Source organism: Sutcliffiella horikoshii, from assembly GCF_020524325.1.
Classification (GTDB): domain Bacteria; phylum Bacillota; class Bacilli; order Bacillales; family Bacillaceae_I; genus Sutcliffiella_A; species Sutcliffiella_A horikoshii_D.
Genome location: NZ_JAIVKY010000001.1, coordinates 172,432 through 220,234, shown reverse-complemented (window position 1 = coordinate 220,234; position 47,803 = coordinate 172,432). Strand labels below are relative to the sequence as shown.

At 39.7% G+C, this 47,803-nt stretch carries 56 protein-coding genes and 1 pseudogene (1 of these 57 cut by a window edge); 44 read left to right on the top strand and 13 right to left on the bottom strand.

Annotated elements, in window-relative coordinates; all coding sequences use genetic code 11:
- Window positions 1-308: 308 nt before the first annotated feature.
- The 4 genes from LC091_RS01215 (at window position 309) to LC091_RS01200 (ending at window position 5,450) form a co-directional block, all read left to right on the top strand.
- Window positions 309-1,826 (top strand): glycosyl hydrolase family 18 protein, encoded by a 1,518-nt coding sequence (locus tag LC091_RS01215; RefSeq protein WP_226679896.1) that lies wholly within the window; start codon window positions 309-311, stop codon window positions 1,824-1,826.
- Window positions 1,827-2,032: 206 nt separating this feature from the next.
- Entirely contained in the window at window positions 2,033-2,725 is a 693-nt protein-coding gene (locus LC091_RS01210) for a response regulator transcription factor (RefSeq protein WP_226679895.1), read from the top strand.
- Window positions 2,703-4,943 carry a sensor histidine kinase gene (locus LC091_RS01205; RefSeq protein ID WP_226679894.1) on the top strand — a complete coding sequence of 747 codons (2,241 nt, stop codon included), beginning with the start codon at window positions 2,703-2,705 and terminating at the stop codon, window positions 4,941-4,943. Before LC091_RS01210 ends, LC091_RS01205 begins: the two co-directional genes overlap by 23 nt.
- Entirely contained in the window at window positions 4,944-5,450 is a 507-nt protein-coding gene (locus tag LC091_RS01200; protein WP_226679893.1) for an RNA polymerase sigma factor, read from the top strand.
- A 135-nt stretch (window positions 5,451-5,585) separates the two neighbouring features.
- On the opposite strand, the gene LC091_RS01195 is transcribed toward LC091_RS01200, so the two are convergent.
- Window positions 5,586-6,182 (bottom strand): hypothetical protein, encoded by a 597-nt coding sequence (locus tag LC091_RS01195; RefSeq protein ID WP_226679892.1) that lies wholly within the window; start codon window positions 6,180-6,182, stop codon window positions 5,586-5,588.
- A gap of 269 nt (window positions 6,183-6,451) precedes the next feature.
- On the opposite strand from LC091_RS01195, the gene LC091_RS01190 reads away from it, so the two are divergent.
- The 9 genes and pseudogenes from LC091_RS01190 (at window position 6,452) to LC091_RS01150 (ending at window position 14,307) form a co-directional block, all read left to right on the top strand.
- Window positions 6,452-7,243, top strand: a complete 792-nt coding sequence (locus LC091_RS01190; protein ID WP_226679891.1) for a transporter substrate-binding domain-containing protein — start codon at window positions 6,452-6,454, stop codon at window positions 7,241-7,243.
- Window positions 7,244-7,362: 119 nt separating this feature from the next.
- The gene (locus LC091_RS01185; protein WP_226679913.1) at window positions 7,363-7,989 is read left to right on the top strand and encodes an amino acid ABC transporter permease; all 627 of its coding nucleotides are present in this window, start codon (window positions 7,363-7,365) and stop codon (window positions 7,987-7,989) included.
- Complete coding sequence (locus tag LC091_RS01180) at window positions 7,982-8,704, top strand: amino acid ABC transporter ATP-binding protein (RefSeq protein ID WP_226679890.1); 723 nt, start codon at window positions 7,982-7,984, stop codon at window positions 8,702-8,704. The genes LC091_RS01185 and LC091_RS01180 overlap by 8 nt, the downstream gene beginning before the upstream one ends.
- A 180-nt stretch (window positions 8,705-8,884) precedes the next feature.
- Window positions 8,885-9,454: pseudogene (locus LC091_RS01175) on the top strand (peptide-methionine (S)-S-oxide reductase MsrA); the annotation flags it as partial.
- 333 nt (window positions 9,455-9,787) lie between these two features.
- Entirely contained in the window at window positions 9,788-11,659 is a 1,872-nt protein-coding gene (pepF, locus tag LC091_RS01170) for an oligoendopeptidase F (protein ID WP_226679888.1), read from the top strand.
- A 95-nt stretch (window positions 11,660-11,754) separates the two neighbouring features.
- On the top strand, window positions 11,755-12,720 hold the full coding sequence (locus tag LC091_RS01165; RefSeq protein WP_226679887.1) for an aromatic acid exporter family protein: 966 nt from the start codon (window positions 11,755-11,757) through the stop codon (window positions 12,718-12,720).
- A 63-nt stretch (window positions 12,721-12,783) separates the two neighbouring features.
- Complete coding sequence (locus tag LC091_RS01160; protein WP_226679912.1) at window positions 12,784-13,284, top strand: L,D-transpeptidase; 501 nt, start codon at window positions 12,784-12,786, stop codon at window positions 13,282-13,284.
- A gap of 108 nt (window positions 13,285-13,392) precedes the next feature.
- Window positions 13,393-13,926, top strand: a complete 534-nt coding sequence (locus LC091_RS01155; protein ID WP_226679886.1) for a hypothetical protein — start codon at window positions 13,393-13,395, stop codon at window positions 13,924-13,926.
- A gap of 15 nt (window positions 13,927-13,941) precedes the next feature.
- Entirely contained in the window at window positions 13,942-14,307 is a 366-nt protein-coding gene (locus tag LC091_RS01150; RefSeq protein ID WP_226679885.1) for a DUF4181 domain-containing protein, read from the top strand.
- Window positions 14,308-14,358: 51 nt separating this feature from the next.
- On the opposite strand, the gene prli42 is transcribed toward LC091_RS01150, so the two are convergent.
- On the bottom strand, window positions 14,359-14,454 hold the full coding sequence (prli42, locus tag LC091_RS01145; RefSeq protein WP_010194162.1) for a stressosome-associated protein Prli42: 96 nt from the start codon (window positions 14,452-14,454) through the stop codon (window positions 14,359-14,361).
- A 160-nt stretch (window positions 14,455-14,614) separates the two neighbouring features.
- On the opposite strand from prli42, the gene mce reads away from it, so the two are divergent.
- The 4 genes from mce to LC091_RS01125 all read left to right on the top strand — a co-directional run bounded on the left by mce (window position 14,615) and on the right by LC091_RS01125 (window position 18,377).
- Window positions 14,615-15,034 carry a methylmalonyl-CoA epimerase gene (gene mce / locus LC091_RS01140; protein ID WP_226679884.1) on the top strand — a complete coding sequence of 140 codons (420 nt, stop codon included), beginning with the start codon at window positions 14,615-14,617 and terminating at the stop codon, window positions 15,032-15,034.
- Window positions 15,030-16,577 carry an acyl-CoA carboxylase subunit beta gene (locus tag LC091_RS01135; protein ID WP_148988468.1) on the top strand — a complete coding sequence of 516 codons (1,548 nt, stop codon included), beginning with the start codon at window positions 15,030-15,032 and terminating at the stop codon, window positions 16,575-16,577. The genes mce and LC091_RS01135 overlap by 5 nt, the downstream gene beginning before the upstream one ends.
- Window positions 16,578-16,707: 130 nt before the next feature.
- The gene (locus tag LC091_RS01130) at window positions 16,708-17,826 is read left to right on the top strand and encodes a tripeptidase T (RefSeq protein ID WP_226679883.1); all 1,119 of its coding nucleotides are present in this window, start codon (window positions 16,708-16,710) and stop codon (window positions 17,824-17,826) included.
- Window positions 17,827-17,909: 83 nt separating this feature from the next.
- Window positions 17,910-18,377, top strand: a complete 468-nt coding sequence (locus LC091_RS01125; RefSeq protein WP_226679882.1) for a chemotaxis protein CheW — start codon at window positions 17,910-17,912, stop codon at window positions 18,375-18,377.
- 59 nt (window positions 18,378-18,436) lie between these two features.
- Here the strand turns inward: LC091_RS01125 and LC091_RS01120 are convergent, their stop codons facing one another.
- A complete protein-coding gene (locus LC091_RS01120; protein ID WP_226679881.1) occupies window positions 18,437-18,859 on the bottom strand; it encodes an organic hydroperoxide resistance protein in 423 nt (140 codons plus the stop codon).
- A gap of 171 nt (window positions 18,860-19,030) precedes the next feature.
- On the opposite strand from LC091_RS01120, the gene LC091_RS01115 reads away from it, so the two are divergent.
- The 3 genes from LC091_RS01115 (at window position 19,031) to yunB (ending at window position 21,818) form a co-directional block, all read left to right on the top strand.
- Window positions 19,031-19,450 (top strand): MarR family winged helix-turn-helix transcriptional regulator, encoded by a 420-nt coding sequence (locus LC091_RS01115; RefSeq protein ID WP_226679880.1) that lies wholly within the window; start codon window positions 19,031-19,033, stop codon window positions 19,448-19,450.
- 24 nt (window positions 19,451-19,474) lie between these two features.
- Entirely contained in the window at window positions 19,475-20,728 is a 1,254-nt protein-coding gene (locus tag LC091_RS01110; RefSeq protein WP_226679879.1) for a DNA polymerase IV, read from the top strand.
- A gap of 292 nt (window positions 20,729-21,020) precedes the next feature.
- Window positions 21,021-21,818: a sporulation protein YunB gene (gene yunB / locus LC091_RS01105; protein WP_168864628.1), complete on the top strand. Its 798-nt coding sequence runs from the start codon at window positions 21,021-21,023 to the stop codon at window positions 21,816-21,818.
- On the opposite strand, the gene LC091_RS01100 is transcribed toward yunB, so the two are convergent.
- The 3 genes from LC091_RS01100 to LC091_RS01090 all read right to left on the bottom strand — a co-directional run bounded on the left by LC091_RS01100 (window position 21,819) and on the right by LC091_RS01090 (window position 23,156).
- Window positions 21,819-22,016 carry a hypothetical protein gene (locus LC091_RS01100; protein WP_226679878.1) on the bottom strand — a complete coding sequence of 66 codons (198 nt, stop codon included), beginning with the start codon at window positions 22,014-22,016 and terminating at the stop codon, window positions 21,819-21,821.
- Window positions 22,006-22,212, bottom strand: a complete 207-nt coding sequence (locus LC091_RS01095) for a hypothetical protein (protein ID WP_010194176.1) — start codon at window positions 22,210-22,212, stop codon at window positions 22,006-22,008. The genes LC091_RS01100 and LC091_RS01095 overlap by 11 nt, the downstream gene beginning before the upstream one ends.
- Before the next feature lie 107 nt (window positions 22,213-22,319).
- Window positions 22,320-23,156 carry an HAD family hydrolase gene (locus LC091_RS01090; RefSeq protein ID WP_226679877.1) on the bottom strand — a complete coding sequence of 279 codons (837 nt, stop codon included), beginning with the start codon at window positions 23,154-23,156 and terminating at the stop codon, window positions 22,320-22,322.
- Between the two features lie 107 nt (window positions 23,157-23,263).
- On the opposite strand from LC091_RS01090, the gene rnz reads away from it, so the two are divergent.
- From rnz to LC091_RS01065, 5 genes are all read left to right on the top strand, one after another.
- A complete protein-coding gene (gene rnz / locus LC091_RS01085) occupies window positions 23,264-24,184 on the top strand; it encodes a ribonuclease Z (RefSeq protein ID WP_226679876.1) in 921 nt (306 codons plus the stop codon).
- 345 nt (window positions 24,185-24,529) lie between these two features.
- Window positions 24,530-25,228, top strand: coding sequence for a class I SAM-dependent methyltransferase (locus LC091_RS01080; RefSeq protein WP_226679875.1), 699 nt, complete (start codon window positions 24,530-24,532; stop codon window positions 25,226-25,228).
- Between the two features lie 79 nt (window positions 25,229-25,307).
- Window positions 25,308-26,249: a hypothetical protein gene (locus LC091_RS01075; protein WP_226679874.1), complete on the top strand. Its 942-nt coding sequence runs from the start codon at window positions 25,308-25,310 to the stop codon at window positions 26,247-26,249.
- Between the two features lie 324 nt (window positions 26,250-26,573).
- Window positions 26,574-27,104, top strand: coding sequence for a hypothetical protein (locus LC091_RS01070; RefSeq protein ID WP_226679873.1), 531 nt, complete (start codon window positions 26,574-26,576; stop codon window positions 27,102-27,104).
- A 133-nt stretch (window positions 27,105-27,237) separates the two neighbouring features.
- Entirely contained in the window at window positions 27,238-27,690 is a 453-nt protein-coding gene (locus tag LC091_RS01065) for a hypothetical protein (RefSeq protein WP_226679872.1), read from the top strand.
- A gap of 450 nt (window positions 27,691-28,140) precedes the next feature.
- Here the strand turns inward: LC091_RS01065 and namA are convergent, their stop codons facing one another.
- Entirely contained in the window at window positions 28,141-29,157 is a 1,017-nt protein-coding gene (namA, locus tag LC091_RS01060) for an NADPH dehydrogenase NamA (RefSeq protein ID WP_226679871.1), read from the bottom strand.
- Window positions 29,158-29,295: 138 nt separating this feature from the next.
- On the opposite strand from namA, the gene LC091_RS01055 reads away from it, so the two are divergent.
- The 3 genes from LC091_RS01055 (at window position 29,296) to LC091_RS01045 (ending at window position 32,501) form a co-directional block, all read left to right on the top strand.
- Window positions 29,296-30,897, top strand: coding sequence for a M20/M25/M40 family metallo-hydrolase (locus LC091_RS01055; protein WP_226679870.1), 1,602 nt, complete (start codon window positions 29,296-29,298; stop codon window positions 30,895-30,897).
- A gap of 470 nt (window positions 30,898-31,367) precedes the next feature.
- The gene (locus LC091_RS01050) at window positions 31,368-31,880 is read left to right on the top strand and encodes an NUDIX hydrolase (RefSeq protein ID WP_226679869.1); all 513 of its coding nucleotides are present in this window, start codon (window positions 31,368-31,370) and stop codon (window positions 31,878-31,880) included.
- 45 nt (window positions 31,881-31,925) lie between these two features.
- Window positions 31,926-32,501, top strand: coding sequence for a hypothetical protein (locus LC091_RS01045; protein WP_226679868.1), 576 nt, complete (start codon window positions 31,926-31,928; stop codon window positions 32,499-32,501).
- 73 nt (window positions 32,502-32,574) lie between these two features.
- On the opposite strand, the gene proC is transcribed toward LC091_RS01045, so the two are convergent.
- Entirely contained in the window at window positions 32,575-33,414 is an 840-nt protein-coding gene (gene proC / locus LC091_RS01040) for a pyrroline-5-carboxylate reductase (protein ID WP_226679867.1), read from the bottom strand.
- Between the two features lie 558 nt (window positions 33,415-33,972).
- Here proC and LC091_RS01035 point away from each other — a divergent pair.
- From LC091_RS01035 to LC091_RS01020, 4 genes are all read left to right on the top strand, one after another.
- Window positions 33,973-34,950: an MBL fold metallo-hydrolase gene (locus tag LC091_RS01035; RefSeq protein WP_226679866.1), complete on the top strand. Its 978-nt coding sequence runs from the start codon at window positions 33,973-33,975 to the stop codon at window positions 34,948-34,950.
- Window positions 34,951-34,953: 3 nt separating this feature from the next.
- Window positions 34,954-35,745 (top strand): SDR family NAD(P)-dependent oxidoreductase, encoded by a 792-nt coding sequence (locus LC091_RS01030; protein WP_226679865.1) that lies wholly within the window; start codon window positions 34,954-34,956, stop codon window positions 35,743-35,745.
- A gap of 51 nt (window positions 35,746-35,796) precedes the next feature.
- On the top strand, window positions 35,797-36,405 hold the full coding sequence (locus LC091_RS01025) for a DUF3221 domain-containing protein (protein WP_226679864.1): 609 nt from the start codon (window positions 35,797-35,799) through the stop codon (window positions 36,403-36,405).
- A gap of 277 nt (window positions 36,406-36,682) precedes the next feature.
- Window positions 36,683-37,441 carry an ankyrin repeat domain-containing protein gene (locus LC091_RS01020; RefSeq protein WP_226679863.1) on the top strand — a complete coding sequence of 253 codons (759 nt, stop codon included), beginning with the start codon at window positions 36,683-36,685 and terminating at the stop codon, window positions 37,439-37,441.
- Here LC091_RS01020 and LC091_RS01015 read toward each other — a convergent pair.
- A complete protein-coding gene (locus tag LC091_RS01015; RefSeq protein WP_226679862.1) occupies window positions 37,417-37,932 on the bottom strand; it encodes a hypothetical protein in 516 nt (171 codons plus the stop codon). The two genes, LC091_RS01020 and LC091_RS01015, sit on opposite strands and share 25 nt — an antisense overlap.
- 81 nt (window positions 37,933-38,013) lie before the next feature.
- Window positions 38,014-38,211 carry a YqzH family protein gene (locus tag LC091_RS01010; RefSeq protein ID WP_226679861.1) on the bottom strand — a complete coding sequence of 66 codons (198 nt, stop codon included), beginning with the start codon at window positions 38,209-38,211 and terminating at the stop codon, window positions 38,014-38,016.
- A gap of 184 nt (window positions 38,212-38,395) precedes the next feature.
- Here LC091_RS01010 and LC091_RS01005 point away from each other — a divergent pair, with 184 nt between their 5' ends.
- A complete protein-coding gene (locus LC091_RS01005; protein ID WP_226679911.1) occupies window positions 38,396-39,652 on the top strand; it encodes a Y-family DNA polymerase in 1,257 nt (418 codons plus the stop codon).
- 42 nt (window positions 39,653-39,694) lie between these two features.
- On the top strand, window positions 39,695-40,018 hold the full coding sequence (locus LC091_RS01000) for a YolD-like family protein (protein ID WP_226679860.1): 324 nt from the start codon (window positions 39,695-39,697) through the stop codon (window positions 40,016-40,018).
- 272 nt (window positions 40,019-40,290) lie between these two features.
- On the opposite strand, the gene LC091_RS00995 is transcribed toward LC091_RS01000, so the two are convergent.
- Window positions 40,291-40,530 carry an HPr family phosphocarrier protein gene (locus LC091_RS00995; RefSeq protein ID WP_226679859.1) on the bottom strand — a complete coding sequence of 80 codons (240 nt, stop codon included), beginning with the start codon at window positions 40,528-40,530 and terminating at the stop codon, window positions 40,291-40,293.
- A gap of 98 nt (window positions 40,531-40,628) precedes the next feature.
- Here LC091_RS00995 and LC091_RS00990 point away from each other — a divergent pair, with 98 nt between their 5' ends.
- Window positions 40,629-41,456 (top strand): SPL family radical SAM protein, encoded by an 828-nt coding sequence (locus LC091_RS00990; protein WP_226679858.1) that lies wholly within the window; start codon window positions 40,629-40,631, stop codon window positions 41,454-41,456.
- Window positions 41,457-41,558: 102 nt separating this feature from the next.
- Here LC091_RS00990 and LC091_RS00985 read toward each other — a convergent pair whose 3' ends face one another.
- Window positions 41,559-42,074 carry a hypothetical protein gene (locus LC091_RS00985; RefSeq protein ID WP_226679857.1) on the bottom strand — a complete coding sequence of 172 codons (516 nt, stop codon included), beginning with the start codon at window positions 42,072-42,074 and terminating at the stop codon, window positions 41,559-41,561.
- A gap of 121 nt (window positions 42,075-42,195) precedes the next feature.
- Between LC091_RS00985 and LC091_RS00980 the strand changes: the two genes are divergently transcribed.
- Window positions 42,196-42,813, top strand: a complete 618-nt coding sequence (locus LC091_RS00980) for an HAD family hydrolase (protein ID WP_226679856.1) — start codon at window positions 42,196-42,198, stop codon at window positions 42,811-42,813.
- A gap of 71 nt (window positions 42,814-42,884) precedes the next feature.
- Here the strand turns inward: LC091_RS00980 and LC091_RS00975 are convergent, their stop codons facing one another.
- A complete protein-coding gene (locus LC091_RS00975; protein WP_063560517.1) occupies window positions 42,885-43,097 on the bottom strand; it encodes a CDGSH iron-sulfur domain-containing protein in 213 nt (70 codons plus the stop codon).
- Window positions 43,098-43,263: 166 nt separating this feature from the next.
- Here LC091_RS00975 and LC091_RS00970 point away from each other — a divergent pair, with 166 nt between their 5' ends.
- From LC091_RS00970 to LC091_RS00935, 8 genes are all read left to right on the top strand, one after another.
- Window positions 43,264-43,599, top strand: coding sequence for an iron-sulfur cluster biosynthesis family protein (locus LC091_RS00970; protein WP_226679855.1), 336 nt, complete (start codon window positions 43,264-43,266; stop codon window positions 43,597-43,599).
- Window positions 43,596-43,844, top strand: a complete 249-nt coding sequence (locus tag LC091_RS00965) for a DUF2552 family protein (protein WP_010194233.1) — start codon at window positions 43,596-43,598, stop codon at window positions 43,842-43,844. Before LC091_RS00970 ends, LC091_RS00965 begins: the two co-directional genes overlap by 4 nt.
- Before the next feature lie 483 nt (window positions 43,845-44,327).
- Window positions 44,328-44,990 carry an HAD family hydrolase gene (locus tag LC091_RS00960; protein WP_226679854.1) on the top strand — a complete coding sequence of 221 codons (663 nt, stop codon included), beginning with the start codon at window positions 44,328-44,330 and terminating at the stop codon, window positions 44,988-44,990.
- An 87-nt stretch (window positions 44,991-45,077) separates the two neighbouring features.
- Window positions 45,078-45,698 (top strand): signal peptidase I, encoded by a 621-nt coding sequence (gene lepB, locus LC091_RS00955; protein WP_226679853.1) that lies wholly within the window; start codon window positions 45,078-45,080, stop codon window positions 45,696-45,698.
- Window position 45,699: 1 nt separating this feature from the next.
- A complete protein-coding gene (locus tag LC091_RS00950) occupies window positions 45,700-46,479 on the top strand; it encodes an aminoglycoside adenylyltransferase domain-containing protein (protein ID WP_226679852.1) in 780 nt (259 codons plus the stop codon).
- Window positions 46,476-46,976, top strand: a complete 501-nt coding sequence (locus LC091_RS00945) for a GNAT family N-acetyltransferase (RefSeq protein WP_226679851.1) — start codon at window positions 46,476-46,478, stop codon at window positions 46,974-46,976. Before LC091_RS00950 ends, LC091_RS00945 begins: the two co-directional genes overlap by 4 nt.
- Window positions 46,954-47,403 (top strand): hypothetical protein, encoded by a 450-nt coding sequence (locus LC091_RS00940; protein ID WP_226679850.1) that lies wholly within the window; start codon window positions 46,954-46,956, stop codon window positions 47,401-47,403. The genes LC091_RS00945 and LC091_RS00940 overlap by 23 nt, the downstream gene beginning before the upstream one ends.
- A 1-nt stretch (window position 47,404) precedes the next feature.
- Window positions 47,405-47,803, top strand: the 5' portion of a protein-coding gene (locus LC091_RS00935; RefSeq protein WP_226679849.1) for an NUDIX hydrolase. 66 nt of this gene lie beyond the right edge of the window; 399 of the gene's 465 nt are visible here — the first part of the coding sequence; its start codon is at window positions 47,405-47,407; the stop codon falls past the right edge of the window.

Here is a 47,803-nt window from a genome sequence, read left to right as displayed (position 1 = left end):
AAAGAGAAGAGCCGTCCTCATAGACGTGATGAAGACTTCAGTGACGAGGAAAAAGGAGAAGAGCCGTCCTCATAGACGTGATGAAGAGCTTTTTGACAATGAATTATATTGGAACAGTCAAGAATGAAGCGTAAGGGCAAGATTCGGCCACTATTGCAAAGCATCTGAGAACTTGATTCCATTTTGGCGGTTACCAGAGGATAAGTGTTTTTTTTGTAGAATCTAAAGCTAATATTTACCGCTACATCCTCTCCCTATAGAATATTACAATAATAGTTAGGCAGTTTAATAGGAGGAAGTAACAGAATATGCAACTTAGACGGAAACTTACGTTTTTTCTTTTGGCTCTGCTAGTTATAGGGAGTGCCATAACTATATATTTATTCAATTCAACAAAGCCAGTATCTACTGATTCGAGCTCAGAAAAGAAACCAAAAGTCGTGGAGGAAGTAACTGACAACCCACCTGAGATTATTAATTTCACCCATACTTCTTCTTCAGATGAAAAGGAAGATTCTGTAGTAAGTGGTGATGTAAAACTCCAGTTAGAAGCAAAAGATGACTACTCAATTAATAAGGTTGAATTTTATTCAAGTAATGGCGACTACTTAATTGGTGAAAAGACTGAAGCACCATACACGATCAATTGGTCCACCGATCCCTGGGTGGAAAATGGTGAGCAGATTCTGAAAATCGTTGTCTATGATAGCGCCGGACAAAAGGCGGTAGCAACGAAAAAGGTTACGGTAGAGAATAAAGAAGAGGAAGCGGACTACAAAATGGTCGGTTATTATGCTGGTTGGTCCAGTTATTCGGGATTTAACGTGGCCAACATTGATGCTAGTAAACTGACACATATAAACTATGCGTTTGCTAATATATCAAACGATGGAGAAATAGTTGTGGGAGACCCAGCAATTGACCATGATAATTTCAAGGACTTGCAACAGCTAAAGAAGCAGCATCCTCAACTGAAAACAATGATTTCTGTGGGAGGTTGGACTTGGTCGAAAAACTTTTCCAACGCAGCGGCTTCTGAAGATTCTAGAACCAAATTTGCAGAAAGTGTTCGACGATTTATTTTAGAAAATGGCTTTGATGGGGTGGATTTGGATTGGGAGTACCCGGTGAGTGGGGGACATCCTGATAATGTAAACCGCCCGGAGGATAAGCGAAATTATACCCTTTTACTTAAAAAGATCAGGGAAACCTTGAACGACCAAGAAAAAAAGGATGGCAAGGAGTATTTGCTTACTATCGCAGCAGGAGCCAGTGAATCACATGCTGCAAACATGAAATTATCTGAGCTGCATCAATATGTCGATTATATACAGTTAATGACCTATGATATTAATGGGGAATGGGATGAGTTGACCGGTCTGAATGCGCCATTGTATAAAGATCCTAATAGTGCGTTCAGTTGGCAGTGGAGTGTCCAAGACGGGATTGAAACTTATATGGAAAGTGGTGTGCCGGCAGATAAGCTGGTGATGGGGTTGCCGTTTTACGGACGCGTTTTCCATGAAGCTAATGCTGACAACAATGGACTGTATCAGGACTTTAATGGAGGTACATCGTTAAGTTATGGAAAACTTAAAGCGGACTATATTGAAAAAAATGGATTTGAACGTTATTGGATAGAAGAAACCCAAGTGCCAGTACTGTATAATGGCAATACATTCATTAGTTATGACGACGAGGAATCTATTGCGAAGAAAACCGATTTTTTAAAAAAGAATGATCTTGGTGGAGCGATGATGTGGGAGTTGAGTCAAGATCCCGACAGAGTGCTTTTAAATCGAATTTATCAAGAACTAAATAAATGATGAATGGGAGGCACGCTATTAATACTGGCGTGCCTCTTTGTTTTACACCGAATAAATTGTGATTACCTATGTTTCCCACTTCGGAACAATTATATAATAGGTTAGTAACTTAAGAAATTCTTAAGAAAATACTTCAATAATACTTAAGATTTACCATATATGATGTGTACATAGAGAAAGAATGGTAAGTGGGAGAAGGGTGAGAGATGGCGAACTATACGGTATTGGTAGTAGATGATGAGAAAGAAATTAGAGATGCGATAGAAATCTATTTGAAAAATGAAGGTGTTAGGGTCTTAAAAGCTCAAGATGGGGTGGAAGCGTTAGAAATGCTTCATGAAAATGAAGTGCATCTAATTTTACTAGATGTAATGATGCCGAGGCTCGATGGAATTTCTGCTACGCACAGAATTCGCGAGGAGAAGAACATCCCAATCATTATTTTAAGCGCAAAAAGTGAGGATACCGATAAAATTCTTGGCTTGCAAGTGGGAGCGGATGATTATGTAACAAAGCCATTTAATCCGATGGAACTTGTCGCGAGAGTGAAATCCCAGCTCAGAAGGTATGTCACACTTGGAACGTTTGAAGGAATTAAGAAAGTGATTGATCTGAACGGCCTGACCATTGATAAAGAATTGAAGGAAGTTACGGTTCAAGGAGATCCTGTCAAATTGACGCCGATTGAATATAAAATAGTGGAGCTGCTGATGACCAATGCCGGCCGGGTATTTTCCATCAATGATATATACGAGCGGGTTTGGAAAGAACCTGGCTACAATGCGGAAAATACAGTGGCGGTACATATTCGCAAAATTAGAGAGAAGATAGAGATAGATCCGAAAAATCCAAGATATTTAAAGGTGGTATGGGGGATTGGGTACAAGATGGAGAAATAGAATAGTAGCTTTTTTAATGGCACTAGTTTTTGTTTGTGCGTTAAGTGGAAGCTTTTATTTTATATTAAATTTAGATAGGTTCAATCAGGAAAGTTATTTTGAGACAGAAGAATTTCAGCAGGAACTTGCGCAATATGCCAATTATTTGATTACCAGCGAATTAGGAACGTTATCTGAAGAGAGTGTTAAAGAAAAGATACACGTCTCCATGGAAGAAATAGAAGAGCATCGTTATAAATATGGTTCTTTGGATGCTCAACTTGATAACATCCGCTATCAATATGAGGAGCGTCTTCAACTTGCAGAGGATGGCGAGATAAGCGAGCAACCAGAAGAGATAGTAGCTGAAAGAAATGAAAAATTAGATGATATTCAAAAGAACTTTTCTAGTGATGAACATGTAGAGAAGAAAATAAGAGCAGAAAAAGAAAAAATAGTGGAAGCCTACTTTGAAGATGAAAGTAACTTCCCTCCTATTTCATCTCTGCTCAGCGATGAGTTGTTATACTTTTTTGAACAAAACGGCGAAAGCTATACTAACACAGATGCCCAAATTAATTCAAAAGAACAATTATTCAATGAAAACAACATGCAATATGTTACCAATTACACGATACATGGAGATAGGTATTTTCATTCATACAATTGGCCCTATGAGGATTGGTTGTACCAAGCACTGGCGGAGGTTAAAGGTGATTTTAATGGGAAGATTGGTGTGCCATTAGAACTTTCATCCGATAGCCTATTGATGACTTTTAAAACTAATTATGAAGAGAATAGGATTTGGTTTTGGAGACTTGGGATAAGTTCACTGATTGTATCATTATTATGGTTTATCACCATGTTAAAAATTGTTTCTCTGCCAAAACAAGCGGGGAAGTGGCAAAAGCTATATAAAAAAATTCCAGTTGACTTAAGGATTGCAGCCTTGGGATTAACTACCTTTTTGTTATTGTTCAGTTTAATGTGGGCTCATGATTGTATTAATCAATTGACATACAGCTTATCAACTGCATGGGCCACTGAATTCATAATTAGTATTCTAGTCGCTGCATGCTTGAGTTTACTAACCTACTACCAAATAAGATATTTGATAGCAACCATGCGAAATATGTCTGATTTTAAGGAAGCATGGACAAGAAGTGTGCTTCTTAGAGTATTAAGATTTTGTAAAAAGGTGTATAAAAAGCTCTTCCTTATCGTAAAGGACGCATTTTTAAATACAACTACAGGCATCCAAGTGTTCGTTCTCCTGACGATCGTCTTTGGACTAGGCCTTGGATTCTTTATGATTTTTATTGATATAGCTTTCTTCCTGCTATATTTCTTGTTCGCTGTTTTCATAGGAGTGCCGACGTTTATTCTTTTAGTAAAGAGTGTCGGTAATTTTAATAAGATATCTATAAAAACTGAAGAGATGGCTTTAGGAAAATTAGGCGATCCACTTGAAGTAAAAGGAAATTCAATCCTTGCTAAAATGGCAGCAAACCTAAATATATTGAATCAAGGAGTAAAGGTGTCATTAAATGAGCAGGCAAAAAGTGAACGCTTGAAAACGGAGCTGATTACAAATGTCAGCCATGATCTTCGGACACCTTTGACCTCCATCATCACATACACGGAGCTTTTGAAGAAAAACGACCTGACTGCTGAGGACCGGTCCGCGTACCTGGAGATTATTGATAGAAAGTCACAACGTTTAAAGGGTTTAATTGAGGATTTATTTGAAGTATCAAAGATGGCAAGTGGTAATATCGAGCTTGTAAAAGAGCGAGTGGACCTTAATCAACTTCTGCAACAAGCGCTGGCGGAATATGATAATTCATTGAAAGAATCTAATTTGCAATTTCGTGTTGCCAACCCGGATAAACCTTTATATGCCATGGTGGATGGACAGAAAATGTGGCGTGTATTTGATAATTTAATTGGAAATATTGTGAAGTATTCATTAGAAAACTCACGTGTATATATTCAGGTTCAACAGCTTGGTGATAAAGCAAAAATCACGTTTAAAAATGTTTCAAAATATGAATTGAATGATCAAAGTGAGGAATTATACGAACGTTTTAAAAGAGGAGATACATCTAGGAATACGGAAGGATCTGGCCTCGGACTTGCGATTGCTAAGTCGATTATTGATTTGCATGAAGGCAGTCTCGATATTGAAACGGATGGGGATTTATTTAAAGTGATTATCTGCTTGAGAGTGGTGGAATAAGTGGATTTCACTACAATATATAATGTGCATTATGACAGGGTCTTTCATGTGAGTTTTTCTCTTATTCGCGACCGACAGTTGGCTGAAGACAATGTGCAGGAAACTTTTATAAAGGCGTATAAGAAGTTGGATAGTTTACAAGAGAGTGATAAAGTAGGAGCTTGGCTCTGCGTGATTGCAACAAGAACAGCTATTGATTTTATTAGACGAGAGAAAAAAATCGGTGGATGTCCAATGGAATTAGATGTGTTAGATAGTCTTGGAAAAGAAGCACGCCATAATGTTGCAGCAGAAGTGGAAGCGAAATTGTTGAAAGAGCTCTTGGATGAAAAGATGGAAGACTTCACAATTGAAGACAAGAAGCTGCTCGTTCTAAAAATGGAAAAGGGATTAAAGGAGCGGGAAATCGCTAAAGCTTTGGAGATGAATCCAGCTACAGTGAAATCGAAGATCCATAGAGCTAGAAGGAAGTTAAAAGAGCGAATGGCTGTAGAGTTGAGTGCTTAGGGGGATTATTGTTGGTGCAGGGGACACTTTTCGTAAAAAGTGCTCCCTGCACTTTTTTAAAGGAATTTTTATAAATGTTTTACTATAGAAGTTCTTACGAGGACAAACTCCATTGGGTATATTTAAGGAAATTAATTATGATGATTCAAAATCACGTTGATCTCTTTCATCCAATTTTGCAGATATTTCTTCAAGTATTGCTTCAATATCCTTCGTTTGATCCTCTTCTATTCTAGTCAGAGTAGCGTTTATCTCATTAAACCGGTCGTTCACATCATGCTTGAATAAATAGAATTCTTCCCGAAGTGTACCAGTGGTGTTTGTCAAAGAATGAAGTTCTTCTTTTATTTGATGCTGTCCGGCTGTAAGCATAAACGTCTTTTCATTAAGTCCGGTAATCTCATTCTTCATCAGTATTTGATTCTCGGAGAGTGTGGAAGTTTTCTCGTTAAGCTCACGAATCTCATCCTTCATCAGGATCTGGTTCTCGGAGAGTGTGGAAGTTTTCTCGTTAAGTCCGCGAATCTCATCCTTCATCAGGATCTGGTTCACAGAGAGGATGGAAGTTTTCTCGTTAAGCCCACGAATCTCATCCTTCATTAGGATCTGATTGTCAGAGAGGATGGAAGTTTTTTCGTTTAATCCTTTTAATTCTTTTTTCATTTCGTCTTGAGACTGTTGAAAATCCAACATCCTATTCAAAATCAAATCCAATTTAGCATCTCTATTCATATTTTTTCACCTCCTTTTTCTAGTCCATTGTAATTATAACATGAACCTAGACTAAAGGAATTATAACAAGAATCGTATATTTCAGAATAATAAAAATAGAAAAACTTTATTTATCTTTATTAACTATATTGCATAAATATTAACATGTGTTAAAATACATTTATCCGAATAAACATACATCATAATAACACTTGATTTATATGTAGGTTTGTTTCATAATTAGATTAAATTTTTAACTTTTCTGAAAAAAAGAACAGGGGGAAATTATTGTGAGAAAATGGTTTTTGTATTCATTAATTAGTATTTTAGTAGTAGGCTTGTTGTCCGCTTGTGGAACATCCGGGAACGGGGATGAAACGAGTGGAGAAGGTGAAGATGGAAAGAAAGTGTTAGTAATGGGAACTTCCGCAGACTATCCGCCTTTTGAGTACATTGATACTGAAGTTGGAGAAGAAATTATCGGTTTTGATGTGGACCTTGCAAAAGCTATTACAGAAGAACTTGGTTATGAATTGAAAGTTCAAGATATGGATTTTAGTAGCTTAATTACCGCTATGAAATCAGGTAACATCGATCTTATTTTGGCGGGTATGACACCGACAGAAGAGCGCGCTGAGCAAGTTGATTTTACAGATGTATATTATACAGCCAATCACATGATTGTTTCATTGAAAGATAGCAATATTACTAGTTTGGAAGATTTAGAAGGTAAAACGGTTGGGGTTCAGATGGGATCGATCCAATATGATAAAGCCGAAGAAATTGCGGAAGAAGTGAATATTACTATTGAAAACCGTGACCGCATCCCACAAATTGTTCAAGATTTGAAAACTGGCCGTTTTGATGCAGCAATAATTGAAGATACAGTTATGAAAGGGTTCATGGAAAAAGATGCAGACCTTACTGGTTTTACACTTGAATCTGATGAAGAAGGATCTGCAATTGCCCTTCCAAAAGGCAGCGAATTAACAGAGGAATTCAACCGTGTTCTAAAAGAAATGGAAGAGAACGGTGAGATGGAAAAGTTAATCAACAAATGGTTCGGTGGGGAAGAAGAATAAGACTATACAAAATCAAAAGGGTGCAGTAACCGCCCTTTTGATTTTCTTGTTAATATGACAGAAAGGACTGGTAGCACTTGACGATCGACTTCTTAGATTTTAGCGCCATAACGGGTTCCATGGATTATATCCTTGCGGGTGTAAAGGTAACGCTCCAAGTCGTATCACTGGCTGGGATACTAGGTTTTATCATTGGAACGCTATTGGCTTTATGTAAGATTGGCAGAATCAAACTGCTTAGAATCTTTGCGGATATTTATACATCCATATTCCGAGGAACACCGCTTGTTCTTCAATTAATGTTAATATTTTTTGGATTGCCGCAAGCAATTGGCATCACGCTTGAACCGGTTACTGCTGCCATCCTTGCATTCGGGTTAAACTCAGGGGCATATATTTCTGAGGTAATCCGTGCAGGAATTATGGCAGTTGATAAAGGACAGCGAGAAGCTGCCATGGCCCTTGGCGTACCATATCGCCAAATGATGAAAGACATCATTTTACCGCAAGCATTAAAAAATATCTTACCAGCACTTATGAATGAATATATTACACTTACTAAAGAATCAGCAATAGTTACAGTTATCGGCGTAATGGACGTCATGAGGCGTTCTTTTATGACAGCATCGAATACTTATGCATACTTAGAAGCATTCATGTTTGCCGGACTTATCTATTACGTGTTAGTAATGATTCTAACATTGATTGGCAAGCTCATTGAAAGGAGAATGAGACGCTATGATTAAAATAGAAGATTTGCATAAATCCTTTGGCAAACTAGAAGTGTTAAAGGGGATTTCTACACAAATTAAAGAAGGGGAAGTAGTGGCAATCATCGGGCCTTCTGGGTCTGGGAAATCCACTTTACTTCGCTGTATGAATCTACTGGAAGAGCCAACTTCCGGTCACATTTGGATTAAAGACCAAGATGTTGCAAATAAGAAAACGAACATCAATAAAGTGCGTCAGGATTTGGGAATGGTTTTTCAACACTTTCACTTGTTTCCTCACAAGACAGTTCTAGAAAACTTAACATATGCTCCTGTATCTGTAAAAGGAGTTTCGAAAAAGGAAGCCGAAGCGAAAGGGACGGATCTGCTTGCAAAAGTGGGACTAGCTGAGAAAGCGAAGGAATATCCTAATCGCCTGTCTGGAGGTCAAAAGCAGCGTGTGGCAATTGCCAGAGCTCTTGCGATGGACCCCGAGGTAATGTTGTTTGATGAACCAACTTCGGCCTTGGATCCGGAGATGGTAAAAGAGGTACTTGAAGTAATGAAAGCTCTTGCCCAAACGGGAATGACAATGGCTATTGTGACACATGAGATGGGCTTTGCCCGTGAGGTTGCTGACCGCGTATTGTTCCTTGATGATGGAATGCTTGTGGAGGACGCGCCGCCCGTTGAGTTTTTTACAGCTCCGAAGTCCGAGCGTGCTAAGGTGTTTTTGGAGAAGATGTTGTAGGATTGAGGTGGGACCAGCTCTCTTTGGAGGAGCTGGTTTTTGTTGTACATACATAATTATTCATGCTAACTTAACACTAATAAACAATAACTCTTCCCAAAGAAAGGAGCACATACAATGACCAATCATGACCACAACCTCCAAACCGCCACTCTCGGCATGGGCTGATTCTGGGGAACTGATGCCCGGTTCGGGTATTTGAGAGGAATCATTCGCACAAGAGTAGGCTACGCAGGTGGAACCACTCAGACGCCTACCTACAAACAAATGGGAGATCACACCGAGTGTCTACAGATTGACTTTGATCCTAATCAAATAACTTTTGAAGATATTGTCCGACATTTTTGGAGCTCACATAATTCCAATCGAGGAAATTATAAAGGCAGGCAATATCTATCCTTATTTTTATACCATGACATTTATCAAAAAGAAGATTTAGAAAAAATAAAGCAAGAAATACAAGGTACTAACTCGCAATCAATAGGAACGGAAATTGCACCACTTGTTCATTTCACTCTTGCTGAAGAAAAACACCAGAAATATTACCTAAAAAGGTATTCAAGTGCGACACAAAAGTTACGAGAGCACTTCGCTACTGAAGAGGCCTTCACCAATGCTACTTTGGTAGCGAGGTTAAACAGTTTTGTGAAAGGATATGGGACCCTATCTTCCTTAAGACAAGAAATTGAACAATGGGGGAGAGAAGACGCAGGTGAAATAATTTCTTTGGTTAATGGTTTGAAATGGTAGGGGGATTTACACAAATCATAGCTACACCTTTATTTAACTGGATGAAGGCACTTTCATCGCGAAATAGACCCTAAGAGTGTCTTCATCCAGTTGATGAAGACACTTCCAACGCGTAAATCACCCCGAAAGTGTCTTCATGCACCTTATGAAGACACTTTCATCACAAAATCTACCCCAAGAATGTCTTCATCGACCCGGACATTCTTTTTTCCCTCTCAGAAACTCAAGTACCCTTACCAACCCCCTCATCCTAAACTAAATGTATAGAAAAAGCTGGAAAACAAACACTAACCCTTAGCAGAAAACTAAGGGAGGACCACGACCACAATGATAATGAAAACCACACGAATCATCATATCACTATTAATAACCGTCATTCTAAGTTTCACCACAACTCTAACCAACGCAGAAAGCCCAACCTACAAATCACGTGCTGATATTCCAGCCGAATATAAATGGAACCTACAGACTCTATATAAGAATGAAACGCAATGGAAACAGGATGTGTATAAAGCCAAAAAGCTGGCAGATCGTTTTGCCAAAAAAGAAGAAAAGCTGGACAGTGATAAACAAATCCTCCCCCTTTTAGAAGACTATTTTGAGCTATTTCGCTTAATGGAAAAAATCTTTGTCTATTCAAGAATCAACCTGGATGTAGACATTAGCAATACATCCGCTCAGGCCCTATCTGATGAAGGTCAAAATATGATGATCTATGTGGTGGAGCGGACAGCATGGTTCTCGAATGAATTGCAGGCAATTGATAAGGAAAAGTGGCAGGAGATTCTCGAAAGTCCAAAACTTAAGCCATATTACAACCATTTAAAAGATACGTATGAGGATAAAATTCATTCTCTGCCTCCAGAAATGGAGAAAATGCTAATTAAAACAATGCCGATTGTTAACGCACCGAGCGAGCTTTTTACGATGATGTCTAAAGACCTTGTCCTCCCAAGCTTTACGGTAAAGGAAAAAGTGTATGAAATGTCTGCACCTTTGTATTCAGTTTATATGTCAAGCAAGGACCGGGAAGTGAGGAAGGCTGCTTTCCAAACGTATTACCAGACCCTTGAAAATTACCAGGATACCTTTGCTTCCATGCTTGCCAATATCGTAAAAGCGAATAACTTTTTTGCTACAACGAGGAACTATTCTTCCTCGTTAGAAGCTCATCTAAAGAGAAACGATATTGACCCGAAAGTTTACACACAACTAATAGACACCGTTGAAGAAGGACTTCCATTATTTCATCGATACCTTAAATTGAAAGAGAAATATGTTGGCATCGACGGTTCCATGCATATGTACGATTTATCTGCCCCTTCTCCTTATACAAAAGAGGAAAAGATTCCATATGAAGAGGCAAAGGAAATAGTCATAAAGGGGTTATCACCGATAGGAGAGGCTTATATCAAAACGCTATCAAAGGGGCTCTCTTCCAATTGGGTGGATGTTTATAACACTCCGGGTAAAGCTACAGGAGCTTATCAAATAGGGTCATATGACTCCCATCCATTTGTTTTATTGAATTATCAGGGACTTCCTAGTGATGCCTTGACTCTTGCACATGAGATGGGACATGCGATGCATTCTTATTTTTCCAATGAAAAGCAGCCTTATCAAGATGCAAGATATGTGACGTTTACGGCGGAAGTTTCCTCTACCTTGCAAGAGCATCTTCTTCATAAGCAATTGATGGATGAAGCAACAACGAAGGAAGAAAAAATTCATGCTCTCTATCAATACTTAGAGGATTTTAGGGTAACGCTATTCCGTCAAACGCAATTCGCGGAGTTTGAAAAGATAATTCATGAAATGGGACAAAACGAAGAGCCTTTACATGCAGAGGCTATTAAAGGGGTCTATTATGATCTCAATAAAAAGTATTATGGGAAGGACATGGACGTTGACAAGGAAATCGCGATGGAATGGGCGAGGGTTCCTCACTTTTTCCATTCAAGCTTCTATACGTATCAATATGCAACAAGTTTTGCCGCTTCCGCAGCCCTTGCAGAACAACTGGAAGAAGGCGGCGCTGAGGCACAAAACAAGATAGTAAAAGAGCTGTTCTCTTCAGGTGGCAGCCTACCACCAATCGATATTCTGAAACGGTCTGGAGTGGACATGAGTAAAAAAGAACCAATTGAAGAATCGTTAAAAAGGTTTGAAGAGCTGGTAGATGAATTTGAGGATCTTTTAAAATGATAGCCCAAAAATTAAGTAAACAACTCCCCACATTTTTCATGTATAGTAGTACTATGTGATTTATTGAACAAACGAAAGTCGGGAGAGTTTTATGTATGAGAAAATTTAAAATTGGATACCGGACAGCAAAGACGGCCCTCGGTACAGGGATTGCAATTAGTATCGCTCAGTTATTAGAGCTGGACTTTTACGCATCCGCCGGGATCATTGCAATACTCTGTATTCAAAATACAGTAAGGAAGTCATGGAAAGTGGCAACTGCGCGCTTTATCGCATGCTCCTTAAGCCTTTTATTTGGCTTCGTGTTCTTTGAGCTTTTAGGGTACAATCCGGTCTCCATAGCGTTGCTGTTGCTATTTTTTATACCTGTAACTGTTATGCTTAAGATAACAGAGGGAATAGCAACGAGTTCGGTTATCCTTCTTCACGTCTATTCAGTTGAAGCATACTCAATAGGGCTAGTAGTCAATGAGTTAAGCATCATCTCAATTGGAATTGGTGTAGCACTTATAATGAACACCTATATGCCGAGTGTAGAGAAGGAATTGAAAAGCTACCAGTTACAGGTGGAAGAAAACTTTCATAAGGTGTTTTCCGAAATAGCCTATTTTCTCCGCCACGGAGACCGCGGTTGGGATGGCCAAGAGATTCCAGAGACAAATAAGATATTAAAAGAAGCGAAAAGTTTGGCATTCCGTGATGTGGAAAATCACTTCAGACGGGAGGAAAATCATCATTATTTTTACTTTAAAATGAGAGAAAAACAGTTGGATGTCATGGAGAGGATGCTTCCTATAGTGGCTTCAATTGAACATAATGTGGAGCAAGCACATATGGTAGCAGATTTCATAGAGGACCTTGAACATGCCATTCATGCAGGCAATACGGCTTATCTTTTCTTACAGCGCTTGCGCGATATGCACGAAGCATTTCAAGAGATGCCGCTACCTGAAAGCCGTGAGGAGTTTGAGACAAGAGCGGGACTTCGTCATCTCTTAAAAGAATTTGAACAATACCTTATACTTAAAAGCGATTTTATCGGTTTGGAAACTACGAAGTAAACGAATGGAATGAACACCTTTCAACCACACTATACCTAAAAGGCAGGTGGATGAAAGGTGTTCATTTTTACAATAATCTTCGCATTGGTAACATCACCACTCTGGCCGCTTGGACCAAATCCTCTTCCAGGCGATCCATATATTATTGTTAATAAACAAACAAATCAACTTGCTTACTTTCAAGGAGAAGAATTGAAAGAGGTCCATACTGTAGCCACGGGAAAATCGAAAGAACTTACACCTGAGGGTGAGTTTACTATTACGGTAAAAGCAATTAACCCATACTATCGTAAAAAAGACATCGCTGGCGGCGATCCGAAAAATCCGCTAGGAACAAGGTGGATTGGTTTTGACGCACAAGATACTGATGGAAGGACCTATGGTGTTCACGGGACAAACAATCCCTATTCCATCGGGGGATATGTGACACAAGGTTGCATTCGTTTGGAAAATAAGAATGTGGAAGCATTATTCGACAGAGTGCCTGTGGGAACTAAAATTTGGATCGTGAAGACAGGCAAATCTTTTGAGGAGCTTGGGAGAGAAAAGGGTGTATTGGAGTAGGGAATTAGAATTACTAAACCGGACTATTAGTTCGGTTTTTTCTTTTGTACTTGAAACTTTCTGTAAAATCAAACGTATAATTACTGAATACAGTTGAGGGGGGATAACATGCACGATACTTATAGAGGTCTTACAAAAATATTATGGGGATTTCTTTTTGTGCTAATTGACATAAACATTGAGTATGTAGATATCATTCCAGATTTTGTTGGCTATGCCATGATTGCATATGGGTTGATGCAACTTGATTTTGAGAGGGAGCGAAATTGGGCGGTTGCTATTGCATTCATATCTTTTCCCGCTTTCTTCATACCGAAAGCCAACGGTGCAGATCCAATGAGTTACAATGGGGACTATTTTTTGAACTCTCTTTATTATACAGGGCTTGGAGTGTTGCACTTAATCTTGATGTATCTTATTATCAGCAGGCTGATTAAGGTAGCTGAAAGCAAAGGACAATTTGAAGTATCACAAAAGGCTAGGACCAGGCTGATGTTGTATGTAGGTCTTAGTATTTTTGCTTTAGTAGGATTTCCGCTAGGAGAGATGCTAGGATTCTTATTGATTATTGCAGTTATTTTCTTACTCATCATGGAAATTGTTATGTTGGTACTGATTGCAGAATTTCGTAAAGTATTATAGGGGAGGAGTGCTTGAATGACTTTTGTGTGGATAATGCTAACGATTGCAGTGGCACTGGTTTTTATTGATGTGGCAGTAAGAAAGTTACTTGGAATAAAGCGTGTTAAGCTAACAGATCCAAAAGGAAAGAAAATTGATTTGATCGGAAGAATTATTTGTGCCATTTTAATTTTCATTTTGTATCCGGCCGTTATTGAAACAGGTGTCCTTCAAATGAAGCATCTCTTTATTCTCTTTTTTACAGTTCTATTCAGCTTTCAGGCAATTATCCAATATATTTATATAAAGGAATCAAAAGAATTCTTCATTACACTGCTTATGAATGTTGTATTTGTTGTTTTCTTGTTCAATATTGACGACCTTATAAAGCTCTACAGCTAATCAAAAAAAAACGAGCCAAGTATCTCTGGCTCGTTTTTGTCTGTTAATCTATTAAAAAAACATGGAAGCTCCAGCTAATAGTGTCGTAATAAGCATGACGCCAATCATTAAATAGACGACAACCTTTTGGAATTTGCGGTTCATCATTTGAGTTATTCACTCCCCATTTATTCTACTATCCCTATTTTACATGGATTTCAATTCTTTCTCAAGTTAGGTTTCTAGACGAAAAAGGAAGGAATTTTGCACAAAAAGTCGAAATGTTATAGAGTCATAGTTAGGGGACATACAACAAGGGGGGATTGGCATGATTAAAAATGTAAATCATATTGGGATTGCTGTAAACTCAATCGAGACAGCGCTTCCATTTTATACAGAGGCTTTGGGGTTGACTTTTAAATCTGTTGAACATGTAGCGGAGCAAATGGTAAGAGTGGCATTCATCGATGCCGGGAATTGTAAGCTGGAATTATTGGAACCTACTTCTCCAGATAGTCCGGTTGCCAAATTTATCGAAAAGCGTGGGGAAGGCATTCACCATGTAGCCTTAAGTGTAGAATCAATAGAAGATAGAATTCAAGAAATGATTGAAAAGGGAATCCCGATGATTGACAAGCAATCCCGAATCGGGGCAGGAGGAGCGAATATTGCTTTCATGCACCCTAAAGCAAGTAATGGCGTACTAGTAGAATTCTGCGAAAAGGCGGCGAAACAGCATGACAATTGATATCTATGAAAAAATAAACGAGCTTTATGACAAACGTCGCGAAGTAGAACTTGGCGGTGGAGACGATCGCATAGACAAGCAGCATGAAAAAGGGAAATTGACTGCAAGAGAGCGAATCGAACTTCTGGTGGATGAAGGGACATTTGTAGAACTTAATCCATTCATCGAACACCGATGCAATGACTTCGGGCTGCAGGGGAAAAAAGGTCCTGGAGATGGGGTTGTCACGGGTTACGGGAAAGTGAACGGAAAACCAATCTATCTATTTTCACAAGACTTCACTGTATTTGGTGGAGCCTTAGGAGAAATGCATGCAAAGAAAATCGCCAATGTCATGGACATGGCAGCGAAAAATGGTGCACCTATTGTCGGCTTGAATGATTCTGGGGGGGCGCGTATCCAGGAAGGTGTTCTTTCATTAGATGGATACGGTCATATCTTTTACAGAAACTCTATCTATTCTGGAGTGATTCCACAGATATCGGTAATTATGGGACCATGTGCAGGCGGTGCCGTTTACTCTCCGGCAATTACTGATTTCGTATTCATGGTGGAAAAGACGAGTCAAATGTTTATCACGGGACCAAAGGTAATTGAAACGGTAACAGGAGAGAAAATCAGTTCAGAAGGACTCGGTGGTGCAAAAGTACATAACGCGATAAGCGGTAATGCTCACTTCTCTAGTTCTTCAGAGGAAGAAGTACTGGCACAGGTTCGAAACTTGCTAAGTTATCTTCCACAAAACAATGAAGAAAAGCCCGAAAGGATATCTTGCGAACAAGGTGATGACTATCGTCCTGATTTAGCGGATGCTATCCCGTTTGATGCAATCAGACCTTATGATGTTCGAATTGTCATCAACCAAGTGGTGGATGAAGGGTCGTTCATGGAAGTTCATAAAGATTTTGCCAAAAATATCGTAGTTGGATTGGCAAGGCTGAAGGGAGAGGTCGTAGGACTAGTTTGTAACCAGCCAAAAGTGATGGCAGGCGGTCTTGACATCGATTCATCTGATAAAGCATCCAGATTTATTCGATTCTGTGACTCCTTCAATATTCCGTTGATTACGTTTGAGGATGTTACTGGATTCTTCCCAGGTGTTAAACAAGAGCACGGCGGAATCATCCGTCATGGTGCCAAGATCCTTTACGCTTACTCGGAAGCGACTGTGCCTAAGTTGACCGTGATTTTGCGTAAAGCATATGGTGGAGCATATGTAGCCCTAAATAGTAAATCCATTGGTGCAGATCTTGTATTTGCATGGCCGAATGCGGAAATTGCAGTTATGGGCCCTCAAGGAGCTGCAAACATCATCTTTGCCCGTGAAATCAATGAGAGCGATAATCCCGAAGAGACACGCGCACAGAAGATTGAAGAGTATCGTGAAAAGTTTGCTAACCCATATGTCGCCGCAAGCCAAGGAATGGTAGATGACGTGATTGATCCAAGAGAGACAAGGATCAAATTGATACAATCACTAGAAATGCTTCGCAATAAAAAGGAAACAAGACCATATAAAAAACACGGGAATATCCCACTTTAATTGATGACGAGAGATAGTAGGTGGAAAAACCCTGCTATCTTTTTTATTGGTGTATGCTCAAGCAAGGAAAAAATCTCATGAATAGGTTATAATAGGATGGGATTCAAAAAGTAGTAGGAGGAACATACATATGATTAACAGAGACAGACTTGTTGAAGAATTTTTAGAGCTTGTACAGGTAGACTCAGAAACGAAATTTGAAGCAGAAATTTGCAAAGTATTAAAAGAAAAATTTTCTGCTCTTGGTGTCCAAGTAGTAGAAGATGATACCATGAATGAAACGGGACATGGTGCAGGTAACCTGATCTGTACACTTGAAGGCACAAAAGATGGTGTGGATACCATCTATTTCACTTCCCATATGGACACAGTGGTTCCTGGTAAGGGAATAAAACCATCTATTAAAGACGGTTACATCGTGACTGACGGTACGACTATCCTTGGAGCAGATGATAAAGCAGGTCTTGCTGCCATGCTTGAAGCGGTAAAAGTATTAAAAGAAAATAACATTGAGCACGGAAAAATCGAGTTCGTCATCACGGTTGGTGAAGAATCTGGTCTTGTAGGAGCAAAAGCTCTAGATCCAGCTTTAGTAACGGCTAAATTCGGTTTTGCCCTTGATAGTGACGGGACAGTTGGAAACATCATAGTGGCAGCCCCAACACAAGCAAAAGTTAAAGCAACGATTTACGGAAAGACGGCTCATGCTGGAGTTGCACCAGAAAAAGGAATTTCTGCGATTACGATTGCAGCAAAATCCATTGCAAAAATGCCTTTAGGCCGAATTGATGAAGAAACGACTGCAAATATCGGACGTTTCGAAGGTGGCGGTCCAACAAATATCGTCTGTGACCGTGTCGATATTTTAGCAGAGGCTCGTTCTCTAGTTCCTGAAAAAATGGAAACTCAAGTGGCAAAAATGAAGGATGCGTTTGAAACAGTTGCAGCAGATATGGGTGGCCGTGCGGAAGTAACAGTAGACGTTATGTACCCAGGCTTCAAATTTGCTGATGGCGATCACGTGGTGGAAGTAGCAAAGCGTGCGGTCACGGAAATCGGAAGAACGCCTGAACTACAACGTAGCGGCGGAGGCAGTGATGCCAATGTTATCGCAGGATTTGGCGTTCCAACAGTCAACCTTGCTGTTGGTTACGAAGAAATCCACACAACAAATGAAAGAATGCCAATTGAAGAATTGATTAAAACAACGGAACTGGTTGTTAGCATCATGAAAGAAGTAGCAAAATAAGATGGGAAAGCTTGGTGAATTTGCCAAGCTTTTTTTAATACCTTGCTTTATAATAGAGAAAAAGGTCGAATAGGAGAAAAGTCATGGAATCCCAAAAACTAGTGATTTTTGAAGCAAAGGAAGAAGAGTATGGTATACCAGTAGAATATGTAGTGTCCATTGAAAAGCTTGGAACAGTTACAGCTTTACCTGAAATGGAGGCTTATCTAAAAGGCCTAATGAAAGTAAGGGGACAACTAATACCAGTTCTTGACGTGAAGCAAATATTATTTTCTGACGCGGTTGTAGTAAACGATAAAACCCGTTTAATTGTGGTGCAAACATCAGAATTTTCTGTAGGATTATTAGTGGAAGACGCTAAAGAGATTTTGGACGTAAAAAAAGAGGCCATAAAAGATTTAAATGTGTTGGCATTTCAATCTTCTCCGTATATAAGTGGGATGGTCAATCTTGATAGTCGATTGATTGCAATTATTAATCCGAATAACTTAGTGGGTGGCCTTGAACAAGTCCACGATATCAAGGATGCGGTAGAAGCTTCTACTATTTAGTCTCTAATCATCAAAAAATTAGACCACCTGCAATTATTAGCGGGTGGTCTTGTTAGGTATTATTGTGCTTTTGTTACTAGTTCTACTTCAATATTTCCTCGTGTAGCTTTAGAATATGGGCACACGTTATGTGCTTGTTTAACAAGCTCTTCTGCTTCCTCTTGTGTAACCCCATTGATGCTGACATTTAACACGACAGCTAGTTTAAACCCGCCATCCGTATCTTTCCCTATAGAAACCTCTGCAATTACTTCTGATTCAATTTTCTGACGTGCTTGTCTTGCAACAAGGTTTAGTGCACTGTCAAAACAAGCGGAATACCCGGCAGCAAATAGTTGTTCTGGATTGGTTGCGCCTTCTTTTTCTGTTCCGCCTAATGATTTTGGCATTGCAAGTGCAAGATCTAACGTCCCATCTTCACTTTGGATTTTTCCAGCTCTACCACCTGAGGCTGTTACTTTCGCTGTGTATAATGCATCCATGTCAAATCGCTCCTTTTAAATTGCTCAAAATTAAATTGTACAAAACTTAATTCTCCACTATCTTATCGTACGTAATTTTTTTAGTCAACTAATAAGTTGTTTAAAACTAGTTTGTGTATGAGGCAAGTCAGTTGTACAATAGTATTATTGAGATTTAAAGGAGATATATGTATGGAAAGCAACTTAAAATTAGATAATCAACTTTGTTTTAAAATCTACTCCGCAGAAAAGAAAATGATGAAATTATATAGGGCTTATTTAGATGAGCTGGGCATAACTTATTCTCAATACCTCGTTCTATTGGTACTGTGGGAAAGGGATGCTATTTCTGTGAAGAAGTTAGGTGAAAAGCTAATTCTGGACTCTGGTACTTTAACCCCAATGTTAAAGCGTATGGAAACAAATCAATTAATTACAAGAAGCCGCTCCAAAAAAGATGAACGAAGTGTTGTGATAACTCTTACCCAAAAAGGAAAAGACTTAAACAAAGAGGTAGAGTGTATTCCAAACAAATTCCTAGAAAGAGTATCGTTAAATACGGAGGAATTAAAAGCATTAAGTGAACTTCTGACAAAGTTGGTTGATAAATAAGCAAAGAAATTTAGGGTGAGCTGTATGAATGGAAAAATCACAAAAGGACATCGAGTAATCTTTCATGTAGATATGAATAGTTTCTACGCATCTGTTGAAATGGCCTATGACCCCTTACTTAAAGGAAAACCTGTAGCAATTGCGGGTAATGTAGAAGAGCGAAAAGGTATTATCGTAACTTGTAGTTATGAGGCGAGAGCCTTTGGTGTGAAAACAACGATGCCTTTATGGGAAGCAAGACAGAAATGTCCCCAGCTTATTGTGCGAAAGCCTAACTTTGACAGGTACAGGAAAAGTTCCCAAGCTATGTTTGATTTGTTAAGGGAGTATACAGACCAAGTTGAACCGGTTTCCATTGATGAAGGTTATATGGATGTGACAGATTATTCAGGACCCTTAACATCTCTACAAATTGCAAAAGAAATTCAATTGAGATTACAAAAGGAACTTTTGTTGCCATGTAGCATTGGGATTGCGCCGAATAAATTCTTGGCGAAGATGGCATCGGATATGAAAAAGCCCCTGGGAATCACTATCCTAAGAAAAAGAGAAATTGAGAAAATCCTTTGGCCTATGAATGTGGGGGAAATGCATGGGGTAGGGGCCAAAACTGCCGAAAAATTGAAGACGATCAATATCACTACAATTGGAGATTTGGCTAAAGGCAATGATTATCAACTAAAACATCTACTTGGTATTAATGGAGAGAGGTTAAAAAAGCGAGCAAACGGTGTTGATACTCGTCCAGTGGATCCTGATAGTGTCTCTGAATTTAAAAGTATAGGAAACTCTACTACTTTACCAAAGGATTCAGACGATGAACGGTTGTTAGAAAAGACCATCGAGAAGCTCGCGTCTTCCGTTAGTGCAAGAATGAAAAGAAAGTCAGTGCTCAGTCATAACATTCAGCTAATGATCAGATACGGTATTCATCATACGGTGACAAGGAGTCGAAAGCTCTCTAATCCGATAGAAGGTGAAAAGGATATTAAAGATGCTGCTATGTTTTTACTTAGGAAGCATTGGGACGGGGAACCTGTCCGCTTGTTGGGTGTAACTGCTCAAGAACTGGTGGAAAAGGATGAGTCCGTTAAACAGCTAGATCTTTTCACATTTCAAGAAGATGCCAAAAAAGAACCTTTGCATAAAACCCTTCAAGACCTAGAAGATAAATTTGGGAAGGGGATTATTAAACGGGGTATTAAGAATAAGAATACTGCGGATGCGGGCTCAAAGGCTAAAATAACGACTAGTTTTCAGAAGGATTTTTTAGAATAAGAAATTACTGATCTGTAGGCCATATTGGTTTGCAGTTTTTTTATATCCAATTAATATAGCCTGGTATACTGCTGCTGATTTCCGCAAACGGCTTCGCTTTCCGCGGGGCGACCTTGAGCCTCCTCACTTCGTTGCGGGGTCTCAACATTGTCGCTACTCCCCCGCTGGAGTCTGCGCCTATTGCTCCAATCAGCAGCTAGAAAACTTATAATATCAGATTTCACTTTAGCAAAAAAATGATTAATAATCTGTCCAACATTCTTATATATATAAGGGGAGGAGGATTGCAACTATGAGAAGAATGCGTCGGACTTCTTTATTAAAAAGTGGGCCACTGCCATTAAAGTACGTGTTTTTAATTACATTTATATTATTTAATATTTTGACGGTTTTTAGTTTGATTATCATCAATAAAAATCTAGAACCGAGTTTAAGAAGTATAGCAGAAACGAAAGCACGGCAGATTGCAACACAAGCTATTAATGATGCCGTCTCAAAGAAGATAGCAAACAGTCTAAATCCAGAGGAATTAATTATCGTATTAAATGAAGGTACGGATCATGTAGCTTTTAGTACAAATCATAAAGTAGTCAACACGGTGATTTCTGAAACTACGTTAAGAGTTCAAAGGTATTTGGATTTCCTTGAAGAAGGCAATCTGGAAGGAATGGAATCCTATAAAAATGATTTGAATATAGATTACGAAGAATCAAAAAAGCAGAATGGAATCGTATATAAGGTTCCGTTAGGGATGGCGACCAAAACGACCCTCTTTTCCAATCTTGGCCCGAAAATACCAGTGCGGTTTGAGATCCTGGGTGATGTTATCTCGAATGTGGAAACGAAAGTGATTGAAACAGGAATAAATAATACGGTTATAGAGGTTTATGTAAATGTGAGTGTGAAGATGAACATTATCATTCCTTTGGTCGAACAGCCAATGGAGATAAATAACTCTGTTAAAATAGGAGATCTAGTCATTCCAGGAAAAGTACCGATGTATTATCATGAGAGTGGAAGCGGTGGTGGAGGAGTAGCACCAGTTATTATCCCTGAGATTCCAGTAGAAGAACAAAAGAATAATAACTGATTAACCCGGTCCTGTAATGCTCGATTGCAGGGCTTTTTTTATTTTGGGTGGATTTTTCAGATAGGAAACGACATCTTCCTTACAAACATCCACCACGGAGCTGATTATATCCAAGTCATTAGTAACATTATAATGAATCATTCTTTTTGCAATTTTAAGGGCAGTTTCCTTGGTTACAGTAGAAGAATCAGGATTCATGATGAGTCTCTTCGTAGTTATTAATAACATTCTTCATTCCAGGAATCGCAATTAAACTAAGGGATGTCATCAAGCTAAGCATGAACATTGGGGCATTGCTTGTCTTATCTGTCATCATGACATAAAAAAGAATGGCAAATCCGGAAACAGCCAATAGCTTCAAAGTAACGTAGAAAGATTGTTGGATTAATTTCATTAGTATCACCTCATTAGTATTTAGAACGTTTGTTCTGTTTTTATTATAATCGAACAGATGTTCTAAAGGCAAGCATTTTATTCAAAAAAAAATAACACCCTGAAGTGTTATTTTAAAAATGATTTATCTAATAGCATAGAAAGCTCTGATAATCCAGAGACTGTATAGGTTGCTTCGCTTTCTTTAAATAGGTTAAAAGGATCAATACAAATTGTACTACAACCCAATAAAGCAGCGGGAAGAATTTCGTTAATATAGTTATCACCCACGCTCAGCATTTGGCTGTAAGGAACATGGTGTTCCTTAGATATGTATGAGAGACGATCTGCCGTGTTTACCGGTTTATTTGCTTCATAAATTTTATCATGGAAGTAAGAAGTGAATCCAAGTTTCTTCAATATGACATCGCTGTCTGTCTGCGGGCTATTAGTCATAAGGATTAATGTATACTTTTTATGGAGTTTTTCTAATACATTAGCAAACTCTGCTAATGGTTCTAATAGAAAGTCATCTGTCATCATATGTTCTCTTGTTTGCAGGAATGCCGCATAAGCTTCCTCGCTGCTTAATCCGTAGTGCTTAGCAATGGAAACTGGTACCCACCATAGATCCCCGATACTGAGCATATCAAACAGGTCAAATTGAAGCGTGCCTAGATATAGGGAAGTGAGTTTATCTTGGGATACTTCTACTCCATCCCAAGTCCAGCCTCTAAATACTTTCCCATCATTATGTGCCAGAATTAGATCTTTCTTTGCATCATACACCATACCCATCTTTAGCGTATGCGTCCCTGCCTCAATAGCTTTATAGTCTTCTGCAAACATGGTTTGTTTTTCCGCAGGCAATTTGTTTTTGAGAAGATCGGCGTAATACTGAAAGTGGTGGGTATCCTCATAAAGCGTACCGTCCAGGTCAAATACGATTGTAGAAATGTTATCCATAGCATCCATTCTCCTTTATCCGTAATACTATCATTGTACTATATTCATTGTTTATATTATGGAAAATTTCTTTTTTGAGTATAATGGAACAAGAGGAGCGGATGAATATGAAACTAACTTTTTTAGGTACAGGTTCTGGTGTTCCAGCAAAGCACCGAAATGTATCTTCGCTGGCATTACATATAGATGATAAAGAGGGTTCTGTGTGGCTCTTTGATTGTGGGGAAGCAACACAGCACCAAATTTTACATACATCATTAAAACCAAGAAAGATTACTAAAATTTTTATCACCCACTTACACGGAGATCATATCTTTGGCTTGCCTGGACTGTTAAGCAGCCGTTCTTTTCAAGGTGGGGAAACACCTTTGACGGTTTACGGGCCGGTAGGGATAAAAGAGTATATTGAAACTTCTTTGAGAGTGAGTATGACGCATGTGAAGTATCCATTAATTATTGAAGAGTTTGAAGAAGAAGGGTTACTTTTGGAAGAAGCGGATTTCACCATAAAAGCAAAAAAACTTGTCCATGGAATTCCTTCCTTTGGCTTTCGGCTTGTTCAGAAAGACTTACCAGGTGCGTTATTAATGGAGAAAGTCAAGCAAAGCAAGATTCCATCAGGCCCTCATCTCCAAGAGCTAAAAGAGGGGAAAAGTGTTACTTTGTCTGACGGTAGAATAGTAGAAGGGAAAGATTATATCGGTCCTCCGAAAAAGGGGAAGGTGATTACCGTCCTTGGAGATACTAGGTTTACTCCTGTTTCTGTTGAGTTGGCGGAAGCGGCGGATGTTCTTATCCATGAGGCAACTTTTGCAGCAAAGGATGAAATGCTTGCAAGAGAGTATTTCCATTCCACTACTGTCCAGGCTGCACAGGTTGCCAAGGAGGCAGGAGCGAAACAATTGCTCTTAACGCACATAAGTGCAAGGTACCAGCAAGAGGATGTTCTCTCATTAATAGAAGAGGCAAAAGAGATATTTTCAAACACGGTTGTGGTAAACGACTTTGATGTCATGGCCATAAAATAAAAATTATTATGGAGTGGGACGATTACTTTCGAGGTAATCGTCCTCTTTTAAATTGTTTGTTACAATTTCGTTACGAATGTTACAAACTTGGAGAGTAGGTGGATCATACATCATTAGCCTGAATGATTTTAGGTGGGGTGGAACATCATTTAAGATGTTCCTAGCCCAGGGGTCAATTAATGGTGTTAAAAGAAAAATAGGGGTACTAGAATTGCGATAGAAAGAGAATAAACAGGGGATAACGGCTTCCAATTTCAGCTTTTTCATCTAACTTTAAAAGCGTTGTAACAATAGGTAGATAGGGGGTTGGTACAATATTACATATAAGGTAAGGGGAGAGATAAGATGGCTAAAGAAATTATCAATAATGAAGATCTTTACGAAATGTTAGACGGACTTCTAAGAGAACCGGAGACATTCTGGAATAACTTTTATGAGGACAGAAATAAGGAGATTCCATTCTTTAAAGTGAAAGGTCCGGATGAAAATCTAGTTTCCTATTTGGAGGAAGGTCTGTTGCCTAAACGAGTGTTAGAGATAGGATGTGGACCTGGTAGGAATGCAATTTATCTAGCAAAAATGGGTTGTACAGTTGATGCCATTGATATTTCAGAAAATGCATTGACCTGGGCTAGAGAAAGGGCACTTTCTGAAAAGGTGGATATTAATTTTCGCCAAGTCTCCCTTTTTGAGTATGAATTCGAACCCAACAGTTATGATTTTGTTTATGATAGCGGCATGTTCCATCATCTTGCCCCACATCGCAGATTGAGCTATATAGAAACAATAAAAAAAGCGCTAAAAAAAGACGGCCACTTCGGTCTAGTTTGCTTTAATACAAAAGCGGCTGCAGAAACTGCTGACTGGGATGTTTATGAACAAAGAAGCATGAACAGAGGTATTGGCTATTCGGAAGAAAGATTGAAACGTATTTTCATAGAAGACTTTACAATTCTTGAATTTAGGGAAATGGTAAAGGTTTCACAGCCTTCTGAAATGTTTGGTGAGGACTTTTTATGGGCGAGTTTGATGAAAATTAAATAGATATGCTAGTTTGAATTAATTGAAACTAAAACTATTTCCATCCGTAAATGTATTAGGAAGAAAAAAAGGGGGAAATAGTTTGTTCACAGATTTAAACCAAGAGTTATTAGAAGTTAAAGACAACCTGCGTAAGAAAGCAAAGTACGAAGAGCATATTGAAAGGTTGAATACATATTTGACAGAAGAAAAGCGTAAAAGAAGTCAGTTAAAGACACTGTTGGAAAAAGAAGAAGAGGATGTAGCTCGACTCGAACGTTTTTCTTTAACAAGTATTTTCTACTCCATGACCGGTAAAAAGTTGGAAAAGCTTGATCAAGAACAAAAGGAAGTACTTGCAGCAAAATTGAAGTATACGGAAGCGGTTGAGACGATTGACGATGTAGAGAAGGAGCTAGCAGAGTTTCAAACGCTATTAGCACCCGTTGTTAACTCACCTATTAGATACGAGAAAATTATTCGGGAAAAGGAAAGACTAATTCACGACTCTAACTCAGTATGGAGTGTAAAATTATTTGATTTAGCGGATAAAGAAGCAGACCTGCAAACGAACCTGAATGAATACGATGAGGCAATTGATGCCGGTCAATTGGCATTGCATGCTTTGGAGCGGGCGTTATCTTCCTTAGATTCTGCAAAAGGCTGGTCCACGTTTGATATGTTCGGCGGGGGAATGGTTTCCACTGCGATGAAACATAGCCGCTTGGATGAGGCCAAGGCGCATATTCATCAAGCTCAAAATAAGCTACGAGTTTTTCAAGATGAGTTACTTGATATCAAGCATCACTTTGATTCCACGATTGAAGTGGGAGGGATGCTGACTTTTGCTGATTACTTCTTTGACGGGCTGATTGTTGATTGGATGGTGCACGGAAAAATTACGGAAAGCTATAATCAAACCTCTCAGATTATCGGAAGAGTTTCTAGGTTGCTTGGAAGCTTGAAAGGCCAGCGAGATCAAATGGAAGAAGAGTTGCGTTCAGTTAAAGAAGAAAAGAAAAACCTTCTTGAATCTTCAAACTAGTAACAAAGGAAAGGAAAACGGCCATAGTAACTGGTTTGTTTCAGAGGTTTAGACAAGTAATACCCATGCAAAACGCACTGTGTTTCTCAAAGAAATTCACAGTGCGTTTTTTTTGTAATACCAACTGTCAAATGAGTATTTGTTTCTATTAACTATTATGAAATCACATACCATTTTTAGAGGTTATAACGCAGGTCGCTAGAAAAAAATGTTAATATATAGATATCGTAGACAATTTTTACTAGTTAATAATCGGGCAGGATAATAGAATATCAGAAACTTAATTATTTTGGTATTCGTCTAACTCTTAAAGGGGGAATAAATATGAAGCGAATAGTATTTCTTGCTGTTATCTTTTTTCTTGTTGGCTGTGGACCCCAAATGGATTCTGACGATGAGTTGACGAAGCAATATCTTTTAGACAAAGGTTATGATATGGATTCTGACGGTGAGTTGGCGAAGCAATATCTTTTAGACAAAGGTTATGATATAGAATCTTACGAAGGTAACCAGGTTTACTCTTTTACCAGAGTAGAACTAGGGGATATGCCACACAATTCAATATGGGCTGTTCAAACTGTTTCTCCTGAATCATATATAGGAAAAGAGATAGTCCAGGAAGTATTTGTCGTGAAAAATCACCCTTTAAGTGAAATGGATGGACATCAGGAAGGTTTTACTGGGAAAGTTGAAGTAAGGGTGTTTATCTACAATGATGAGGTAATTGGAGGTACTTCATACCCTGTCGGTGAAGGCGTTAATGGTTGGGGTTATTCATTAGATGGAAAGACTGCCGAAGAAATACACGGGGATGACTTAGATTCACTCCTGAAAGAATGGAGTGCCCAAAATTGACACAAAAATCTTAATAGCCCATTGAGTTTATGTTGTCCCATAAACTAGGGCCGATTGCACCAAAGCTTATCTCGTATTACTTAGGAATAGGTAGTTTAATGGAAGAGGAAATAATTAATTAATGGAGGTAATTATGGAATGGAAAGAACTGAAACATAGGCAGGATATTGAAAAATTGTTAGAAACATTTGGTGGTTTCCATGATAGTTGCTTAAAGGAATTATATATGTGGACTGAGAGCTATGTAGATGAAAATTTATTTATGGGCATGTCAACAGACCTTGATACTAATGTACGAATCCTCTTCCAAAGACAATATGATAATCCTTCTGCAATTGAATTACTTTTTGAAGGGGTAACTCAATTTCATATCGTTCCCAGTCCGATTAACTATGACCCAGTCATTTATGAAGCAAAACTTATTTTACACGAAGGTTATTTTTATTGGGCTGATGATTATGATTGGGAACCAAATAATTTTACTCAGGGTGCTAATAGCTGGATTTCTTCAAAGAATCTTAAGTGGCGTGATGTTAGTTCGTGGATGGGTAAAAAAAGCAGATACGGTTTAATTACCCCAAATTAAAAGAGATTTAGAATTCAACAATCTAGAAGCGGTTTGTCCCTCAAATAAGTTTTGGGCAATAGTTATTGAATGTGAAGTAAGTAATAGACTCCCTTGGAGGTTGTCAATAATGATTACTTTTTTATCACTAATAAATTGTCTTATCTCTTTAGAAATTGCAAAATTTAAAAAACAATCCAAGCTCAATTTATTTATTAATAAAATTATAAAGGTAACTAAGATACTACTTTTCTTAATCATTGTATTTATCGGATATCTATTTGCGTGGCTTACAGGAGATAACCCATAAATTAGTTTTTTACTTATGCCGCAATTTGGAGCTCTGGTGGAACATTGAACAAAAGAAAAGGCTTAGAAGGAGAACCTCTAAGCCCTTTTGATGATTTACCCTATGATTTGGTTATTTACAGCTCACAGGTAAACCCATTATCCTAAGAGTGGGCGCTTCTATTACCAAGAGCGGTCATATTGTTTTGGAGATTCAATTTCAACCCCGAGTTGTTTCGCCGCTGTTCTTGGCCAGTAAGGGTCACGCAATAGTTCCCTTGCAACGAAGATTAAGTCTGCACGGTTATTTCTTAAGATTTCTTCCGCCTGCAAACCAGAAGTGATTAGTCCAACCGCACCAGTATCAATGTCTGCACCGGACTTGATCGTTTCTGCAAAACCAACCTGGTAGCCAGGGTACACATCAATCGCTGCCGGCACCACCGCACCTGAGCTGACATCCACTAGATCCACTCCTTGCTCTTTCATCCATCTAGCATAGGTTACATAGTCTTCTGCAGTTAATCCCTCAGGGTGGTAGTCATTAGCTGATACACGAACAAATAATGGTCCATCCCATACTTCATTTACGCCATCAATGATGTCACGAAGGAAGCGGTAGCGATTTTCTGTACTTCCACCGTATTCATCTTTACGTTTGTTCGTAAGAGGTGATAGGAATTCATTGATTAAATATCCATGAGCACCATGTAGTTCTATAATATCAAATCCTGCTTCCTTGGAACGCTTGGCTCCTTCCACAAACGCAGCGATTGTTTCTTTTATATCCTCTGTAGACATTTCCACAGGAGTTTTCATTTTTTCGTTAAATGCCAACGCGGTTGGTGCATAGATGTCTCCGTCTACCATTGCCTTTCTTCCTGCATGAGCAAGCTGGATGGCAGTTTTGGATCCATGGACCTTGATTTGTTTATTTAATTCTTGGAAGCCTTGAATATGTTCGTCGTTCCAAATTCCAAGGTCTTGTGGAGAAATGCGTCCTTGTGGCTGGACCGCTGTTGCTTCCACCATGATCAGCCCTACTTGGCCGACTGCGCGTGATACATAGTGAGTCATATGCCAATCTTGAACATGCCCGTCTTCATTATGACTGGAATACATGCACATTGGGGACATGACAATCCTATTTTTAAGTGTTACGCCTTTTACTGTATATGGGGAAAATAATGCTGATTTCATAAATGATTCCTCCTATATATTTCGAGTTCCTAAAATATTATATCAAACGTTTTTGTTCACACCAAAAGATAGGTGTTCAATTCTTGAAAATAGTAGTATGATAGGAGCAAAATACTACTATCTAGAGGAGGATGGGAGATGCACTGGCAAACGAAAGAGCAGATGACAAATCTACTTGTATCCCTTGTCCAGCACGGAAGTGTGACATTATCCGGGGAAGAGAAGCGCTTAGCTTCCTTTATTTATTATCAACTGAATCATCTGGATTATTTCCAAGAGAACCCTGGGAATTTGGAGCTTCATCGTATGGAGGATGGCCGTTCTTTTGTAACCGCTTTAGTGAAACAGTCGGAGAAGAAAGAAACGATTGTACTTGTCAGTCATTTTGATGTGGTAGGAGTAGAGGATTATGGTTTTCTAAAGGATCTGGCCTTCCAACCAATTGAGTTGACGCGGGAACTAGAGAATAATGCTGATGCGCTTCCTGCTGAAGCAAAGGAACACCTATTATCAGGAGATTGGTTGTTTGGTAGAGGAGTCATGGATATGAAAGCAGGACTAGCTCTTCAAATCTCTCTTCTGGAAAAAGCGATTGATGAGAAATGGGATGTAAACCTGCTGCTACTGGCAGTCCCGGATGAAGAAGTAAACTCTCAAGGTATGCTTCAGGCATTGCCCGCTCTGGCTGATATGGCTTCCAAGCATGATTTGACTTATAAGGCTTGCGTCAATTCGGAACCAATGTTTCAAAAATATCCTGGTGATAACAACCTTTATCTTTATACAGGTGCAATCGGTAAATTATTGCCGGGCTTTTTCTGCTACGGAAAAGAAACGCATGTTGGCGAGCCCTTGGCTGGCCTCAACGCAAATTTAATGGTTTCTGAGATACAGAAACTGATGGAATGGAACACAGATTTATGTGAACAGGTAGGTGCAGAAGTGACACCACCTCCTACTAGTTTGATTCAAAAGGATTTAAAAATGGAATATTCCGTGCAAATCCCTCACACCGCGGTGACATTATATAATGTTTTATTTATGGAAAAGTCGTTGACGGATTGGGAGGCGGATTTTCTTCGTATCGCAAAGCAGGCTGCAAAGAATATCAATGAATTTTGCAAAGGTAAAGCAGAACAGTTTAAACAGTTCACGTCTTTTACTGAAATGCCTGTGGACGTATCGGTTTATACCTATGAAGAGCTTCTGGAAAAAGCAAAAGCCATTCATGGGGATCAGGAAATGGACATGAGAATTTCTTCTATGATTGTCTCCAACTTACATTTAGATGAAAGGGAGCAGTCTATTAAAGTTGTAGAAGAAGTTGCATCGCTTTGTAAGGACTTGGGGCCGATGATTATTTTGTTTTTTGCACCTCCATACTATCCGGCGGTAGCGACGGATAATAAGGAATTATTGGATTCTGCTCGAGAGTTTATTCAGAAATGGAAAGTGGAGGCAGATGTTGAATTCAACGAGCAGCGCTATTTTTCGGGCTTATGTGATTTGAGTTTCATTGGCAAGGGGGACTTTTCTGCAAAAGATCGACTTCCATATAATATTCCAGTGTATGGGGCGACTTACTCGTTACCTTTTGCAGAGATGGAAGCATTGCAGATGCCTGTGTTCAATCTTGGGCCGGTAGGGAAGGACCCTCATCAATGGACGGAAAGGCTGAATGTTAAGTTCTCTTTTGAGGAGTTTCCGCCGATATTGGCTGATTTTGTGAAGAATTTATAGTTGCTATAAGTCTGTTTGGAGAGTCTTGGCTTTCTGGACAGGCTTTTTTTGTTTAGGTAGTGATGAAGACGTGAGTGACAAGAAAAAAGGAGAAGAGAGGTCCTCATGGATGTGATGAAGACGTGAGTGACAAGAAAAAAGGAGAAGAGAGGTCCTCATGGACGTGATGAAGACGTGAGTGACGAGGAAAAAGGAGAAGAGAGGTCCTCATGGACGTGATGAAGACGTGAGTGACGAGGAAAAAGGAGGAGAGAGGTTCTCATAGACGTGATGAAGACCTCAGTGACGAGGAAAAAGAAGAAGAGGGGTTCTCATGGACGTGATGAAGACCTCAGTGATGAGAAAAAGGAGTAGAGAAGTCCTCATCGCCGGTAAAGACCTTGGTGACAAGCTTTTTTGTGTAAGAACCATTACTTATTGGTTAATTATGTTAATATTAATATAGTTTAAACGACAGGAGTATGATGCACATGACATCTATTCAAGTAACTTGGGGCCAGTCAATCGTTCAATTAACTTGGGAAAAGCAGTCTCAATTTCCGCCAAGAAATCTGATCACCAGCGCTCACGGCTATTGCTTTCATGAGGATAAGTTGATGCTGGTCAACCTCAGAGATAGAGGATGGGATTTTCCTGGTGGGCATATCGAACTTAATGAAACTCCAGAAATGTGTTTTCAAAGAGAAGCAATGGAGGAGGGATATGTGGAAGGAGATTGCCGTTTGCTTGGCTCCATAGTGGTCGATCATCATAATAATCCAAACTGGAACGAGGATAGTCCTTATCCGAAAGTTGGATATCAGGTTTTTTATAGAATGGATATCACGAAGTTTCATAGTTTTAGAGCAGAACATGAATCTACGGAAAGGCTATTTATTAAGCCGTCAGAGGTATCGAATTATTATGGAGGGTGGAATAAAGTGTATCAGGGGGTTTTAGAGGATTGTTTGGAAATGGGGAGTGTATGTGGAGGCAATCGATAAATTTTATAAGGTTAAGGATTTAAAGTGCGATTTATAGGAAATGAGTTGTCATTGTGGTTTAAAGCCAACATATATATTTGGATATATTACTTTATTTTTATTATCTTTAATCCTGCTCACCCATTAGATACATACGGCCAAGTCACCATAATCGGTTCTTTTTTTGGCCTTCCTTTATTAATGTGGATACTTATTCCTATTTGGAATGCTTTACATACTTTTCGAAACAAGTCCGTCCATTGGAAGCCTCTTCGATTAATTCTTTATATTTGCTCGGCATATTTGGTGTTATTAGGTGTGATGATGGTACATGCTCAAATCTCTAATTCCATTATAAAAGAACGGGTTTTCCCTGAGGGGTGGGACGAGCATGTGGCTAAGAGCTTTGAACGATTACAATCCACTACAGAACGTGATATTGCACTAAAACGGGCATATTATTCAGAGCCATATCATTCTAACATTAATGCGGGGAACATGAGCGGAACTAGAAGTCCATCATTAACTATAGAGTATATCTACAATGATTGTTCTGATAAAGAAGAGTGTTCATTTATTTATAAAGAAATTTATGATGCGTCATCAGCGGTTCTAACTAGAACTGAGAATGATAGTTATTAGATTAGACAATTTAAAACACAGCACTTGGAAAAGGTGAAGAAACCTTTTCCAAGTGCTGTGTTTTTGCATTGGCTTATTTCGACGCTTTCTCTTTCATCTTCTCCGCCATTTCCTCTCCCATCTCTCTGGAGCGCTCTGTCGCTCCTTCAATACAACTCTCAAATGCTTCAGAGACTCTTCCTTCATCTAGCAATGAAATCCCTCGTTGAGTCGTGCCGCCTGGACTTGTTACTTCTCTTCTTAAGACTTCTGCATCTTTATCTGTTTCTTGCAGCATATGAGCGGCTCCAATCAAGGTCTGACTGACGAGCTTCTTTGCAACATCCACATCCAAACCTTGAGCCAATGCTGCTTTTTCCATCGCTTCTGCAATGTAATAGATATAAGCAGGACCGCTTCCGGAAACGCCTGTGACAGCGTGAAGTTGGTCTTCTTCCACAATGGTGCATAGACCGATTGCTGAGAACAATGATTGTACTAGCCCTAAGTCTTCTGCAGTAGCAAAGTGACCTTTTGCAATGGCAGTTGCAGATAAACCAATGGCTGCTGACGTATTTGGCATGGAGCGGATGATGCGCATCTTTTGTTTGAAAAGGTCTTGGATGATTTCAGTTGAGATGCCTGCAAGAACGGAGACGATCAGTTGCTCTTTGGTTACATATGATTTGATTGCTTGAATTCCGTCTTTTGCGTCCTTAGGCTTCATGGCTAAGAAAATCACATCTGCATCTTTTACGGTTGCTTCTTTATTTTCCATAATGGTTACGCCATATTTATTTTTAAGGCTTTCGAGACGTTGTTGGTCCTGTTTATTTGTCACCGTTATATTCTCTTTTGTACAGATTTCCTGTTTTAACAGTCCGGCCATAATCGCTTCAGCCATGGAACCGGCACCAATAAATGCTATCTTCATCGTTAACACGCTCCTTTTAGAATAGAAAAAAGACCTATCTGTCCTATAGAAAAGGACGGATAGGTCTTATCCGCGGTACCACCTTAATTGGTTAGTTGAACCCAGCTTTAATTCCCGTATCGTGGGAAGGCGATCAGGTTTACCTGATTGTTCCTGGGTAGGTTCAAAAGTGCAGGGGATGTGGAGGCCTTTCAGCCAGTGAACCTCCATCTCTTTTCATCTTGCAGCATTTTACTGGTCCCATTCGTCACGTTATCATTTGTAATTTTATACATTATCCATCGGAAGGAGGGGAAAGTCAAGGGGATATTTGTCACGATTGTTTATTTTTTTGGAGAAAGCTGAATCAAAAATCCTATATTGCAGTTGACGTTATTTCAAAAAAATGAACTGGGAAATTTTATTAGTTATTCAGGAATACCCCTTTCTTTTTTTCCTTATTTAGTGCATTCTATAATTGAATGGTTATTCAATTACCATTATAGGTCTATTATTTCGTTATAATTTTATTGTACATAACATACATATATACATACTAAAACGAATTAAAAGGGGATTATGATGAACGACGTTTCTTGTAAGCAAGAGATCAAACAAATTACAATCCCGACTCCGTTTGCGGTTGGGGACGTACATACTTACATTATCATTACCGATAAAGTGACACTGGTGGATGCTGGTGTGAAAACGATGGAAGCTTGGGAAATTTTTCAACGAGAGTTGAGCAATCATGGATTGAAGGTATTAGACATTGATCAAGTGATAGTGACACATCATCACCCTGATCATGTTGGTTTATTGGACTATTTTCCATCCAATATCCCTGTTTACGGGCACAAGCGTGCACATCCTTGGATGACGCAGGATCATCGTTATTTTTCGACTCATGAGGTTTATTATAAAGATTTGTTTGAACAGATGGGTGTTGAGGAACGCTTTTATCCTGTATTGGATGCCATTGATAAGCCACTACGTTTCGCTTGTCGCAGGGGGCTCACTTCCTTCATTGGAGAAGGAGATCGCTTGGACGGCTTGGCAAATTGGCGCATCATGGAAACACCAGGACATGCAAGCAGCCATCTTGTGTTATTTGATGAGAAGAGTGGAACATTAATCGGTGGAGATTTAATTTTAGCGGATATCTCACCAAATCCGTTGGTGGAGCCGCCTTATGTCGACGAAACGGAACGGAAGAAAGCAATGCTGGATTACATTCACTCTATTGAAAAAATAAGACGTTTGCCGATAAAACGGGTGCTGCCAGGGCACGGAGATATTGTTGAAAATGTTCCGGAATTATTAAAGACCCGATTGAAGCAGCAGGATAAACGTGCAAACAAGGTATTAAACTACCTCAAAGATCAGCCTGCCACTGCCTATGAGATCTGTCAGTACCTTTTTAAATCTGTTTACGAAAAACAACTGCTACTGACACTTTCTGAAACCATCGGTCAGGTGGATTATCTTCTTGATAAGGGCTTGATAATAGAAGATGCATCATCCAAGCCATATACGTATTTAGCAGGAGGGAAGTAAGCGATGGCTAGTCTTCAAGGTAAATATATTGTAATCACCGGTGCTTCAGGTGGAATTGGGAAAGCACTTGCTCTTGAGGTTGCCAAGCGAGGAGCTACTCCGGTACTAATGGCACGATCCTTGGATAAGTTGGAACAGGTAGCAGCGCAGATAAAGATGAATCATCAAATAGAAGCGCCTTTTTATCAATTGGATGTTCGTAAACAGGCGGACATTGAGCATACTTTCAAGCGACTAATGACCGAGATTCCTGCTGTGGATGTGTTGGTAAACAATGCTGGGTACGGAAAATTTGATGATATTGCGGATCTTTCCCTTGATGATATGAGTGGAATGTTTGAGGTCAATGTGTATGGTTTGATTGCTTGTACAAAAATGGTCTTGCCGTCCATGCTTGAGCAAAATCAAGGGCATATCATTAATATTGCTTCACAGGCTGGGAAGATTGCGACACCGAAGTCGAGTGTGTATGCAGCAACGAAGCATGCTGTTCTCGGCTTTACTAACAGCATGCGAATGGAGCTTCATGATACCAATATTTTTGTAACATCCGTTAACCCCGGTCCAATTAGGACAGAGTTTTTTGACATTGCGGATTCATCTGGAAGCTATAAGCAGAAAGTAGATAAGTGGATGCTTGAGCCAGATTACGTTGCCAAGCGGATAGCAGATGCGATGTTCACACGCACCCGGGAAATTAATCTTCCTGGTTGGATGAACATGGCCAGCAAACTGTATCAAGTATTTCCTGGTGTGGTGGAAAAATTCGGAGGCAAGGCTTTTCGACAAAAATAATGTAACCTTTCTATCCTTCTTTCGTCCAATAGAAAAAGAGGTGAGAAGAGGATGAAAACAGTAAAATTTATGTCATTGCTGGCTTGTTTCCTTCTTTTATTCGGTTGTGGAACAGCTGGTGGCAACGACAACAATAGCAGTTCAGGTTCCAAGCCAGGTTCTAATGAGGAAGCACCAAATGAAGAACCGGTGGATGTTGGTGATCAGGCAGTTGAAGATCTGACAGGTTATATCGTTTCGGTTTCTGATGAAGGGCAAATACGTATTTTAGTGACAGGTCAACACCCTAGCAGTGGCGGCTCTGGTACTTCTGCAACTATGTACACGCTTGAAGAGAGCACAAAGGTCGAAAACTCTGCAGGTGAGTCGCTGGAAGTAGCTGAACTTATGGTCGGAATGAAAGTGACTGTTTGGAACTCCGGCATAGTGGCAGAATCCTTTCCCGCCCAGTCAGGCGCCATAAAAGTGGTGGTAGATGAAGGGCAGGATGAACTCGAACAAAAGGCTATTGCTAAAGCATTAGAAGAAGTGGAAGCCGGGTATCCGTGGCACGTTGAGGACGTGACGGAACAGGCGGAGGGCTTGTATAAGGTAACTTTGAAGAACCTGTTGGATGACAGCGAGCCCGTGGATATTGAGGTGGAAGTGAAAGAGGAATAATATCCTTTTGTGAGACGTCTTGTGTGATGGGTGCAAGGCGTTTTTTTGTTCAGTGAGAGTTTCCTTAGCGAGCGCGGTTTGTCGGGATTTGGCGAAGTTTGTCGGTTTGCATGTATTGCCGTGAGTTTGGACAGTAAATAGGGGAGTTTGGCTTGTATTTTGACATTTCCGACAGTATTTACCTCCAAACGGACAGTAAACAGGTCGTTTCCGACAGTAAGCATTATCCGACGTGACTTTCTTGCAATCTTACACATGAAATGGAGGCAAAGTACTTATGAATTTTATTTTAGAAGACGAGAATTTAGGTATCGAGGTCATTAAAGCGATTCAAACAGGTGATGCACCGGCTCTTGAGCGTTTACTTACCGCTCACCCTAACCTTGCCATGGCAAGAATTATCGCCAAAGGCTATCATGATGAAAAATCTGACGCGTTTGGAGTGTCACGCACCTTGCTTCATGTGGCGACCGACTGGCCAGGTCACTTTCCAAACGGAGCAACAGTTGTGCGTACATTAGTAGAGGCGGGAGCAGCAGTGGATGCTAGATTCACTGGTCATCACACAGAAACACCTCTTCATTGGGCTGCGAGCAGTAATGATGTGGAAGTTCTTCAGGTGCTTCTGGATGCAGGTGCCGATATAAATGCCACAGGAGCAGTAATCGCAGAAGGAACACCATTAGACGATGCTGTAGCATTCGGGCAATGGGATGCAGCCCGTCTTCTAGTAGAGAATGGAGCACAGATTAAGCTTTGGAATGCAGCGGGATTGGGGATGCTTGATGAAGTGAAAGCGTACTATAAAGATGATCAGCGTCCTTCTGCATTCGAAACTACTCAAGCTTTTTGGTTGGCATGCCATGGTGGTCAACTGATGGCGGCAGAGTACCTTTTCAGCCAAGGAGCAGATCTTAATTGGATCGGGTATGATCACCTTACTCCACTTGATGCTGCAGTTCGCAATACGGCGGATACGAAGCTGCTTGAATGGCTTCGTGGGAAAGGCGCTCACTCTGCAGGGGAAATCGGGTAAGGTCCTTCTTGTGCAGGTTTTTTAGTTGAACTCTTACGAACGTACTTCTCCCACATACCTTGGAAACCATACATCAATATGGATTTTATTAGAAAAAGGCCAAAAAGTTGTTGGCGGTTCATTTTTTTCATTTCAAATATGCCTATATTTTTTAAAAATGTAAACACCGGATACATAAATATAGCATCTACAAAGGCATTTAAAAGAAAATACAAATAGAACCTTCCATATGTAAGACGTAAGATCCAAAAGGACCCAGCAAAAAACGGTCCGACTATAAATGCAAATTCATTCACAAAATAGGGCGGGATTTTTTTATAGATGGCCCACCAATTATACTTCTCCGCCACAATGCTTTCTAATGCAAGTAATATAGACATAAATAAGGTTCCGGGCAAAAAACGTTTAAAGTGCTTCCACCCAAGAAAAGGGAGTGTCAGAATGGAGATGAATACCATTATCCATAATACAAGCACAGGCTTTTTCTTCATGATGTCGCTCCTTTTCTAGATGAACTCTTCTTTTATCTTGTGTAATTACATCGGATTTATGAATTATTTTGCCATGTGCGTTTACCATTTACTCAAATATTCATACACCACATCATTGACTACATCAAACACTTTCAAATTGGGATCTGCGGCGACCGCTCTGCTCACTTCCTCTGCCATTTTTTCATACTCTTCCTCTCTAAGCGGAACAGATTCAACATCATGCTGATATTGAATAAAGCAATTTCGAATCATTTTTTTCACTAAATTTCTCTCCATTTTGCTCACCTCATTCCCTTTAGTATAAGGGTTTTGCCCCTTTAACAAGTACACGAAAAAAGAAATTGTCGAAATATGTAGTGGAATTTACCATTGAAACCGAACGTATATTCGCTTATTATTGGGTATATACTACTAATGCGAACATACTTTCTGTTTTAGTGAGGTGTAGAGGTTCGTGGACATGGATTACAGCAAGATGCCAAACAACAAGATTTTATGTGTAGATATGAAAAGCTTTTATGCCAGCTGCTCTGCGGTGATGATGGGACTGGATCCGCTCACCTGCTATTTGGCTGTGGTTGGGGATACGGAGCGACAGGGGAGCGTTGTACTTGCAGCTTCTCCCATGCTGAAAAAGGAGTTTGGAATTAAGACAGGTTCCCGCCGGTTTGAGATTCCAAACGACAAACGCATTCATATTGTAAACCCCAAGATGGCAACCTATCTGCGCATCTCCACAGAAATCACCCGACTTTTCAATCGATATGTACCAAAGGACGCCATCCATACCTATAGTGTCGACGAAAGCTTTTTACAAGTCGATGGGGTAGAAGCACTTTGGGGAGATGCCACCACGATTGCTGAAAAAATCAAAGAAGACATGGAGCGAGAATTTCAGCTTCCATGCGCCATCGGAATTGGTCCCAACATGCTCATGTCAAAACTATGCCTAGATCTTGAAGCAAAAAAGAAGGGTATAGCAGAGTGGACCTATGACGATGTAAAAACAAAGCTTTGGCCGCTTTCCCCTCTCAGTGAAATGTGGGGAATTGGATCCAGAGTACAAAAAACGTTAAATCGAATGGGAATTTTCAATGTTGGACAGCTCGCAAATTATCCCCTCGAGCTGCTGGAGAAAAAGTTCGGTGTGATGGGAAATCAACTGTACTATCATGCCTGGGGGATTGATCTATCAGAGCTTGGCGCCCCGATTATCCAGGGACAAATCAGCTTTGGCAAAAGTCAGATTTTAATGCGCGACTACACAAATCCAAAAGAAGTAAAACAAGTCATCTTGGAAATTTGTGAGGAAGTCGCCAGAAGAACACGGCATCACCGAAAAGCCGGCCGTACCATCAGTCTTGGAATCGGCTATAGCCGCGATGAACTTGGCGGAGGATTCTATCGCTCCCGAACAATGGAACGGGCAAGCAACGTCACGATGGACTTATACCGTACCTGCCTTGAACTGTTCGAGGAAAATTACGAACCAAAAACCGTACGTAAAATTGCCGTCTCGCTCTCTAACATCGTGGAGGACAGTGAAATGCAACTGAGCCTGTTTGAACTCGAACAGCCAAAAAAACGCGAACTAGGCTATGTAATGGACACCATCCGTGGAAAATATGGAACCAATGCGCTATTGCGGGCTGTGTCCTATACCAATGCCGGAACTGCGGTGCACCGAAGCAGGCTGGTTGGTGGCCATAAGGCATAGAGAATTTGCTATAGCTAGAAACGTAAGAAAGGATGTTTAAGGATGATACGAGATCGGGGAACCATTAAATGGACGTCCATGATGCTGCCGGAGCATGTCAAAATGCTGCGCGATTGGACCAAAGAGGATTTATACCAAACAAAGCCGGAACTGGACGAACAGCGGCTCGAAGAAATGAATGAACTGTTTTGCGAAGCGATGGAAACGGGTAAGGAAGTAACCATTACCTATTATGAAAAGAGAAGATACCATTTGTTTGTAGGAGCGGTGCATCATCTTGATGCCTATCAGAGGCGCTTGCATGTGGTGGATAAATTCGGCGAAGCAGGCTGTTTGTGTGTAGAGGATATTTTGGATATTTCCTGATAAATAAGGCTGTTTTCACAAAGTTTTTTGCTTTCAAGAAACTTAATACAGGTGAGTGGATTGGAGCGGAAGGCACTCGACTCCGGCGGGAGGTAGCGGTAGACTTGAGACCCCTGAAGCGTTGTGAGGAGACTCAAGCACCGCCCCGCGGAAAGCGAGTGACTGCAGTGAAAAGTAGTGGTAAAAATAACCAATAACAACATTTGTTTTAGAAAAAGAAAACAGCCACACAAAAACATCCTTCCCACTAAATGAGGAAGGATGCTCCATTATTATTTTTTTTCGAAATACCCAAGAGCCAAAATCGCTTCAAATACTTCTGCGCCTTCATCAGACGTTACTTCTACTTCCTGGCCTGGCTGAAGAGCAAGCGCCAAAACACCAAGCAAGCTTTTGGCATCCACTACCCAATGCTCCTTTTTAAATAAAACTGTTCCAGAATAAGAACTGATTGTATTCACTAGATTGCTTGCAGACTCGGCAAAAATAGGTTTTAAAACTGTAAGTACCATATGTATCTACCCCTTTTGTATTGTAATACTTTAAGTATAAAGAAAATGATGGAAACAACAAGAGAAAAATATTGATATGATGGTAGGAGGGAAAAAGGATGAGAGTTGAGGTAACAGAGAAGACCCCACAAAAACTTTTGACCAAAGCAAGCGGGTTTCTGAAAGGCTATACCCACACCCTCAACCCCTATATCGGCTGCGCCTTTGGGTGTTCCTATTGTTATGTGAGACAAAGCCCGGTTGGTTTGTTTCGCAAACAAGAATGGGGCACCTGGGTGGATGTGAAAAAAGATGTAAAAGAAAAGCTTGCTAAAGAAATGCGGCTTTTAAGAAAAAAAGAGCAGCCCATCAGCATTTTTATGTCATCCAGCACGGATCCTTATCAACCGGTAGAACAAAAGGAAGAGGTTACCCGTACCCTTTTAGAAGTAATGGCAGAAGAACCGCCTGACTTTCTTTTTGTTCAAACAAGAAGCCCGTTGGTGACAAGAGACATCGACCTCCTAAAGAAATTGGGAGACCGCGTGATGGTAAGCATCACAATAGAAACTGATCTAGAAGAGGTACGTAAAAGGTTCTCACCCACAGCTCCACCAATACCTGCAAGACTGAAAGCATTAAAAATATTGCATAAAGAAGGCATTCTAACCCAAGTGGCTATTGCACCAGCCTTGCCGTTTTCCGAAGAATTTGCCTTAAAACTAAAAGGGACAGTAGATAGAGTATGTGTGGATGATTTTACAGGGGACGGAAGTGGAGGCAAGCGGACAGCCCGTTTAGGTGTATATGAGAAATATGAAACAGGAGAAAAGACGAAGTGGGTGGAAGGAAATGTGCAGCAGAAGGTTTTTGAGGTAATGCGAACAGTATTTCCTGAAGAACAAGTCATCCGGAGTCCAGAGGGGTTCTTCCCGCCTAAAGTATAGTGGAATTCAAAAGCTTAGGATGACAAGGGTCCTAAGCTTTTGATGAAATATAAGAACGAATTTTGTCTGTTAAACCACCGTTACTGGTGAAAGAGTAAGTTATTATTCATACCCGCCATTTAAATCAGGTAATTCCTGATACGCCTTCTTTGCTGCAACTAATTTATGTATATAGTTCTCGAGGTTCATCAGATTTTTAGCGTCTCCATCATACTCGCAAAAATTAGTATATGAAAACTCCTTCGTCTCCCCATTCATTTGGATGTGCCAAGACGTGAATGAAGGAGGTTCTATTGCACACTGAAGCTCCCTACCAATATCCAAATCTCCCATTATGTTTATTTTTAACATTTCATTATAAATAAGATCTTTCTCTTCGACTGTTAAAGGTATCTCAGCTTCTATGGTTCCGTCTATCACAAGATCTTTAATTATCATATCTTTAAAAGTATCCACTTTTTGTTTGCCATAGGTACCGTATGTAAGGCTAAATTCAAAATCTGCAGGCATGACTGGAGAACTAACATCAGGCAAGGCTGGAACACTAACATCTTCATCGTAACTGCAAGCGGAAATGAAGAATAAAATCGACAACCATATAATGTAAATGCGTTTCATTTAATAACCACCTCTTCTCTACAGACGATAAAATTGGAAGAAGGTTACTGTTATTCACAGAAAAATGTAAAAATACGATACAATAGAAAAATAGTAACAATAAAACAAAGGAGGTCAACCAATGGACAGCATTATTTTCGATTTAGACGGCACGCTATGGGATTCACGGGAAACAGTACTGGTGGCTTGGAATGAAATTCTGAAAAATGATGAAAAGATCGAGAAAGAGTTAACAAGTGAGGATTTTAAAGCAACCATGGGGCTTCAAATGCATGAAATAGAAAAGATTCTCTTTCCGGATATAGACGAAGCGTATCGTACTCAATTGTCGAACAAATGTTGCGAAGCGGAGAGAGTGCTTCTAGAGCAAAAAGGAGGTCAGCTCTACGAAAAGTTAGAAGAAGTGCTAGAGAGCTTATCTCAAAAATACAAACTTTTTATCGTGAGTAATTGCCAAGAGGGATACATAGAAGCTTTTTATAAATACCACCAATTGGAGAAACATTTTATTGACTATGAGAATCCGGGTAGAACAGGACTTTCAAAAGGTGAAAATATAAAACTAATTATGGAGCGCAATAAACTTGAGAGCCCCGTTTATGTAGGGGATACGCTTGGAGATCAGCAAGCAGCGAAGGTAGCGGGTATTCCTTTTGTTTACGCTAGTTATGGATTTGGGGAAGTGGAAGAATATGATTATATCATTCATTCACTTAATGATTTAAAGGAGATTTTTTAGTTTTAGTTGAAAAACAGAAGAAGGAGCCGCGGTTATGCAGCTCCTTTGCTTTAATTTTAATGCTGCGCCAATTAATCGTTCAATACTTGGGCAGCCCGAACACAGGACTCAAAATTCCCTTTATGGGAAGCGTCACAATAAGGAAGTTTTTTGGAAAGTCCACAGCGGCAAAGAGTGAAAGCCGGTTTGTCCTCAAACTTGTTTCCTTCTGCATCAATTAACTCTACATCACCTGTTACACGGAAGCCTCCGTTATCCATTACTTTAATTGTTACTTTTGACATTGGTAATCTCCTCCTTCTAATAAAGATATTAGTATCGTACCTACAATTATCCATTTTGACAACAAGAACTTATCCACTACCATCCTTTCCAAATGCCTTCTAGTTATACTAATGAGCAATATATGGTACAATCAGGCTAACAATGAAACAGTTGGAGGCATGAAACGTGAAAGTAACGTTTACAGAGAAAGCAGCAGAAAGAGTAAAAGCAAAGCTTGAAAACCAAGAAGGAAAATGGTTGAAGCTAAAATATGATACAGATGGATGCGGATGCGTCGTTAGCGGTGTTTCCGCACTATGGATCACACCGGAAAAAGACGAAGATGATGTAGAGTTAGAAACAAACATAGGACCATTATTAATGGAAAAATCAAAGCTTCTCTTTTTTGATGAAGACATGACAGTTGATTTTGTAGAAAGTGCAAACTGTTACATGCTGAAATGTCCAAGCCAGATTTTAAATCCACGCATGAGTTTATTAGTAGTGGAGGGAGCAAAATGAGCAATGGGGGCAAAATCAACTCATTGAAAAATGTGGCCCAATCGAAAACGTGGGCATCATTTCTAAATCATAATCATCCATACAGCCTGTTGCACTGGTCGATTGGTGGCATCAATCATGAAGATAAAGATGTATGGCTGCTTCAGGATGAAGTAACATTCGAGGTTCAGGAGTTTGAGAACTTAGATGTAGCAGTGGAATGGATCTCGGAAAATATGGACGGGATTACGGATGTGCTGGGGTAAGATTGGACCGTTCAATCGGAAAAGTCGGGGAACATTGTTCTTCGGCTTTTTTTGTGTTGGGAATATCTTTTGGATGTGGGTATTTGTCGTTACGTGTCGTTTGGCTTGTATTGTGTTGAGTTTGGACAGTAAATGGTTCACTTTGGATCGTATTTTTGATTTTCGGACAGTATTTTACTCCAAACCGACAGTAAACAATGAGTTTTGGACAGTAACTTGTGTCGGCGAGAGATGTAGAGTTACTAATTGATTAAATTTTCCTATATTCTAGGGAGAGATAGAACCAATTATTTACACCTCACCCAATCTTCTCTATAATTAGAGTTATAATTTTCAGAATGGGGCTAAAAATTCGAAAAAAGTAATTGAGGTAGAGAGCTTATCACGAACATACAAAGGGATACTTGCGTTGGTAGTTGAAGCCATAACATTTGATACCTCCCTTCTACAAGATAAATAAACAAAAGATAAAGGAGCATAACAATGCAAGCAATCATCTTTGACATGGACGGAACACTTTTTCAAACAGATAGAATACTAGAGTTGGCTTTGGATGATACATTCCAGCTGTTAGTGGAAATGAATGTCTGGGAGAAAGAAAAGCCAACTCCCATTGATACATATAGAAGAATTATGGGAGTTCCCCTGCCGGTAGTGTGGGAAACACTTTTACCTTCCCATTCACTTGAAGTGAGGCACGCGGCAAACGAGATTTTTCATGAAAGATTAATAGACAACATTAAGAAGGGCAACGGAGCTCTGTATCCAGAAGTCCAGGAAGTACTAAGAGATTTGAGGGAACAAAATATTGAACTTTACGTTGCAAGTAACGGTCAAACACCATACCTACAGGCGATAGTGGAGCAGTATGATTTAATGCAGTGGGTAACAGAAGTGTTCAGTATCGACCAAATTGAATCTTTGGATAAGACAGAGCTTGTGGGGGATATCGTGAGGAAGTATTCCATTCATCATGGTGCGGTTGTAGGGGACCGACTATCAGATATTAATGCGGCAAAAGGAAATGGATTGACGGCAATCGGATGCAGATTTGATTTTGCGCAAGAAGAAGAGCTCACCCAAGCGGATCTGGTGATTAGTAGTTTTGGAGAGTTGAAAAATATATTAGTTGAAAAAGCAGTGTAGTAATCATTGGGAAATGGAACCTTTTCCACTTCCATATCGTATTATTGGGACAGGTACAAACCAAAATAGCTTGTTAGGGTGATACATATGAAAACAGAAAAAATTAAAAAAGAATTGTTCAGCTGGGGGAAAGCCTGCGTAATCGGACTTTTTTTCGCTTTTCTTGTCAGCGCATTAGTTGTGCAGCCATTTACCGTTAAAGGAAGTTCCATGGAACCGACGTTGGATGGAGAGGATATCTGGACTAGCAAAGATGATGGAGATAAAGTGTTAATCTTTAAAAGTGGGTACATGGTGGGGATTGACCCAAAGTACAATGATATTGTTGTCATTGATAGTCGGGTGGAGCGCGAGAGAAGTCTAACAGATAATTTCAAGGAGAGTCCATTAGTCAACGCATTGCTAGATGAAACCCAAGGAAACAATTACTGGATCAAGCGAGTGATTGGTGTAGAGGGCGACAAGTTGGAGTATCGCGGAGGAACCGTATATAGGAATGGGGAAGCACTGGTAGAAGAGTACATACAAGAAGAAATGCTGTTTCCATTTGAGGAAGTAACAGTTCCAGCGGGACATGTTTTTGTTATGGGAGATAACCGTAATGAGAGCAGGGACAGCCGGGAGATTGGCTCTATACCGAAAGAAAACGTGATGGGGAAAGTGGTTTTAAGATATTATCCATTCAACCGGGTAGATACGGTTGAATAATATGAGTATGGAAAACTACTTCAACAAATTAACCAATTCTATCAGAGCTATCACAGAAGAAAATTTTATCGGCATTTATATCCATGGTTCGTTGGCGATGGGCGGCTTTAATCCAGATCGAAGTGATGTAGACATACTGGTAGTAGTCAAAAATTCGCTGGACATCCCTACGCAATGCAAACTAGCAAAATTCATGCTTGCCAATTCTAACGACCCATATCCGATTGAAGTCAGTTTCTTAACACAGAAGCAACTTGAAAATTGGACTCATCCAAGTCCCTATGAATTCCACTTCAGTGAAGGGTGGAGAAGAAATTTTGAAACAGAGTTGTTAACAGGGCAATACGAAGCTATTAACGTTAATCATAAAGTGGATCCTGATCTGGCAGCTCATATCACTATACTCAATCATAGAGGCATCCGCTGGGAAGGTCCTCCGATAGATGATATTTTTCCTGTCATACCGCGAACTCACTATTTATCTTCTATCCTCGCAGATTTTCAGGATTGCTTAAAAAATGTAGAAGCGGATCCGGTATATTGTGTGCTGAATTTGATAAGAGTGTATTGGTATGTGAAAGAGGGAGTGATTTCTTCCAAACTAGAAGCAGGGGAATATGGGCTGACTTCCTTTCCACAGGAGTCCAAGGAGACCACACAAAAAGTGATAGAGAGCTATCAAGGTAATAGAGTAAGGGAATTTCACAAGGAAGAGTTAACGAGTATACGAGATTACATACAAAGTGAAATAGGTCAATTGGAAAAGGAATCAACCGTATGAATATAAGAAACATAAAAGACGAAGACTTCCTTCGCATATCCACCAACCTTAACACATGGTGGGGCGGGCGGGATATGGTCGACATGCTGCCACGATTATTCATTCATCATTTTAAAAACACGAGTTTTATTATAGAAGATAACGGAGAGACAATTGGGTTTGTAATAGGCTTCGTTTCTCCATTTATTCCGGAACAAGCATACATACATTTTGTGGGAGTAAACCCAAACACGCGTAAGAAAAATATTGGAAAAATGCTTTATGAACATTTTTTTCAGGCAGTTAAGGAAAAAGGGTGTTCAGAAGTGAGTTGTGTGACGTCGCCTGTGAATGCCACCTCCATTAACTTTCATACAAGAATGGGTTTTACCATGAAGGACGGGGACATGGTGATAGACGGTATACCCATTCATCAGAACTATGACGGAATTGGGCAGGATCGAGTGGTATTCGTTAAATCATTAGAGTCTTGGAGTGATACGCATTTCAAATATTAAAACCAACCATCTTTTTATTGCTTATATACTGATTTCCCTTAGCCTCATCCTATTTACTACGGTGAGCAACTTCAATTTAACAGGATATTCGTATCAGTATCATGAAAATGGAGCACTGACCATTGAAAAAGGATACCTAACAAAGGATCAAGTAATAAGCACTCCCACCAATGAAGCAATAAAAGCAATCGAGCTAATAACCAAAGCAGATGCTTATTGGAACGTGACCTATGTATTTTGCTTGGTCTTTTTTTTGTTGTTATTCAAAAACGCTTATAAGCCATTTAGACCTGAAAATAACTGGAAAAGGTACGTAACATTCTATTCAATTGTATTAATTGCATTTTTGGTTTGGATTATTAGCAGCCAAGTAACACTGACGGAACAAATTGCAACCATAATAAACGATCTCAAAGGAGGCGAATAAAATGGATGTCGTTTTCCATACAGAAAAAGCTGTTTTCAATTACAGAGTGGCAGGAGTCTGGATACAGGATGGCCGTATCCTCCTGCACAGAGCAAGCGAGGACAAAATCTGGTCGTTGCCGGGTGGAAGAGTGGAGATGAACGAAGCATCCCCCCTCAGCCTGCAACGCGAATTTACAGAAGAACTCGACCTTTCCGTACAGGTCGGACGAATGGTTTGGATTGTAGAAAATTTCTTTGAATACCGTGAGAAGAAAGTACATGAAATAGGTCTTTACTATCTTGTTTCAACGGATGATAAACAAGCTCTACCTAATGGATCGTTTCATGGGGTGGAAGGAGAAAGGTTGGTTTATGAATGGGTACCAATCTCTGAGTTAGAAGATGTCGTACTATACCCC

Bases quoted from the DNA above. Each gene is read 5' to 3' on its own strand.
- LC091_RS01215 (WP_226679896.1), top strand. From the start codon at position 309: ATGCAACTTAGACGGAAACTTACGTTTTTTCTTTTGGCTCTGCTAGTT.
- LC091_RS01210 (WP_226679895.1), top strand. From the start codon at position 2,033: ATGGCGAACTATACGGTATTGGTAGTAGATGATGAGAAAGAAATTAGA.
- LC091_RS01195 (WP_226679892.1), bottom strand. From the start codon at position 6,182: ATGAATAGAGATGCTAAATTGGATTTGATTTTGAATAGGATGTTGGAT.
- LC091_RS01185 (WP_226679913.1), top strand. From the start codon at position 7,363: ATGGATTATATCCTTGCGGGTGTAAAGGTAACGCTCCAAGTCGTATCA.
- LC091_RS01180 (WP_226679890.1), top strand. From the start codon at position 7,982: ATGATTAAAATAGAAGATTTGCATAAATCCTTTGGCAAACTAGAAGTG.
- pepF (WP_226679888.1), top strand. From the start codon at position 9,788: ATGAAAACCACACGAATCATCATATCACTATTAATAACCGTCATTCTA.
- LC091_RS01165 (WP_226679887.1), top strand. From the start codon at position 11,755: ATGAGAAAATTTAAAATTGGATACCGGACAGCAAAGACGGCCCTCGGT.
- LC091_RS01155 (WP_226679886.1), top strand. From the start codon at position 13,393: ATGCACGATACTTATAGAGGTCTTACAAAAATATTATGGGGATTTCTT.
- LC091_RS01150 (WP_226679885.1), top strand. From the start codon at position 13,942: ATGACTTTTGTGTGGATAATGCTAACGATTGCAGTGGCACTGGTTTTT.
- prli42 (WP_010194162.1), bottom strand. From the start codon at position 14,454: ATGATGAACCGCAAATTCCAAAAGGTTGTCGTCTATTTAATGATTGGC.
- mce (WP_226679884.1), top strand. From the start codon at position 14,615: ATGATTAAAAATGTAAATCATATTGGGATTGCTGTAAACTCAATCGAG.
- LC091_RS01130 (WP_226679883.1), top strand. From the start codon at position 16,708: ATGATTAACAGAGACAGACTTGTTGAAGAATTTTTAGAGCTTGTACAG.
- LC091_RS01125 (WP_226679882.1), top strand. From the start codon at position 17,910: ATGGAATCCCAAAAACTAGTGATTTTTGAAGCAAAGGAAGAAGAGTAT.
- LC091_RS01120 (WP_226679881.1), bottom strand. From the start codon at position 18,859: ATGGATGCATTATACACAGCGAAAGTAACAGCCTCAGGTGGTAGAGCT.
- LC091_RS01115 (WP_226679880.1), top strand. From the start codon at position 19,031: ATGGAAAGCAACTTAAAATTAGATAATCAACTTTGTTTTAAAATCTAC.
- LC091_RS01110 (WP_226679879.1), top strand. From the start codon at position 19,475: ATGAATGGAAAAATCACAAAAGGACATCGAGTAATCTTTCATGTAGAT.
- yunB (WP_168864628.1), top strand. From the start codon at position 21,021: ATGAGAAGAATGCGTCGGACTTCTTTATTAAAAAGTGGGCCACTGCCA.
- LC091_RS01100 (WP_226679878.1), bottom strand. From the start codon at position 22,016: ATGAATCCTGATTCTTCTACTGTAACCAAGGAAACTGCCCTTAAAATT.
- LC091_RS01095 (WP_010194176.1), bottom strand. From the start codon at position 22,212: ATGAAATTAATCCAACAATCTTTCTACGTTACTTTGAAGCTATTGGCT.
- LC091_RS01090 (WP_226679877.1), bottom strand. From the start codon at position 23,156: ATGGATAACATTTCTACAATCGTATTTGACCTGGACGGTACGCTTTAT.
- rnz (WP_226679876.1), top strand. From the start codon at position 23,264: ATGAAACTAACTTTTTTAGGTACAGGTTCTGGTGTTCCAGCAAAGCAC.
- LC091_RS01080 (WP_226679875.1), top strand. From the start codon at position 24,530: ATGGCTAAAGAAATTATCAATAATGAAGATCTTTACGAAATGTTAGAC.
- LC091_RS01070 (WP_226679873.1), top strand. From the start codon at position 26,574: ATGAAGCGAATAGTATTTCTTGCTGTTATCTTTTTTCTTGTTGGCTGT.
- LC091_RS01065 (WP_226679872.1), top strand. From the start codon at position 27,238: ATGGAATGGAAAGAACTGAAACATAGGCAGGATATTGAAAAATTGTTA.
- namA (WP_226679871.1), bottom strand. From the start codon at position 29,157: ATGAAATCAGCATTATTTTCCCCATATACAGTAAAAGGCGTAACACTT.
- LC091_RS01055 (WP_226679870.1), top strand. From the start codon at position 29,296: ATGCACTGGCAAACGAAAGAGCAGATGACAAATCTACTTGTATCCCTT.
- LC091_RS01050 (WP_226679869.1), top strand. From the start codon at position 31,368: ATGACATCTATTCAAGTAACTTGGGGCCAGTCAATCGTTCAATTAACT.
- proC (WP_226679867.1), bottom strand. From the start codon at position 33,414: ATGAAGATAGCATTTATTGGTGCCGGTTCCATGGCTGAAGCGATTATG.
- LC091_RS01035 (WP_226679866.1), top strand. From the start codon at position 33,973: ATGATGAACGACGTTTCTTGTAAGCAAGAGATCAAACAAATTACAATC.
- LC091_RS01030 (WP_226679865.1), top strand. From the start codon at position 34,954: ATGGCTAGTCTTCAAGGTAAATATATTGTAATCACCGGTGCTTCAGGT.
- LC091_RS01025 (WP_226679864.1), top strand. From the start codon at position 35,797: ATGAAAACAGTAAAATTTATGTCATTGCTGGCTTGTTTCCTTCTTTTA.
- LC091_RS01020 (WP_226679863.1), top strand. From the start codon at position 36,683: ATGAATTTTATTTTAGAAGACGAGAATTTAGGTATCGAGGTCATTAAA.
- LC091_RS01015 (WP_226679862.1), bottom strand. From the start codon at position 37,932: ATGAAGAAAAAGCCTGTGCTTGTATTATGGATAATGGTATTCATCTCC.
- LC091_RS01010 (WP_226679861.1), bottom strand. From the start codon at position 38,211: ATGGAGAGAAATTTAGTGAAAAAAATGATTCGAAATTGCTTTATTCAA.
- LC091_RS01005 (WP_226679911.1), top strand. From the start codon at position 38,396: ATGGATTACAGCAAGATGCCAAACAACAAGATTTTATGTGTAGATATG.
- LC091_RS01000 (WP_226679860.1), top strand. From the start codon at position 39,695: ATGATACGAGATCGGGGAACCATTAAATGGACGTCCATGATGCTGCCG.
- LC091_RS00995 (WP_226679859.1), bottom strand. From the start codon at position 40,530: ATGGTACTTACAGTTTTAAAACCTATTTTTGCCGAGTCTGCAAGCAAT.
- LC091_RS00990 (WP_226679858.1), top strand. From the start codon at position 40,629: ATGAGAGTTGAGGTAACAGAGAAGACCCCACAAAAACTTTTGACCAAA.
- LC091_RS00985 (WP_226679857.1), bottom strand. From the start codon at position 42,074: ATGAAACGCATTTACATTATATGGTTGTCGATTTTATTCTTCATTTCC.
- LC091_RS00980 (WP_226679856.1), top strand. From the start codon at position 42,196: ATGGACAGCATTATTTTCGATTTAGACGGCACGCTATGGGATTCACGG.
- LC091_RS00975 (WP_063560517.1), bottom strand. From the start codon at position 43,097: ATGTCAAAAGTAACAATTAAAGTAATGGATAACGGAGGCTTCCGTGTA.
- LC091_RS00965 (WP_010194233.1), top strand. From the start codon at position 43,596: ATGAGCAATGGGGGCAAAATCAACTCATTGAAAAATGTGGCCCAATCG.
- LC091_RS00960 (WP_226679854.1), top strand. From the start codon at position 44,328: ATGCAAGCAATCATCTTTGACATGGACGGAACACTTTTTCAAACAGAT.
- lepB (WP_226679853.1), top strand. From the start codon at position 45,078: ATGAAAACAGAAAAAATTAAAAAAGAATTGTTCAGCTGGGGGAAAGCC.
- LC091_RS00950 (WP_226679852.1), top strand. From the start codon at position 45,700: ATGAGTATGGAAAACTACTTCAACAAATTAACCAATTCTATCAGAGCT.
- LC091_RS00945 (WP_226679851.1), top strand. From the start codon at position 46,476: ATGAATATAAGAAACATAAAAGACGAAGACTTCCTTCGCATATCCACC.